This window comes from Labrys monachus (assembly GCF_030814655.1).
Taxonomy (GTDB): domain Bacteria; phylum Pseudomonadota; class Alphaproteobacteria; order Rhizobiales; family Labraceae; genus Labrys; species Labrys monacha.
This window is the reverse complement of the sequence record NZ_JAUSVK010000001.1, coordinates 454,450-512,120: the sequence shown is the minus strand read 5'-3', so window position 1 is coordinate 512,120 and position 57,671 is coordinate 454,450. Positions and strand designations below refer to the sequence as shown.

Annotated in this window: 42 protein-coding genes and 1 pseudogene (2 of these 43 only partly in view); 17 read left to right on the top strand and 26 right to left on the bottom strand. The window is 67.7% G+C overall.

Annotated features, from left to right (window positions below; genetic code table 11):
• The 4 genes from J3R73_RS02250 to J3R73_RS02235 form a co-directional block, all read right to left on the bottom strand.
• Positions 1–767 carry the 5' portion of a glycosyltransferase family 4 protein gene (locus J3R73_RS02250; protein ID WP_307421993.1) on the bottom strand. Its footprint begins 469 nt before the window's first position, so the window shows 767 of its 1,236 coding nt (coding positions 1–767); the start codon lies at positions 765–767; the stop codon falls past the left edge of the window.
• A gap of 184 nt (positions 768–951) precedes the next feature.
• A complete protein-coding gene (locus J3R73_RS02245; protein WP_307421988.1) occupies positions 952–1,197 on the bottom strand; it encodes a hypothetical protein in 246 nt (81 codons plus the stop codon).
• 266 nt (positions 1,198–1,463) lie between these two features.
• The gene (gene copM, locus J3R73_RS02240; RefSeq protein WP_307421985.1) at positions 1,464–1,832 is read right to left on the bottom strand and encodes a CopM family metallochaperone; all 369 of its coding nucleotides are present in this window, start codon (positions 1,830–1,832) and stop codon (positions 1,464–1,466) included.
• A 252-nt stretch (positions 1,833–2,084) separates the two neighbouring features.
• Positions 2,085–2,498 carry a DUF1236 domain-containing protein gene (locus tag J3R73_RS02235; protein ID WP_307421983.1) on the bottom strand — a complete coding sequence of 138 codons (414 nt, stop codon included), beginning with the start codon at positions 2,496–2,498 and terminating at the stop codon, positions 2,085–2,087.
• Between the two features lie 319 nt (positions 2,499–2,817).
• Here J3R73_RS02235 and J3R73_RS02230 point away from each other — a divergent pair, with 319 nt between their 5' ends.
• Entirely contained in the window at positions 2,818–3,657 is an 840-nt protein-coding gene (locus J3R73_RS02230; RefSeq protein WP_307421981.1) for a lytic transglycosylase domain-containing protein, read from the top strand.
• Between the two features lie 156 nt (positions 3,658–3,813).
• Here J3R73_RS02230 and J3R73_RS02225 read toward each other — a convergent pair whose 3' ends face one another.
• On the bottom strand, positions 3,814–3,942 hold the full coding sequence (locus tag J3R73_RS02225; RefSeq protein WP_307421979.1) for a hypothetical protein: 129 nt from the start codon (positions 3,940–3,942) through the stop codon (positions 3,814–3,816).
• A gap of 428 nt (positions 3,943–4,370) precedes the next feature.
• Between J3R73_RS02225 and J3R73_RS02220 the strand changes: the two genes are divergently transcribed.
• The 4 genes from J3R73_RS02220 (at position 4,371) to J3R73_RS02205 (ending at position 12,929) form a co-directional block, all read left to right on the top strand.
• Positions 4,371–5,099: a hypothetical protein gene (locus tag J3R73_RS02220; RefSeq protein WP_307421978.1), complete on the top strand. Its 729-nt coding sequence runs from the start codon at positions 4,371–4,373 to the stop codon at positions 5,097–5,099.
• Between the two features lie 964 nt (positions 5,100–6,063).
• Positions 6,064–10,365: an autotransporter domain-containing protein gene (locus tag J3R73_RS02215; RefSeq protein ID WP_307421976.1), complete on the top strand. Its 4,302-nt coding sequence runs from the start codon at positions 6,064–6,066 to the stop codon at positions 10,363–10,365.
• Between the two features lie 365 nt (positions 10,366–10,730).
• Entirely contained in the window at positions 10,731–11,777 is a 1,047-nt protein-coding gene (locus J3R73_RS02210; RefSeq protein ID WP_307421974.1) for a TIM barrel protein, read from the top strand.
• Positions 11,778–11,786: 9 nt separating this feature from the next.
• The gene (locus tag J3R73_RS02205) at positions 11,787–12,929 is read left to right on the top strand and encodes a Gfo/Idh/MocA family protein (RefSeq protein WP_307421971.1); all 1,143 of its coding nucleotides are present in this window, start codon (positions 11,787–11,789) and stop codon (positions 12,927–12,929) included.
• Between the two features lie 236 nt (positions 12,930–13,165).
• Here J3R73_RS02205 and J3R73_RS02200 read toward each other — a convergent pair whose 3' ends face one another.
• The 9 genes and pseudogenes from J3R73_RS02200 to J3R73_RS02160 form a co-directional block, all read right to left on the bottom strand.
• Entirely contained in the window at positions 13,166–14,533 is a 1,368-nt protein-coding gene (locus J3R73_RS02200) for an NAD(P)/FAD-dependent oxidoreductase (protein ID WP_307421970.1), read from the bottom strand.
• A 163-nt stretch (positions 14,534–14,696) separates the two neighbouring features.
• Positions 14,697–15,446, bottom strand: a complete 750-nt coding sequence (locus tag J3R73_RS02195) for an NAD-dependent epimerase/dehydratase family protein (RefSeq protein WP_307421967.1) — start codon at positions 15,444–15,446, stop codon at positions 14,697–14,699.
• A 26-nt stretch (positions 15,447–15,472) separates the two neighbouring features.
• Positions 15,473–15,826: pseudogene (locus tag J3R73_RS02190) on the bottom strand (RrF2 family transcriptional regulator); the annotation flags it as partial.
• A gap of 237 nt (positions 15,827–16,063) precedes the next feature.
• Entirely contained in the window at positions 16,064–17,113 is a 1,050-nt protein-coding gene (locus J3R73_RS02185) for an OmpA family protein (protein ID WP_307421963.1), read from the bottom strand.
• Positions 17,110–18,195 (bottom strand): hypothetical protein, encoded by a 1,086-nt coding sequence (locus J3R73_RS02180; RefSeq protein ID WP_307421960.1) that lies wholly within the window; start codon positions 18,193–18,195, stop codon positions 17,110–17,112. The genes J3R73_RS02185 and J3R73_RS02180 overlap by 4 nt, the downstream gene beginning before the upstream one ends.
• Position 18,196: 1 nt before the next feature.
• Positions 18,197–19,024, bottom strand: coding sequence for a hypothetical protein (locus J3R73_RS02175; RefSeq protein WP_307421958.1), 828 nt, complete (start codon positions 19,022–19,024; stop codon positions 18,197–18,199).
• Positions 19,005–20,456, bottom strand: coding sequence for a hypothetical protein (locus J3R73_RS02170; RefSeq protein ID WP_307421956.1), 1,452 nt, complete (start codon positions 20,454–20,456; stop codon positions 19,005–19,007). Before J3R73_RS02170 ends, J3R73_RS02175 begins: the two co-directional genes overlap by 20 nt.
• A gap of 361 nt (positions 20,457–20,817) precedes the next feature.
• A complete protein-coding gene (locus tag J3R73_RS02165; RefSeq protein ID WP_307437020.1) occupies positions 20,818–22,014 on the bottom strand; it encodes a hypothetical protein in 1,197 nt (398 codons plus the stop codon).
• Between the two features lie 102 nt (positions 22,015–22,116).
• The gene (locus J3R73_RS02160; RefSeq protein ID WP_307421955.1) at positions 22,117–23,133 is read right to left on the bottom strand and encodes a M14 family metallopeptidase; all 1,017 of its coding nucleotides are present in this window, start codon (positions 23,131–23,133) and stop codon (positions 22,117–22,119) included.
• Positions 23,134–23,314: 181 nt separating this feature from the next.
• Here J3R73_RS02160 and J3R73_RS02155 point away from each other — a divergent pair, with 181 nt between their 5' ends.
• Complete coding sequence (locus tag J3R73_RS02155; RefSeq protein WP_307421952.1) at positions 23,315–24,256, top strand: amidohydrolase family protein; 942 nt, start codon at positions 23,315–23,317, stop codon at positions 24,254–24,256.
• On the opposite strand, the gene J3R73_RS02150 is transcribed toward J3R73_RS02155, so the two are convergent.
• The 6 genes from J3R73_RS02150 to J3R73_RS02125 all read right to left on the bottom strand — a co-directional run bounded on the left by J3R73_RS02150 (position 24,230) and on the right by J3R73_RS02125 (position 30,316).
• Complete coding sequence (locus J3R73_RS02150) at positions 24,230–25,213, bottom strand: ABC transporter permease (RefSeq protein ID WP_370879833.1); 984 nt, start codon at positions 25,211–25,213, stop codon at positions 24,230–24,232. The two genes, J3R73_RS02155 and J3R73_RS02150, sit on opposite strands and share 27 nt — an antisense overlap.
• Entirely contained in the window at positions 25,210–26,175 is a 966-nt protein-coding gene (locus J3R73_RS02145; protein WP_307421950.1) for an ABC transporter permease, read from the bottom strand. The genes J3R73_RS02150 and J3R73_RS02145 overlap by 4 nt, the downstream gene beginning before the upstream one ends.
• The gene (locus J3R73_RS02140) at positions 26,172–27,713 is read right to left on the bottom strand and encodes a sugar ABC transporter ATP-binding protein (protein WP_307421948.1); all 1,542 of its coding nucleotides are present in this window, start codon (positions 27,711–27,713) and stop codon (positions 26,172–26,174) included. Before J3R73_RS02140 ends, J3R73_RS02145 begins: the two co-directional genes overlap by 4 nt.
• A gap of 19 nt (positions 27,714–27,732) precedes the next feature.
• Positions 27,733–28,791, bottom strand: coding sequence for a substrate-binding domain-containing protein (locus tag J3R73_RS02135; protein ID WP_307421947.1), 1,059 nt, complete (start codon positions 28,789–28,791; stop codon positions 27,733–27,735).
• 280 nt (positions 28,792–29,071) lie between these two features.
• Positions 29,072–29,704, bottom strand: a complete 633-nt coding sequence (locus J3R73_RS02130) for a pyridoxamine 5'-phosphate oxidase family protein (RefSeq protein WP_307421946.1) — start codon at positions 29,702–29,704, stop codon at positions 29,072–29,074.
• A 66-nt stretch (positions 29,705–29,770) separates the two neighbouring features.
• Positions 29,771–30,316, bottom strand: coding sequence for a carboxymuconolactone decarboxylase family protein (locus J3R73_RS02125; protein ID WP_307421944.1), 546 nt, complete (start codon positions 30,314–30,316; stop codon positions 29,771–29,773).
• A gap of 121 nt (positions 30,317–30,437) precedes the next feature.
• On the opposite strand from J3R73_RS02125, the gene J3R73_RS02120 reads away from it, so the two are divergent.
• Positions 30,438–31,343: a LysR family transcriptional regulator gene (locus J3R73_RS02120; protein ID WP_307437013.1), complete on the top strand. Its 906-nt coding sequence runs from the start codon at positions 30,438–30,440 to the stop codon at positions 31,341–31,343.
• A gap of 224 nt (positions 31,344–31,567) precedes the next feature.
• On the opposite strand, the gene J3R73_RS02115 is transcribed toward J3R73_RS02120, so the two are convergent.
• Complete coding sequence (locus tag J3R73_RS02115) at positions 31,568–32,638, bottom strand: alpha/beta hydrolase family protein (protein WP_307421942.1); 1,071 nt, start codon at positions 32,636–32,638, stop codon at positions 31,568–31,570.
• Positions 32,639–33,045: 407 nt separating this feature from the next.
• Between J3R73_RS02115 and J3R73_RS02110 the strand changes: the two genes are divergently transcribed.
• A complete protein-coding gene (locus J3R73_RS02110) occupies positions 33,046–33,207 on the top strand; it encodes a hypothetical protein (RefSeq protein ID WP_307421940.1) in 162 nt (53 codons plus the stop codon).
• Positions 33,208–33,391: 184 nt separating this feature from the next.
• Here the strand turns inward: J3R73_RS02110 and sthA are convergent, their stop codons facing one another.
• Positions 33,392–34,783 carry a Si-specific NAD(P)(+) transhydrogenase gene (gene sthA, locus J3R73_RS02105; RefSeq protein ID WP_307437009.1) on the bottom strand — a complete coding sequence of 464 codons (1,392 nt, stop codon included), beginning with the start codon at positions 34,781–34,783 and terminating at the stop codon, positions 33,392–33,394.
• A 285-nt stretch (positions 34,784–35,068) separates the two neighbouring features.
• Here sthA and J3R73_RS02100 point away from each other — a divergent pair, with 285 nt between their 5' ends.
• Positions 35,069–36,361: an MFS transporter gene (locus J3R73_RS02100; protein ID WP_307421938.1), complete on the top strand. Its 1,293-nt coding sequence runs from the start codon at positions 35,069–35,071 to the stop codon at positions 36,359–36,361.
• A gap of 125 nt (positions 36,362–36,486) precedes the next feature.
• On the top strand, positions 36,487–37,323 hold the full coding sequence (locus J3R73_RS02095) for a lytic murein transglycosylase (RefSeq protein WP_307421936.1): 837 nt from the start codon (positions 36,487–36,489) through the stop codon (positions 37,321–37,323).
• A gap of 58 nt (positions 37,324–37,381) precedes the next feature.
• Here the strand turns inward: J3R73_RS02095 and J3R73_RS02090 are convergent, their stop codons facing one another.
• Positions 37,382–38,503, bottom strand: a complete 1,122-nt coding sequence (locus J3R73_RS02090) for a saccharopine dehydrogenase family protein (RefSeq protein WP_307421934.1) — start codon at positions 38,501–38,503, stop codon at positions 37,382–37,384.
• A gap of 123 nt (positions 38,504–38,626) precedes the next feature.
• Between J3R73_RS02090 and J3R73_RS02085 the strand changes: the two genes are divergently transcribed.
• From J3R73_RS02085 to J3R73_RS02075, 3 genes are all read left to right on the top strand, one after another.
• Positions 38,627–39,055, top strand: coding sequence for an Lrp/AsnC family transcriptional regulator (locus J3R73_RS02085; RefSeq protein ID WP_307421932.1), 429 nt, complete (start codon positions 38,627–38,629; stop codon positions 39,053–39,055).
• A gap of 242 nt (positions 39,056–39,297) precedes the next feature.
• Positions 39,298–42,198, top strand: a complete 2,901-nt coding sequence (locus tag J3R73_RS02080; protein WP_307421929.1) for an autotransporter family protein — start codon at positions 39,298–39,300, stop codon at positions 42,196–42,198.
• Positions 42,199–42,531: 333 nt separating this feature from the next.
• Complete coding sequence (locus J3R73_RS02075; RefSeq protein WP_307421927.1) at positions 42,532–44,577, top strand: OmpA family protein; 2,046 nt, start codon at positions 42,532–42,534, stop codon at positions 44,575–44,577.
• A gap of 364 nt (positions 44,578–44,941) precedes the next feature.
• Here J3R73_RS02075 and J3R73_RS02070 read toward each other — a convergent pair.
• A protein-coding gene (locus J3R73_RS02070; RefSeq protein ID WP_307421350.1) for an IS630 family transposase occupies positions 44,942–45,897 on the bottom strand; the annotation gives its coding sequence in 2 pieces (ribosomal slippage) (positions 44,942–45,549 and positions 45,549–45,897; 957 coding nt in all).
• Between the two features lie 137 nt (positions 45,898–46,034).
• Positions 46,035–51,197, bottom strand: coding sequence for an autotransporter outer membrane beta-barrel domain-containing protein (locus J3R73_RS02065; RefSeq protein WP_307421925.1), 5,163 nt, complete (start codon positions 51,195–51,197; stop codon positions 46,035–46,037).
• A 437-nt stretch (positions 51,198–51,634) separates the two neighbouring features.
• On the opposite strand from J3R73_RS02065, the gene J3R73_RS02060 reads away from it, so the two are divergent.
• The 4 genes from J3R73_RS02060 to prmC all read left to right on the top strand — a co-directional run bounded on the left by J3R73_RS02060 (position 51,635) and on the right by prmC (position 57,528).
• A complete protein-coding gene (locus J3R73_RS02060) occupies positions 51,635–52,885 on the top strand; it encodes an aspartate kinase (RefSeq protein WP_442358285.1) in 1,251 nt (416 codons plus the stop codon).
• 187 nt (positions 52,886–53,072) lie between these two features.
• Positions 53,073–55,337: a phosphoenolpyruvate--protein phosphotransferase gene (gene ptsP / locus J3R73_RS02055; protein WP_307421924.1), complete on the top strand. Its 2,265-nt coding sequence runs from the start codon at positions 53,073–53,075 to the stop codon at positions 55,335–55,337.
• Between the two features lie 99 nt (positions 55,338–55,436).
• A complete protein-coding gene (prfA, locus tag J3R73_RS02050; protein ID WP_307421923.1) occupies positions 55,437–56,516 on the top strand; it encodes a peptide chain release factor 1 in 1,080 nt (359 codons plus the stop codon).
• Between the two features lie 157 nt (positions 56,517–56,673).
• Positions 56,674–57,528: a peptide chain release factor N(5)-glutamine methyltransferase gene (prmC, locus tag J3R73_RS02045; RefSeq protein WP_307421920.1), complete on the top strand. Its 855-nt coding sequence runs from the start codon at positions 56,674–56,676 to the stop codon at positions 57,526–57,528.
• 96 nt (positions 57,529–57,624) lie between these two features.
• Here the strand turns inward: prmC and J3R73_RS02040 are convergent, their stop codons facing one another.
• Positions 57,625–57,671 carry the end of a CarD family transcriptional regulator gene (locus J3R73_RS02040; RefSeq protein ID WP_307421917.1) on the bottom strand. The gene runs 541 nt beyond the window's last position, so only the last 47 of its 588 coding nucleotides appear in the window; its start codon lies off the right edge, out of view; its stop codon occupies positions 57,625–57,627.

Here is a 57,671-nt window from a genome sequence, read left to right as displayed (position 1 = left end):
AGGAAGCACAGATCGGTTCTTCCTTTCAGCCGGGTGGCGGCCTCCAGGAGGGTATTGGCTTCATGGGCACGGCCGAGATTGCCGGAATATCCGATGACGAAATGCCGATCGAGCCCCCATTCGCTGCGCAGCGGATTGGCGCCGGCCGCAACCGGCGTCACCCTCGTCTCGTCGATCCAGTTGGGAATGACGCAAATGCGCGCCGGCTCGACCCCCTGGGCGGCGACGTGGCGCTGCATCCTCTGCCCGACCGTGACGTTCATGCCGGCGACGCGCAGGGACCAGTTGCGCAGGCGCGCGAGCAGCCCGCCCGTCCGTCCCCTCGCAAAGGTCACGCCCAGCTCGGCCGCGACCTCGGGATAGACGTCCTGAAGCCAATGGATGATCTTCGTATCTCTCGACCGGAGGGCGAGCGCGGCGACGACGCTGAGCAAAGGCGGATCCGTCTTGACCACCGTGGTAGCCCCGTCGACGGCGAGAGCACGCATCTTGAAGAAGGCCGCACGATAGAAGGCGAGAAAGTCGAGCGCACGCCCGAGCAGGCCCGGCGCCCATGTCTTCGACGAGCCGATCCGATGGATCGTCACGCCTTGCACCGACTCGGAAGCCGGCAAAATTCTTTGTTCGGCTCCGTATAGTTTGCGCCCCGTGATGACGTGGACGTCGCTGCCGGCTTTCGCGCATGAAAATGTGAGATCGCTGAGTAGCTGACTTGTTGCAGAATGATCCGGAAAGAAAAATCGATTAATGAAGATAAGCCTGGACATTATATCAACGATCGTTCCGGTGGCCGAAAGCGGAATACCGCAATCATCGGTTTCACCTTCATTCCGAGCGCTCTACTAAGTCAAGCACGAAACCCGCCGACATCGCAGACGCGAGACTTGTCCGCCCCTGCCCCGTCGACGGCGAACCGGACCGCGACGCGCCCGGCCCCGCGATCCGCCGGCATCATTTCGAAAGCCGGCGCCTGTTCGAGCGAACCTTCCTGCGATAGCCGCGGACGACGCTCTCGGGGGAAGCTCCGAGCATGAGGCTCCCGGCGGCGCTGCCCGCCGCAGCCAGCTTTTCCGAGATCATCCGCTCCGCTTCGAGGCGTGCCTGCGGACCGCCGGCCACGAGTTTCATCATCCGCAGCCAGACGACCTGCTGGGACTCCGCCTGAAGCAGGGACATCTGCAGCCAGTATTGCAACATTGGATAACCTCTCTGCGGCCCTCGGAAGGAGCCGTCTTTGCTGCGATCCCGGCAAGCGCCGACCGCGGCACATCAAGCACCCAGGATAAACCGCGGCAGATACGGTATGTTCCTCCAGCGGACCTTGAGAGCACGCAGGCCATAGCCTGCGGCGACCATCACGAGGAGCAGCAGCGCGCACATCAGCGTGAACGTCCATAAGTCAGTGCCGGCGCCATCGCAACTTAAGCGATCATTTTCCTCCGCGCACACGCTTCGACTGCGGATCAACCCGGATGTTTAGCGAGCCAAGCCCTCATCTCGCCGATCTCCTTCTCCTGCGCCTTGACGATGTCGCGCGCCATCTTTCGCAATTGCCGGTCCTTGCCGTGGTCGAGCTCGACTTTGGCCATGTCCACGGCGGCCTGATGATGGGGGAGCATCATCAGGACGAAGTCACGATCGGCGTCGCCGGTCGGCTTGGCCGCCTGCATGCCCTCCTGCATCGTCTGCATGGCCTTCATATAGCCGGCGTCGGCCGCGCCGCCACCCATATCCATGCCCTTCATCATGTCCTCTGCCGAAGCGAAGGACGGAAGGGCTGCGATCGACAGAGCCAGAACAAGCTTTGCCACTCCGAGCTTGCGGCAATCCATGGCGAACCTCCTGAAATCGTTTGGCCGCCGCGGACCTTGATTGTCCGCGGATGCCGTTGCAGCAAAGGGATTTGCGGGATTCGGCCGCAAGTCCGGAGGAAGACAGACCGGAGCGGCTAAGGAAGGAGCCGGCTGGCCTGCCCCTTCCAGAGCGATAGCATTTCCCGATCCGCCGCGATCGCGAGGATTCGCGAAAGCGCCCTGAAACAAGAGCGAGAGAAAAGCGGCGTTTCCGTGGAAATGCGTTTCAGCCTAGTGGACGATCTCGACGACGCTGCGGGTGGAGGGGTCGACCAGGACGACCTGATCATTCACCACGGTATAGCGATAGCGGGTCACGCCATATTCGGGGGGCACCTCATAATATTCGACCCCATCCGGGGGAAGCACCGTGCCGACCTCGACATCCTCGTCATAGCGGAAGGAGGGGCGATGCTCGGTGACCACATATTGACGGAAGCGCGGCCGCTGGTCGATGCCGAGAAGACCGTTGACGCCGCCGGTCACCGCGCCCACGGCGCCGCCGACGACCGCCCCGACCGGACCGGCCTTCTTGTTGCCTTCCTCGATACCGTTGGAGCTTCCTTCGATGACACCCTGTGCATAAGCGCCTACGGGAGCAAGGAGAGCGACGAATAGAGCACCTTTGATGAGATAGCTATTCATGATCATACCTCCATTATTTCGTTTTCGAGAGCCCTTCGACAATGCTGAGCTGCCCCTGCAACGAAGCGGCACCCGACTTGTTCCTTCGATCATCGTCCGGTTGCACCGCGGTATCTTGCGCAGATGCGAGGAACAAGCATGGATATCGAGACGAGCCGCCGGCCGCGACCTATGCGAAATTTCTCCCCCGCAGCGCGGAGCGCCGCCCCATTGCGCTCATCTTTGTGATGCAGGCGAGGTCCATGCTAGGCGAACGCCATACAATGCGATGCGAGCGAAGCCTGTCCGATGGCCGGGCATCGCTGAAGGGACCGACGTCATGAACACCCGGCCTCCTGCCGTCGTGGCGGCGGTCCTCGCCATATTCCTCGCCACCTCGCCTTCGTCCGCGGCCGGCCGGAGCGAGACGCTGGAGGAAACCGTCTGCCGGCTGATCGAGACGGCCGCCGCCGCGAATGCCGTGCCGTCGGGCCTCTTCACGCGGCTGATCTGGCGGGAAAGCAGCTTCAGGCCGGGCGTCACCAGCAGCGCCGGAGCCCAGGGCATCGCCCAGTTCATGCCGGGCACCGCGGCGGAACAGGGCCTTGCCGATCCCTTCGATCCCGAAAAGGCGATCCCTGCCTCCGCCGCCTATCTTGCCGGGTTGAAGAGCCTCTTCGGCAATTGGGGGCTGGCCGTCGCCGCCTACAATGCCGGCCAGGGCCGCGTGTCGAACTGGTCCCGGCAAGGCGGCTTCCTGCCGGCCGAGACCGAGCTCTATGTCCGCTTCGTCACCGGCCGCAGCGTCTATGACTGGGCCTCGGAGGACGGTTTGAAATATCGGGACGAGCCTTCGAAGCCGGAGGCATGCGGCCAGGTGGTCGCGTCCATCCGCGCCGGTGCGCCGCAGCCGATCGAAGGTCCCTATGCCCCGTTCGGCGTGCAGCTCTCGGGCAATTTCTCCAAGGGCCGGGCCATCGCCTCCTATGAAAGGGTCGCCGCCCGGTTTCCGGCGATTCTCGCCGGCCGCGAAACGCTCGTCGTCGGGACGCGGATGGCGGGACGCGGCCGGCGGGCGTTCTATCGCGTTCGCCTCCCCGCCCGATCCATGCGAGAGGCCGACAATGTCTGCAGCGCGCTTCGTCGGGCCGGAGGAAGCTGCGCCGTGCTGCGCAACTGACGTGGCGGCGCCGATCGCGCGGCGCCGTGGTTCACGGGGAGGTGAGGTCGCGCACGGTCCGCAAGCGCCGGCGCCGCGGCCAAACGCCACGGTTCCGGCCATCGGCCGCCGAGCCCTGCCGGGCCGGCGAGATCCGCGTTCGATCCGTTCCGCCTCCTACAGGTGCCAGCCCGAATCGGGTGCCGTGATGTAGGTCGGACGATGATCCGGATAGTCGCCGGTGTGAACGCATGCAGCCAGGCTGGCCAGGGCGAGGACAGCGGCAATCGTCTTGATGAGTTTCATAAGGGTTCCATTGGGTGTCAAGCAGCGCAGGATAATAGAATAACCGTTAACGACAAATAACTTGCGACTATCGCCAGGGGCTCCTTTACTCCCGAAAGTCGAAGCCCGCCCTTCAGCGCAGCTTCGCGCCCGTCGAGAGAAAGCGAGGCCGCAAAGGCTACCAAGTTCAGCGATGGCGCACAATGTGGAAGGCTCTGTCGACGCAGCGGGACCGGCCAGCATCCATTCCGCAGCAAGGCGCTTTATTTTACCAGCGAAAGGCATTATCGCACCAGCGAGCGCCCTTCCACCGACAGAGGCAGGATGACGTGCCAACGGGACGACCATGCCGACAGGCGGACGAAGGGGAGCGCGCATCCGCGCCTGCATCGTCCGCAAAAATATAAACCGACCGCCGCACGCCATCCACGAGCAGGGAAACAGAAGCCATGAAGCTGTCCGGCAAGGCGGCGGCCGGGGTCGCGGCGCTGCTCGCCATCCTGGTTCTCGGCCTCTGCGCCTATCTCCTGACGACGCCCGCTTCCTGCCAGGCGGCGGGCAGCATCGAAGGCCATGTCACCGGCCGCGAGACGCTCCTCTACGGCGGCTACTGCGTCGAATTCTGGATCGATCGCTATCAGGGCCTGCTCGCGGGCCTGCTCGCCCTCGCCGCCGCCGCCGCCGCGCTCCTGTCCATCCACCGGCAGATGCGACAGGCGGAGGACCTCGCCAGCAAGGCCAACAAGGCCGCACGGGAACAGGCGAATCAGCGGGGCAACGACGCCTGGCTCGTCTTCTGCGCCCATCTCGGCCACTTCAACGGCATCATCGTCTTCTCCCTGATCGGCAAGCATCCCTCGATCTACGACCGTCTGAGCGTCAACGACAAGCTGACGATCATCGAGAGGATCAAGAAGGAACTCAACGCAAGCAACCATTACGGCTTGCGCGGCCTGATTCTCGACATCGAGCTCCTGATGAACGATCTGCGCGTCTTCGACCGCATCTCGGCGAAGCGCTTCATAGCGGACCTCAAATATATCCATTCCATCATGGAGATCATCGCGGTCTGCGGTATCGACGAGATGGAGATGGCGACCCTTCAGATCAACGCTCTCAGGCTCGCCATCCGCAACACCCAGGCGACGGCCGAGCGGCTGGGCAAAATCACCTACTGAACGAATTGAACCAGGTGTCTTTAGACATTTCCTGATCGGAAATTCCGCCGGCTCTTCCGCACAGCGCTCTGTCCGGTCTCCGCGGCGGCAGCCGCTCGGCCATACGAACAGGAAGTCATGGGACCGCCGCAGTTCCGCCCATCCGCCCGCGGAATGCTGCGTACATCCCATCCCTCCCCGCCGTCCGATCGGGTTGCGCACACCCCTTCCCTGCCGCCAGACGGCCGCGGCGGCGCATGCCTCGCGGCGCCGAGCAAAGCGTCCGCTTCCGAAGCAGAGAGCGCACGGACGTCCCCTAGACAAGGCAGCGAGCAAGCCGAAGCTCGCCGTGCCGCTCCCCCGACCACACCGGGAACCCGGCCTACGCTGCGCGCATGCGTGCCGTCGCCATCTCTGCGACGGTCACGGCTCGTTCACCGTGATGAAATTCCACTCTTCCCAAAAGTTCAGCCGGCTTGACTGCAACAGATTCGACGTATAACGAATCCAAGCATGGCAGTATCATACCTATTAGGAGATCTTTCATTCATGTCAACAAATATATTATGGAAAGAAACACACAATGTCCCCTTTTATGGAATTATAAGAAGTCGCAACGGATAGTTTCGAGTAATTTATATTCTTTTCATATTCACTCAAAAATATTCTGTCTTGTGACTTATTCGATTCGATCCAATTTCTTCGGTTACTTATTCAACAGCCAAGAGAATCACCGCCGTTTTCACAGGAATTTCTAGACTTCGAGGCCGCGGGGGTGGCTCGAAGTCGTGGTCGGGAGGACTAGACGATGATACGGGGGCAATTGGGTTGGGCGCCTGCGGTGGACGCCGCAGGACGGCGCGCACGGCGGAAAGCATCCCGACGGGCAAGGCATGGCGGATTCGCCCTGCTCTGCAGCGTATCCCTGCTTGTGCTGGCGCCGCGTCTCGCACATGCCGTCGATCATTCCTTCGGTGCCGGCAACGTGAACCAGACACTCGGCTCCACGCCGATCGTCAACAGCGGTAACGGTTGGGACCCGAGCTTCGACACGGTCACCAAGTCGGGCACGGGAACGCTGACCATCGATGGCGGCACCATCACCGGCGGCGAGACCTATATCACCGGCGGCGCCATGGCGCAGACCAGCGGCACGACGCATATCAGCTACCTCGCGGTCGGCACCGGCGCTGGCAATACCGGCACCCTGAACGTCAGCGGCGGCTCGCTCACCTTCGGCACGGGCCTGCAGGTCGGCGATTTCGGCGGAACCGGCACGGTCAACCAGACCGGGGGCACCGTGACCGTGGAGCAGGACTGCGGCGATCCCACGCATTGCGCCACGTTCAACATCGGCAACCAGGGCGGCAACGGCACCTACAACATCTCGGGCGCCGGTTCGGTTCTCAATCTCAGCGGCGGCATCTTCGTCATCGGCCGCAACGACGCCAACAAGGCGGCGAGCACGGGCCTTCTCAACCTGAACGGCGGCACCGTCAGCGTGTCCGCCGGCGAACTCATCATCGGCGACAACCTCGTCATGGGCGGCGGCACGAGCAACACGCCCGGCAGCGGTACCATCACCCAGACCGCAGGCACCCTGTCGATCGGCGCCGATGCCTCGCTCAACCTGTCCGGCAGCGGCAACGGCGTCTACAATCTCGACGGCGGCACGCTGGCGATCGGGGGCACGTCGCTTGTCGGCCATTACGGCAATATGGCCGGAACCTATGCCTTCAACCTGGGCGGCGGCACGGTCCGGGTTACGGGGTCGGCGCTGACGACCGACGTCGATGCCACGCTCGTCTCGGGCACGAACTCGACCATCGACACCAACGGCCTCGGCGCGGCATGGTCCGGCATCTTCTCCGGCAACGGCGCCCTGACCAAGGCCGGCGCCGGCACGCTGACCCTTTCCGGCGTCAACACCTATACGGGCGGAACGACGGTTTCGGCCGGGACGCTGGCGCTGTCCGGCGCCGGAACCGTCGGGACGGGCCGCCTGACGCTCGGTGCCGGCACGATTTTCGACATCTCCGCGACGACGTCGGGCGCGACTGTCGGCAGCCTTGCCGGCAGCGGCACGATCGAGAACGGCACCAAGTCGCTCGTCGTCGGCGGCGACAACACCGACAGCAGCTTCTCCGGCACCATCGACAACACCAATGACGGCTGGCAAGGCAGCTACGGCACCTTCACCAAGACCGGTTCGGGCACGCTGACGATCGACGGCGCGACGATCAACCACGGCGAAGCCTACATCAACGGCGGCGCCATGGCGCAGACCAGCGGCACGACGCAGATCAGCTACCTGGCGGTCGGCGAAGGCACGGGCCATACCGGCAATCTGAACATCAGCGGCGGCTCGCTCACCTTCACTACGGGCCTGCAGGTCGGCGATTTCGGCGGCACCGGCACGGTGACCCAGAGCGGCGGCACCGTATTGATCACCGATGGCTGCGGGACCAGCGCCCATTGCGCCCTGTTGAACATCGGCAACCAGGGCGGCACCGGCATCTACAACCTGCAAGGCGGCACGCTCACCCTCAACGACGGCATGTTCGATATCGGCCGCAATACCACCGGCCATAGTCAAAGCACCGGCACGCTGAACATCAGTGGCGGCGAGCTGGATCTGACGAATACGGGCCTGGTGACAACCGAACTCGTCATCGGCGACAGCAGCGCAGCCGACCCCGGCACGGCCGGTACCGGAAAGATCGTCCAGACCGGCGGCGTCCTCTCCGTCGCCAACACCACCACGCTCTATCTGTCGGGCTACGGCAACGGCGAATATGATCTCGACGGCGGCATTCTGAAGATCGGCGGTTCGTCGCTGGCCGAGCGCTATGGCGGGGGCGCTGCGACCGGCACCTACGTGTTCAACTGGAACGACGGCGGCATCCAGGTCACCGGTTCGGCCCTGGCGACGGACGTCGATGCCACGCTCGGGGGAAGCGGGCCGTCGATCATCGACACCAACGGCCTCGGCGCGACATGGACGGGCGTTCTGTCGGGCAGCGGGAAACTGGCCAAGATCGGCGACGGCACGCTGACGCTTTCCGGCGCCAACACCTATCAGGGCGGCACGGTACTGCAGAACGGCACGATCGCGGTCGGCAACGACACCGCGCTGGGCACCGGCGTCCTGGAGATGGCGGCCGGCACGACGCTCGACTTCACCGCCGGCACCTACACCGTCGCCAACGACATCGTCATCGACGGCGACCCGACGGTCAATGTCGGCACCGGCCTGACCGACACGCTCAGCGGCGTCATCGGCGACGGCACGCCGGCCGGCGACATCGTCAAGACCGGCGACGGCACGCTGATCCTGTCCGGCCTGAACACCTATACCGGCTCGACGACGGTCTCCGGCGGCACCCTGGCGCTGTCCGGCCTCGGCAGCATCGCCGCCTCCAGCGGCCTGGCTCTCGCCGACGGCACCACTTTCGACATCTCCGCCACCACGGCCGGCGCCTCGATCAAGAGTCTGTCGGGCACCGGCGCCGTCGATCTGGGCGCCGAGTTCCTGACGTTGACGGATGCGCACGACACCTATAGCGGCACCATCGGCGGCACCGGCGGGCTGACGCTTTCGGGCGGCAGCGAAGTCCTGAACGGCACCAACACCTATACCGGCGCCACCACGGTGACCGGCGCCGCCCTCGAACTCGACGGTTCCGTGACGTCGGCGGTGACGCTGGGAAGCGGCGGCATCCTATCGGGCACCGGCACCATCGGAACCGCCGCCGCCTCGCCGGCCGACGGCTCCCTCGATGCCCAGGCCGGTTCGATCGTCCGGCCCGGCGGCAATGGGGGCGCCGATATCGGCACCCTGACCGTCAATGGCGATTTCACGCAGGAAAGCGGCTCGACCTATGAAGCCCAGGTCGGCGCCGGCGGCATCCATGATCTGATCGCGGTGAGCGGCGTCGCCACCATCCAGAGCAATGCCACCTTATCGATCGCCACCTCGCCCAACGGTCTGGTCGACGTGCCGCTGAACACGCCCATCACCGTCTTGACCGCGGCGGGCGGCGTCGTCGGCCAGTACGACACTTTCGTCGGCACAGCCTTCTACGGGGTGACCGCCGGCTACGACGACGTGGGCAACCCGCACGCCATCACGGAAACCGTGACGCAGGACCGGGCCTTCGCCGCGGCCGGCGTGACGCGCAATGAAATCGCCACGGCGGCCGGCCTCGACAGCCTTCCCGGCGACAACAACCTCCACAACGTCATCGGGTCGCTCACCAGCGACGCCGATGCGCGCTCCGCCTTCAACCAGCTTTCGGGCGAGGCCTACGCCTCCACCAAGTCGGTGCTGATCGGTGAGAGCGACATCACCCGCGATGCCGTGACGGATCGGCTGCGGCAGGCCCTCTGCGATACCGGGGGCAGCAATACCGGCATCCGGTCCAACCATGTCGGTCCGCAGAACGACCCGTTCTGCGAGGGCGACGGCGTCACCGCCTGGGGCCGGGCCTATGGCTCCTGGGGCCATGTCGACGGCGACGGCAATGCCGCAACGGTCGATCATTCGATCGGCGGGGTCCTGCTCGGCATCGATACCCGTGTGTTCGACACCTGGCGGGTCGGCATCCTCGGCGGCTACGGCCAGTCGGACTTCAGCATCGACGGCCGCAATTCGTCCGGTTCGAGCGACGACTACAATGTCGGCCTCTATGCCGGCAACCAGTGGGGACCGCTCGGCCTTCGGACCGGCGGCAGCTACACTTGGCACACTGTGAGCACCGACCGCTATGTGGTGCTGCCCGACTTCGCCGACACCCTCCACGGCAAGTATGATGCCGCGACGGCGCAGGTCTTCGGCGATGTCGGCTACAAGATCGATGCGGGCACTGCCAGCTTCGAGCCTTTCGCGGGCCTGGCCTATGTCAACCTCCATACCGACGGCTTCACCGAAAAGGGCGGCGAGGCTGCGCTCACCGCGCGCAGCAGCAACACCGGCGTCACCTTCTCGACGCTCGGCATGCGCGGTTCGCTGGCCTTCGATCTCAGCGGCATCGGGATGACGGCAAACGGCACCCTCGGCTGGCGCCACGCCTTCGGCAACATCACCCCGACCAGCACCTTCACGGTCGACGGCTCCAGCCCGTTCTCCGTCGCCGGCGTGCCGATCGCCCAGGACGCGGCGGTCGTCGAGGCCGGCCTCGGCGCCGCGGTGACCCAGACCATGACGGTGGACATCGCCTATACCGGCCAGTTCGGCAAGGACACCCAGGACCAGGGTGTCCACGGCACGGTCGGCTGGAAGTTCTGACCCGACCGGACGGCTATGCCAAGCGCCCTCCTCCCGGCCCGGGAGGAGGGCGTTTCCGTTTGGACGCGAGGCTCGGATATTCGTGGGAGCGCGACCTCGCCACAGGCCAAGCGGAAAGGCTCGGGCCCATGCCACTCCTTCTATTATATTATTATTTCAGAACGGCACTTACCCCTTTGAAAAACAGGCCCGGTCGCGATAATGCGGTGAACCGGCCGGTTCCGGTGCGTGAGGCAAGAGGATGAACAGCCCGCCGGTCGGGACGAGCCGGACGCTCGCGGGCCGGATGGCGGCAACGCAGGCGTTGATGCAGCCCGCTACGAACGATTTCAAAAAAGCCGATAACGGATATCAAGGGAGAGACGATGTCGAACAATTATCCCAAACTGCATAATGCCATGTGGCCGGGCATCGTCGGCAAGGGCGCGCCCGATTCCGAGCCGATCATCGCGTTCGACACCCTGCTGGACCTGACCGCCGGCGCCGAGGTGAACGGGGTCCGCTTCGACGGCGTCGACCTCTTCGTCACCGCGCCCCATGTCGATATCGACAGCGACCGGGACGCCATCCGCAAGGTCGCCGACAAGATCGCCGGCCGCGGCCTGAAGGTCGGCTCACTGGTCGCGCCCATCTGGGGCGGGGCGGGCGGCGGCTCGGCCATGGGTTCGGCCGAGGAGCGCGAGCGCTTCCTCACGCAGGTGCGCAAGGCCTGCCTCATCGGCCAGGAACTGCGCGAGCTCGGCATTCGGCCGACCGGAGGCGTGCGCATCGACTCCTCCACCGGCGTCGAAGCCTGGGACGCCGACCCGGAAGGCGGCACCAGGCGGATCGCCGAGACCTTCAGGGAAGCCGGCAGGATCGCCCGGGACCATGACGAATTCCTCGTCGCGGAAGGCGAGATCTGCTGGGGCGGCATGCATTCCTGGCGCGAGATGGTGCGGCTGCTCGAAACGGTCGATATGCCCGGTGTCGTCGGCTACCAGGCCGACATGGCGCATTCGATGCTCTACACGCTCGGCTACAATCGCGGGCAGGACCGCATCCTGCCGCCCGATTACGACTGGAAGGACAGGTCGCTGCTGGACGCCGCCTACAAGCAGGTCGCGGATGCGCTCAGGCCGTGGACGCTCGATTTCCACGTCGCCCAGAACGACGGCACCGTCTTCGGCTCGGGCGACCACGAAAAGACCGGCCGGCACTGCCTGGTCACCGATCCCGAAGGCAAGCTCGATATCGTCAAGCACGCCGGCTACTGGCTGCGCGACGAGAAGGGCGATCTCACAGGGAAAGCGCAGCACATCTGCTGGGACGGCTGCATGTTCCCCAATGCGGTGATGGAGCGCCAATCGACCTGGAACGACATCCTCGGCGCGATGATCGAGGTCCGCAATGCCCATGGCTGGCAGGCATAGGGGGAAACCATGGCACGCAAGACACTGAACATCGGCATGGTGGGCTACGGCTTCATGGGCCGGGCCCATTCCAATGCCTATCGCACGGTCGGCAATTTCTTCGACCTCGCCTACCAGCCCGTCCTCAAGGCGGTGGCCGCCCGCAACGCCGAAAAAGCCGCCGCCTTCGCCGAGACATGGGGCTATGAATCGATCGAGGACGACTGGCGCAGGCTGGTGGAGCGCGAGGATATCGACGCCATCGACATCTGCACGCCCAACGACCTGCATGCCGAGATCGCCATCGCGGCCGCCGGGGCCGGCAAGATGGTGCTGTGCGAGAAGCCACTCGCCCGCACGGCCGCCGAAGCGCTGCCCATGGTCGAGGCGGTGGAGAAGGCCGGCGTCCCCAACCTCGTCTGGTACAATTACCGGCGCGTGCCCGCGGTTTCCTTCATCAAGCAGATCGTCGCATCCGGCAAGCTCGGCAAGATCTTCCACTACCGGTCGAAATTCCTGCAGGACTGGACCATCTCGCCCGACGTGCCCCAGGGCGGCGCCGGCACCTGGCGTCTCGATGTCGGCGCCGCGGGCTCGGGCGTCACCGGCGACCTGCTCGCCCACTGCATCGACGGGGCGATCTGGATCAACGGCTCGATCGACACCCTCACGGCGATGACCGAGACCTTCGTCAAGCAGCGCAGGAACGCCCTGAGCGGCGAGGTGCAGGCCGTCGGCATCGACGATGCCGCGGCGGTGCTGACGCGCTTTGCCAACGGCTCGCTCGGCACCTTCGAATCGACCCGCTACGCCCGGGGGCACAAGGCGCTCTACACGCTGGAGATCAACGGCGAGCACGGCTCGCTCGCCTGGGACCTGCACGACCTCAACCGCGTGCAATGGTTCGACCACCGCGTCGAGAGTGCGCTGCGCGGCTGGTCCTCCATCCTCGTCACCGACGGCGACCATCCCTATCTCGGCAGATGGTGGGTGCCGGGCCTATCGATCGGCTACGAACATTCCTTCGTGCACACGGTGGCGGACTTCATCGAGGGCCTGTCCTCGGGCAAGCCGGCGGCGCCGACCTTCCGCGACGCGCTGGAAACGACGCAAATATGCGACGCCATCATCGAATCCGGCCGCAGCGGCGCCTGGGTATCCGCCGGCGCGTGAAAAAAGCCCCGGGAGCGCGGGCGGGACGCCGATATGCGCTAACTTTGCCGACAATAGCGCGATTTTCCTTCTCCCATGCAGGACTTCGCATTTCCAAAGGAAATGCGGTGTCCCGAACCGGGAGAAGGCGGGTATTTCCGTTATGTTAGCGCATATGGGCGTCCCGCCCGCTCTCGCCTGCCGCTCGCACCGCGGTTCGGGAACGGGGCGGTGCATCTCCGGGCAGACGTGGCGGTTCAAAGAGCGGGCGGGGCGCCCGCGCTCCCCGATGAGCCGCTCGTCTCCGGCAGCCCTTCCGCCCCCCTCCCCTGCGTGATCAGGCGGGCGCTGCGCTGGTTGCGGATGTGGATCCAGAGCCAGTTGATCGCCACCGAGAGGCGGGCGCGCACGCCGATCAGGAAATAGATGTGGGCGATGCCCCAGATCCACCAGGCCAGCGCGCCGCGCAGCTTGATCCAGCCGAAATCGATGACGGCGAGCTTCTTGCCGATCTGCGCCAGGCTGCCTTGATGACGATAGCGGAACGCCGCGGACGGACCGGCAGCGCCGCCGAGGCGCGCCTTGATGGTGCCGGCGACATGGCGTCCCTCCTGCTTGGCGGCCGGCGCGATGCCGGGGACGGGCTTGCCGTCCGGCCCGGCGATCGTCACGGTATCGCCGATGGCGAAAATCTCGGGATGGCCGGGGACGGTGAGGTCGGGCAGGACCTGGATCCGGCCGGCGCGGTCGGCCGGCGCGCCGAGCCATTCGGCGGCGGGCGAGGCGCGCACGCCGGCCGCCCAGATGATCGTCCTCGCCTCCAGCCGCCGGTCGCCATAGACGACCCCCTCCGCCGTGCAGGCAGAAACCGCGCGCCCGAGCTCCACCTCGACGCCGAGGCGTTCGAGCGAGCGCTGGGCATAGGCCGAAAGATCCTCCGGATAGCCGGCGAGCACGCGCGGACCCGCCTCGATGAGGACGACGCGCGCGCGATGGGTATCGATGTTGCGGAAGTCGGGCGGCAGGGTATCGCGCGCCATGTCGGCGATGGTGCCGGCGAGTTCCACGCCGGTCGGCCCGGCGCCGACGACGATAAAGGTCAGCAGCGCATCCTGGCGGCGCCGGTCGGTCTCGCGTTCCGCCTGCTCGAAGGCGAGCAGGATGCGGCGGCGGATGCGGGTGGCATCTTCGAGCGTCTTCAGGCCGGGGGCGAACGGCTCCCATTCGGGATGGCCGAAATAGGCGTGGCGCACGCCGGTGGCCAGCACCAGCGTGTCGTAGGGCAGGCGCGCCTCGCCGTCGAGCAGGACCTGGCGGGCCGCCATGTCCACGCCGGTCACCGTGGCGAGCAGGGTCGTCACCTCCGGGCGGCCGCGCATCAGGCTGCGGATCGGCCAGGCGATCTCCGAGGTCGCCAGCGACGCGGTGGCGACCTGGTAGAGCAAGGGCTGGAAGATATGGTGGTTGCGCTGGTCGACGAGCGTGATGTCGACCGGCGCGCCGGCGAGGCGCTGGACCGTCTCGAGCCCGCCGAAGCCGGAACCGACGACGACGACACGGTGGCGGCGAACGGCACCGGCCGGCCCGCCCTCGGGGATCGCTTCGGCGTGGACGTCGTCTGGCATCGCTCCTCCTTTGCCGCCGCGCGGCCGAAGATGACCGGAGCGGGCACAGGCCCATTCCGGATCGGGAGATTCCCGGCATCATATAGGCGGGCCGCGCTCAATCCGGTATGACGAGTGGCCCGCAATCATCGTCGGTGACGAAAATCGCGGTTTGCCGCCATCGTCATGGCGCCGTCTCCCGGACCCCGCCGAGCGGCAGCCGGAAATCGGCATGCCAGCCGAGCAAGATCCGCGCCTTGTCCGTCGCGAGCCGGGCGCCGGGCTCGGCGATGTTGAAGATGCCGCTGGGGCCCTCGATGGCGAGGAGCGCCGCATGGGCCGCGGCATCGACATGCAGCGGCATCGAAGCCGGCGGCGCGTCGACACCGGTGCCCGGACCGTAGAGCCGGCCATAGCGCAGCACCACGCCTCCCAGCGGCGATTTCAGCACATGGCGCTCCAGCGCGATCACGCCCCCCACGCTGATCGCCCGGGCCCCCTCCGCGCCGATGTCGAGCGCATCTTCTTCCCGATGCGGCTCCGGGCCGTCGGCATAGGCCCAGGCGATGCTCTGCGCCACCAGCCGCCGGGCGCCCGCCGCCATCGCCGCGGCGACGAGGTTGCGCGTGCCCTCGTCGCGGATGCGGGCATTGCCCGTGATCGCCTCGGCCATGCGGGCCGGATCGACGCCCGGCGGCAGATCGGTCAGCTGGTGGATGACGATCTCCGGCCCGGCGGCGGCAACCGCGGCAGACAGGGCGCGCGCATCGAAGACGTCGACCATCACCGGCTCGACGCCGAGCGCCTTCAATTCGCCCGCCCTGGCGGCGGAACGCGTCGTTCCCGCGACGCTGTGGCCGGCGCCGAGCAGAAGCGGAATGAGCCGCCTGCCGACGGCGCCGGCGGCGCCGGCCAGGAAAATCCGGTAACCCATCTCATCTCTCCTTCCCGCATCCGTCATCAGCCGTCCGCGCCGTTCCGCCGGTCGGCCTCGCGGCTCCGGCGCGGCGCACCGGACCGGCCCGCCAGCCATTGCGCGATCTCCTGGCCGAAGCCCGGCGCCGCCTTGGCGGCGACCGCAGCGGCGATGCCGGCGAGGGTGTGCCCCGCCAGGACGTCGCGCATGCCCGCCTCGGCCTCCAGCATGACGGCATGGATCGGGCACACGCCGCGCGGCGTCCAGGACCGGCCTTCGTAGATCGCGCAGCGGCCGCGGATCTCGCGGCAGTCGAACAGCGGCTTGTCGCCGTCGATCGCCGCGATGACGTCGAGCACGCTGATCGCCTCGGCCGGCCGCGCCAGCCGGAAGCCGCCGCGCCCCCTTCGAGGCGCTCACCAGGCCGGCCTTCTGCAGCTTGGTGTGAGTCGGAGTTGCTCGCAAACGGCGAGCGGCGTCAAGACGCTGCGCCCGAAGAGCTGGCTTCCAGTCTGCTCTTCGTCTTCCGCAAGCGCGGCGCCTGCGTGCCGGTCAGGGGACCGGCGCACCGGTGGGCGGGTCTCCCGACCCGCCTTGCGGCATCCGTCTCCGCCGAGGGGGACAGCATGTCGGCGTCAGGGTGCGATCCGGCCTTCGGAGCGGCGCATGCGGATCTCGATGCGCCGGCGGGCCTGGACGTCGCCGCCCGACGTGCCGTCGGTGAGCGTATCGCCCGGCAGGATCATCTGCCCCCCCGACATCGGCAGCACCGTCACGCCCCTGAGGCGGGGATCGGCCTTGAGCACCCGCGCGACCGAGACGGCGCGCGCCATGCCGAGGCCGGCATTGTCGGCCGGAGACAGGCTGTCGATCGGCACCTTGCCGCTGAGCGCCGGCACCAGCCGGGCATCGAGGTTGGAACCGCCGGCGTTCATCGGCTGCTCGTCGGTATGGCCGATCACCTCGACCACGTCGACGTCGTAGCGGGCCACGATCGAAGCGACCTCGTCGACCACCTTCGACTTCAGCTTCTGCTCGAAATCCGGCGTCAGCTCGGCGCTGGCGACGGGGAAGTGATAGCCCTTCGCCTCGCTCAGGCTGACGATTGGCGGCCAGTCATGCGACCCGCGCCCCCCTCCCCGGTCGGCTTCCGCCTGCTTGCCGATCGCGGCCCAGCGGGCGATATCGGCCATCGAAGCCGTCCTGAGATCGGCGGCCTCGAGGCTCTGCCGCAGCTCGTGCGACTGGTCGAGTGCCTGGCGGATCTGCGAGGCGGTCGCGCCCTGCTCCAGCAGGGGCACCACCGTGGCGAGCTTCTGCGCCTGGTCGGTGACGCGCTGGACCGTGAGGCCGGCCTCCCCCAGGCGCGCGACCGCCTGCTGGGCCTCGACGAGCTTGCGCCAGTCGTCGCCCGCCGCCGGCGCGTCGGCGGTGCCGCGCCGCGCGGCCTCGGCGAGGCGGGCCATGCCGTTCCTGTCGGCGATCGCCCGGTCGAGATCCTCGCTCTTCTCCGCGAGCCGGGCGGCGAGGTCCTGATTGGCCTTGTGCTCGCGCTGGAACACGACGGAGGCTGCGATCAGCAGGCAGAAGATCAGCAGCAGCATGATCTCGGCCATGGTCAGGCCGAGGACGACGCCCTTGCGAAACGCCCGCCGGTCGGTGCCGATCGAGGTCTGCGTCGTCATTTGGCAGGCTCCGCCTTCCTGTCCCACAACGCGACCAGCTTCTGCCGCAAGGCCCTCCGCTTGACCGGCACGCCCGTCGTCGTCTCGATCTGGCGCGTCAGGGCGGCGATGGCCGCCGAAAGCTCGCCGAGCCGCTCGCTCTGTTCGACCTGCATCTTCTGCGCCTGCGCCAGGGCCGCCGACGCCGCTCCCTCGCGTTCGGCGCCGATGTCGGCGCGACGGGCGAGGTCGGCGACGGCCGCCGAGAGATCGCGCAGCACGGGCTCGAGCTTGAGCTCGATGAGCTGGGTCGGCGTCTGCACCGCGGCCAGCTGGCGTGACGTCGTCTCCAACGATTCGGAAATGTGCCGCGTGCCCTCGGCGAGGTGGTCGGTTTCCGCGGCCAGGCGCCGGGCCGAAGCCTGTACGCTTTCCTCGGCCGACTTCGCCAGCGCCGCCAGCGTGTCGCTGGAGACCCTGGAGGTCGCTTCGAGCGGCTCGGCGGCCTTGGCGGTGAGGCCGGCGAAATCCTCCATCATCCGGGTCGCCGTCGCCGCCATGCCGCCGCGCACATCCGTCAGCCCGTCGACGAGCATCTGCTGCGACGCGCGCCGGAAATTGGCGAGATCGATGACCGCGGCGTCGAGCTCCCGCCGGACGCGCCGGGCGGCCTCGGAGAGTTCGAGCCGCGCGGTCTGCTCGATGTCGTGGGGGTCCTGACGCATCTGGCTGAACAGCACCCGCAGGGCGATGCCGGCGATGGTCGAGGCGATGGCGACGCCGAAATTCTGCACGATCTCCTCGGCCGGCCCCTCCGCGCGGAACTGGTAGAGCGAGACGCCGAGGCTGGTCAGCGTGAACAGGAAGCCCATGTAATAGAGGTTGTCGGCGGCGTGATCGAGCCGGAGCCGGAAGGCGCGCAGGGAAAGCAGCATCGCAGCATAGACGAGCATCAGCGCCACCGGGGCGGACGTCACCAGCCAGGCCGGATAGTGCTGGATCTTCGAGGCGACGATGTAGAAGCAGCCCGCCAGCACGATCAGGCTGAAGAGCAGGGGCCCGAAGATGTCGGCTGCCGCGTTCCGTATCCTCGGCCGCGCCATGTCAGTTCACTCCCTGCAATTTCTCGGCCGCGCCCCAAATGCCGTCATTGTCGTGGACCCAGGCCTGCCAGAAGGCCATATGCGCCCGCCCGTCGATCGGCGGCTTCGTCCGCTGCACATATTCGATGTCGACCGTCGCGCCGCCGAGATCGGTGCGGTATTGGCGGTAGGCCGGCGAGGCGCGGAAGCGATCATAGCTGAGATCGCCGCGATATTGCGAATAGGCCCGCTCGTGCTCGATCATGTCGGACACGATCACCAGGCGCTTGGGGATCGTCTCGGCCGCCCGGCCGGTGAAGCGGTCGATGGCGATCGCCTGGATCGTCTCCATGATCGGCGAGACCTCCGCCTTCGCGGGCGAGAATTCGGCAAGCAGGGCGGCCTGCAGCGGCGCCTTGAAGCCGTCCGCCCAGCGCTTCTGCGCCATCTGCCGGTTGCCGGTGAGCGCATCGACGGTCGAGCCGTCGCCGGGATTGCACCTGTCGAACTTGACGAGGCCGCCGCGAACGTCCGGCGAGAGGACGCGCAGCTCCAGGCGCCCATATTGGGGCAGCGTGTCGGCGATGTCCGCAAGGCGGGTCAGCACCTCCTGCCGCCCGGCCTCGGGCAGGTCGTCGGAGGCGTCGACGAGCACGACGGTGATCGAGCGCGGCCCGTCCACCGGGCAGAGCGTGCCCGCTTCGAGCTTGGGGGGCGCCGGCGTCGTCAACTTGAGATAGGCGAAGCCGCCGCCGACCACGGCCGCGAGCACCAGGAGAAGGGAGCCGAGGACGATGCTCGCCGCGCCGCCCGAACGACGGCCGCGGACCCTACGCTGCCTTCGAGCCATCGGCTGCTCCGGGCTCCGGCACGACGTTCTCAAGCTGGGCGTATCGGTCGATCGCCGCCTCGAACACCTTGTGGATCTCCTGCACTTCCGTCGTCAGCATGTCCTGGATGGCGCCGACGCGGGCCCGTAGCTCGTCGGCCTTCCACTCCCCCGCCCCGCCAGCCTCGACGACGATGCGCTCCAACGTGAAGGGAAGCGCGAAGCGCGCCGGCGGCTCGCTGGTCCGCGCCTTGACGTTGGCATCGCGGTAGATGCCGAGCAGGACCGAGCCCGCCCGCTCCAGATGGTTCTGGTGCTGCATGAACAGGTTCACCATGCGGGCGCGGCCGGCGAGGATGGCGTCATACTCGCTGCGCCGGGCCGAGAGGTCGCGGCTGATCTCGTCCATCTTCTCCTGATATTCGTCCCGGACGTCGCGCAGGGCGTCGACGAGCTCGGCCCTGCGCTCCGAATAGTCCAGCCGCGCATCTTCGAGGCGCTTCTGGAGCTGGGCGTAGCCCGGATAGGGATCCGACAGCGACAGCCCGTCGATGAAGGCGATGATCGAGAACAGGATGCCGATGGCGAAGAACACCCATGAATTGAGATCGTTCAGATGCAACGGCTCGGTGGCGAGAATATGGAGCACGCGTTCGCCGCCGCCCTCGACGAAGGTCGCCGACACGTCGCGGTAATGCGCGAGCGTGATGTTCAGCGTGAAGGCGAAGACGAGGTAGAAGGCGAAGGCGGCGAGGCCGATGAATTTGCGGAAGATGTTGCGGTGGTTGAGCTGGCGCACCCCGTACATGGCGATGATCAGGGTTCCCACGATGTTGAGGCTGGCGAAGGAGATCGCCTCCGTCACGCCGCCGAGCAGGCCCTGCTCGCTGCCCTTGGCCAGGAAATTGCCGTTGACGATCGCCTCGACGATGAACAGCACGATCAGCAGCGCCACTTTCAGGAAGGTCGAGGCGCCCTGCTGCAGCCGCGCGGTCCGGTCGATCCGGTGCTTGCGGCGGAAATTCTGCTGCTCCTCGTCGAGATCGCGCACGCCGCGGCGCAGGCCGTAGAGCTCGTCGAGGCCCGAGGAGATCTCGGCCTTGAATTCACCGACGCAGGCCGGCGCCGTCTGGCGGATCTCGCTGAACCGGCCCTCGAAATCGAGGGCGGAGAGGCGCTCGACATAGGTGCGCAGCTCGTTCTCGACCGTGGTGTGCGCCGCCTTCTTCTCAGCCTCGATCCGCTCGACGATGCGCGCCTCCACCCGGTCCATCGAGGGCGAGGCGGTCGGCGGCTCCTCGTTGCGCCCGCGCTCGCGCCCCTGCTTTTCGAGGCCGAGGTCGCGGGCGATGCGGTCGACGTCGAGATCCGGGAAGGTCTCGATCGAAGGCCGTTTGTCCGGCGAAGGCTTCCTTACGCCTTGCAGCAGTCGAAGAAGGGCATTGCTTTTCAAGTTGGGCGTCCGAAACTGTGTCGACGGGGAACGGGAAACGTCGGACGGCATCCGGCGCGAAAGCCGCCGCCGTCGCCGCGTGCGGGGCAAGAAGATGCCGCGGGACCGTGGCCTTCCGCACGCCGGCCTTCTTTCCGGGAAGCCTCGACCGGAGCAGACAATCGCAGGATCCCGATGGGCCGGGCCGGTGCCGTCTTCTGCATGGGGCTTTACTGCCACCACGCCGCTTTTTTTGCAACGGCCGCGAGGGACCGGGGCGGGAGCGCGGACATCCTGTCCGCTTCTGCCATCCATCGAGATCGGCGCCGAAGAGGCGGGTCGGGGACCCGCCCACCGGTGTGCCGGTCAGTTTCGCCGCGCCTTACCCCAGATGAACCTCCTGCGCCGCCGAGATCGCCTGCCTCACCCAGTCGAGGCGGGCCTGCGGGATCAGCCCGTAATTGTAGAAGTTGAGACCGTCGGCGCCCGCCGCGGCGGCAGCGCGGACGCGCTCGACGAGATCGGCGGCTCCCTGCATCTCCGGATAGAACACACGGAAGCCCGCGCCGACGAATTTGTCCGGCCCGACGGCCTGGCGTCCGCCGCGCAGCAGCGCCGTCACCTGGGGCGGGCTCATGTCGTAGGCGCACAGGATGACGCCGTCGCACACGGCGCCCGCCGCCGCGAGGTCGCAGCCGCCGAGCCAGCCGTCCTTGAGGTCGATGAGGTAGAGCCTGGTGTCCGGATGGGTGCGCTCGCGCATCTCGGCGATCAGGCTGGTCACCGGTTCGAAGCGCCAGGTCAGGTAGTCGTGGAGGTCGGGATAGGGCTTGAACACGTCGAGCCCGGCGGCCGGAAAGTCGGGCCAGCGCGGCTGCGGCACTTCGCGCTCGCAGGTTTCCGCGATCCAGCGCTTCACGCGCTCGCGCGCTCTCCGCCCGTCGATGCCGGACCGGGCGGCACGGGCGAGGCAGGCGTCGCAAAAGCACAGGGACAGCAGGAAATCGTCCTCGGCCGTGAGGCCGACGCCGTCCTTCTCATGGTGATAGCCATGCGCGAAGCCCATGAAGGACGGGCTCTCAAGCTCGATGATGTCGGGCCTGTAGGCGTGGCTGAGATCCTCCACCAGCGCCGTCACATAAGCGCGCGCATCGGGATGGGACGGGCAGAGGCTGAAATAGCTGGGATCGCCGAAGGCGTTGCGGGTGGCGACCTCCGGATGGAGCATGCCGATCCGCGTATTGTGAAGGCAGACGGTCCAGCAGGAGACGGCGGGGCCGCCGGCGTCGCGCCGGCGCACCAATTCGCCCAGCACGTCGCCGCCGTCGCGGATCACGTCGGCGAGCTTGGGCTGGATGGCGAGCCCTTCCCACCGCGCCGGCGTCGGCTTGAAGTAGAGGGTGCCGTCCTCCGGGAAATAGGCCTTGCGCCGCGGGCTGCGCGGCTGGAGGAAGCGGCCGGCATGATAGGAGGTGGCGAGGCTGACGGTGTTGAGCCCCGCGTCCGCGAATTCCCCGGCCACCCTGTCATGCGACAGGTCCTGGACGTCCCACGGATAGGTCCACATCGACAGATGCATGGCGGCGGCTCCCTTCGGCGAAAAATGATCGGACATCGTGCGGACCTTTGTTTCTCGACGCGTCTTTGTGGTTCTGCCGATTTCGGCAAAACACAAAACGCTTTAGCCCTCGACCGGGCGGGCGACCTGGATGAGGCAGTCGCCCGATTCGCACATGGTATGCAGGCGGCGGGAAATGACGATGCCGCTTTGGGCGAAATGCAGCGCCTCCTCCGTCTCCCCGAGCCGTTCGAGATCGTGATACCAGCCCGCGACGTCGCCGGCCGCGACCTCGGCGCCGAGCTCGACCGCCGGCTCGAACCAGCCGTGGCGCCCGGCATAGATCGCCTGGGAATGGCTGGCGAGGGAGAGGATGCGCATCGGCGCCGGCTCCGGCTCGTTGCCGGCTGGCGCGAGCACCGGCGTCTCGACGATGCCGAGGGCGACGAGCAGGCGGTCGATGGCGCGCGCCGTCGCCGCCATGCTGCGCGGCGTGACGGTGCCGCCGCCGCCGAACTCGCCGCTGAGACCGATCGCGCCGGCACGGCCGGCGGCGCCCATCGAGGTCGGCGCCTGCGGGCCGTTGTCGGCGATGAAGCCGTGGCCGAGGCCGAGGGCGCGCATCAGCGCCAGCGAGCGTTCGAAACGCGCTTCGTCTGCCTGCCGCTCGATCAGGGCGCAGGGCAGATGCTCCATCGAGGTGCCGCCGGAATGAAGGTCGAGCACGACGTCGTGGCGGGGAAACAGGTCGTGCTCGAGCGCATAGGCGATGCGGCTGGTAGCGTTGCCGGCCGCATCGCCCGGAAAGGCGCGGTTGAGATTGCCGCCGTCGAGCGGCGAGCACCGGCGCGCCGCGAGCACGGCCGGCGCGTTGGTCAGCGGCAGGATGGTGACGCGCCCGCGCATGCGGGCCGGGTCGAGCTTGCGGATGAGGCGGGCGAGGCAGAGCTCGCCTTCATATTCGTCGCCGTGATTGCCGGCCATCAGCAGGACGGACGGCCCCTCGCCGTTGCGGACGACGCAGACCGGCACCTTCACATGGAAATAGGGCGAGCGGTCGATCGAGAAGGGCACGCCGAGATGGGACAGCGTCTTGCCGTCCCGGTCGAAGTCGAGCGCATGATAGAAGCCGGAATGCATGGTCGGACCGTCCTTGTGATGGAGCGAAGCGCGCGAAGCTCCGCAAGACTCTTGAAAGGACGCAGCGATTTTCCCGTCCATCCGTCGGATCGACCCGAAAATTCCGCTTCGGCGAGGCTGCGCCGGCGTGGCAGAAGGAGGCGCAGCCGGCCGCCCCGGGCCGGGTGGGGAACCGCCTCTCATGCCACGACCCTATGCCGGCCCGATCATCGACGCGCATCACCATCTGTGGGACCTGCGGCTCGGCCGCCATCCCTGGCTGGCGCCCGACAAGGCGGAACGAGGCGGGCTCGGCAGCCTCGACGCCATCCGCCGCGACTATCTTCCCGCCGACTACCGGCGCGACATCCGCGGCGAGCCGGTCGTCGCCAGCGTGCATGTCGAGGCGGGCTGGCAGGCCGGCGACTGCCTCGGCGAGACCGCCTGGCTCGACGGGCTCGACAAGGCCGGCGGGGTCGCCGCCCGCTACGTCGCGCATGTCCCGCTGGCAAGCCCCGAAGCCGAGACGCTGATCGACCGCCAGGCACAGCATCCCCGCGTCGTCGGCATCCGCGACATCGTGAGCTGGCATCCCGACCCCGCCCGCAGCTTCGCGGCGCGCGGCGACATGATGGACGACCCGGCCTGGCGCCGCGGCCTGGCGAGGCTCGGCCACCACGGGCTGTGCTTCGATCTCCTGGTCCAGCCGCACCAGCTCGGCGATGCCGCCCGGCTCGCCGCCGACTTCCCCGACCAGCTCTTCGTACTCGACCATTGCGGCAGCCCGATCGACCGGGATGAAGAGGGCATGGCCCTCTGGCGCCGGGGCCTCGCGGCGCTGGCCCGGCAGCCCAACACCGTGATCAAGATCTCGGACCTCGTCGCCTATGACCATGGCTGGACCCTGCAGAGCCTCGGCGCCGTCATCGACGCCTGCCTGGAAGGCTTCGGTGCAGCGCGGGCGATGTTCGCCAGCGATTTCCCCGTCGCCTGCCTGCATGCGCGGCCGGGCGACATCTTCACCTCGTTCAAGGTCCTCACCGCCGCGCTCTCGCCGGACGAGCAGGCCGCCCTGTTCCTGGAGACGGCCCGGCGCGTCTATCGCATCGGCGACGCCTCACCGGCGGCTCTCCCGCCCCGATAGCAGCAGCAGGCCGAGGATCAGCGAGCCGAACAGGATGCTGCGCCAGCCGGCCGAGGCGTTGACCACGGTGATCAGCCCGGTGATGGTGACCAGCATCACCGCGCCGGGAATGGTGCCCGCATAGGTGCCGGCGCCGCCGAGGATGGAGGTGCCGCCCAGCACCACCGCGGCGATCGAGGTCAGCAGATAGGGATCGCCGATGCCGACATAGCCCTGCCCGTTCATGCCGAGCACCAGCACGCCGGCGAGCCCGGCCGTGAGGCCGCTCATCGCATAGACCGTGACGATGGTGGCGGAGACGTCGACGCCCGAGAGCAGCGTGGCGAGCGGATTGGCGCCGAGGGCGAACAGCCGCGCCCCGAAGCGCGTCGCATGCAGGACCCAGAGGGTCGCCGCCGAAACCGCCAGCCAGAGCAGGATGCCGGCGGGCACGCCGAAGGGACGGGCATTGCCGAGCCAGACGACGGCGGGGCTCTGCACCGACACGGCGCTGCCGCCCGCCACCAGGATGAGCGCCCCCTGCAGCAGCGTCGCCATCGCCAGCGTCATGATCATCGGATGGACGCGCAGATAGGCCACCCCGATGCCGTTGACCGCGCCGATCGCGACGGAGATGACGAGGATGCCGGCAACGCCGGCCGTGCCGCCCGGGTCCCACGGCCAGGAGAGCAGCGGCACGCCGACGGCGCTGATGGTGATGACGGCGCCGACGGAGAGGTCGATGCCGCCGGCGATCATCACGAAGGTCTGGCCGGCGGCGACGATGCCGATCACCGCCGCCAGCTCGACGAGGTAGCGCAGATGGCCGTAGGAGCCGAAGCCCCGGCTCGTCAGGCTCGCGGCGATCCACACCAGGGCGACCATCGCCAGCGTCAGCACCGGCCGGCTGCGCAGGATCCCGGCCACCCTGCGGCCAGCCGGCGCGCTTGCGCCCCTGTCGCTTGCGGTCTCGCTCATGCCGACCTCCAGCGTCCGGCGAGATGGGGCAGCGCCACCGCCCCGACGATGATGAGGCCCTGCGCGATATATTGGGCGACCGGCGGCAGGCCGAGGAAGAACATCACGTTGATCATCACGGCGAGGAGCAGGCTGCCGGCCAGCGCGCCGCGCATGCTGCCCTGCCCGCCCAGGAAGCCGACGCCGCCGAGCACCGCGGCGGCGATCGAGTTCAGCGTGAAGGCCTGGCCGATCACCGGATCGCCGGAACCGGTCTGGGCCGCGATGAAGAGGCCCGCCAGCGTCGACAGCGCGCCGCTGATGGCGAAGGCGGAGATGCGCGCGGCGTCGAGCGGGGCGCCCGAGCGGAAGGCGCCGACCGGGTTTTCCCCGGCGGCATAGATCGTCAGCCCGAGCGGCGTGGCGAGATAGAGCTTCCAGGCGAGCACGATCAGCGCCAGCAGGCCGAGCGCGACCGGCGTGTCGCCGGCCAGAAGGGTCGAGAACCAGGGCGGAATGGCGCCGCCCGGCCGCGGCAGCACCAGCAGGGCCGCCCCGCCGATGATGAAGGAGCTGGCGAGCGTCACGATGATCGCCGGCAGGCGCAGGCGGACGACGACGAAGCCGGACAGGGCGCCGACGGCCAGGCCCGTCGCCAGAACCGCGGCGATGCCGCCGGCGACGCCGAAGGTCTGCGTCATCGTCACCGCCGCGATCACCGCCCCGAGGCTGACCGTCGCGCCGATGGCGAGGCTGATGCCGCCGGTCAGCATCAGCAGGGCCTGCGCCATGGCGGTGAGCGCCAGGGGAAACCAGGTCTGGGAGAATTTCGAAAAGCCTTCCACGGTCAGGAGGCCGGGGAAGAGATAGGCGTAGAGCAGGAGGAACAGCACGACCACCGCGAAGAGGCCCCGCGCCCCGTGGTTGCGGCCGAGTTGCACCCGCCAGTAGAGGGAACGGTCCCCCGCCGCCTCGATACTCATGGCCGGCCCCCTTCTTCTGCTGCTTGTTCGGTAGCCGCGATGTCGAGAGCCTCGACCGCGCCGCCCATCGCGGTGCCGACGATCGCCTCCTCGCTGATGCCGCCGCGCTCCAGCAGGGCCGCGATGGTGCCCTCCCGCATCACCGCCACCCGGTCGCACAGATGCACCAGTTCCGGCGTGTCGGAACTGGAGAGGACCACGGCACGGCCCTCGGCGGCGAAATTCCGCAGCATGGCGTAGATCTCCCGCTTGGTCTCGACGTCGACGCCGCGCGTGGGGTCGTTGAGGAGGAGGATGCGCGGATCGTTCGGCATCCATTTGGCGAGCGCGACCTTCTGCTGGTTGCCGCCGGACAGCGCCTGCACCGGACGGCCGACATCGCCCTTGATGGCCAGCCGAGCGGCGAGCCCGGCGACGAGCGCCCTCTCGGCGCCGGGCCGGCGCGGAAGGCCGCCCCAGCCGCGCGCGAGGGTCGGGAGCAGCATGTTGCGTTCGATCGTATGGATGAGATGGAGCCCCTCGCGCTTGCGGTCGGCCGGGACATAGGCCATGCCGGCCGCGTTGGCGGCGGTGACGGCGCCCGGCAGGCCGGGCCGGCCGTTGACCTGCGCCTCGACGGCGCGGGCGGGGATCGCCCCGTAGAGGCCGAGCAGCAGGTCTTCCTGCCCTTGCCCGACGAGCCCGCCGATGCCGAGAACCTCGCCGGCACGGATATCGAGGTCGATGTCGCGGGCGATGCCGGCGCGGAAGCCGCGCAGGCTGACGACCGGCCGCCGCTCCGCCGCCGGTTGCCAGGCGGGAAAGAGGTCGCCGGGCTCCCGCCCGACCATCAGGCGCACCAGCCCCTCGGAATCCAGGCCCGCCATGGCGCGGTCGGCGGTGCGCATGCCGTCCTTGAGCACGGTGACATAATCGCAGATCGACATCACCTCGCCGAGACGATGCGAGATATAGAGGATCGCGGTGCCCTCGCGGCTCAATTGCCGCACCAGCCCCATCAGCGTCCGCGTCTCATGCGCGGAGAGCGAGGAGGTCGGCTCGTCGAGGATCAGCACCCGCGGTTCGCGGTAGAGCGCCTTGGCGATCTCGACCATCTGCCGGCGGCCGAGCGGCAAGGCGGCGACCGGGGTCGACAGGCTTTCCTCCAGGCCGACGCGCCGGCACACCGCCCTCGCCCGCCGCGCCAGGGCGCCGTAGTCGATGAGGCCGAACCGCCGGGGATACGCGCCGAGCCCGATATTCTCGGCGATCGACAGATGCGAGGTCAGGCTCAGTTCCTGCTGGACGACGGCGATGCCGGCCGCGCCGGCGAGGCCGGGCGTCCAGCCCGTCACCGGCCGGCCGTCGATCTCGACGGAGCCGCCATCGGCCGGCAGGGCGCCGGACAGCAGGTTGATCAGAGTGGATTTGCCGGCGCCGTTCTCGCCCAGGAGCGCATGCACGCGCCCCGGCTCCAGGGCGATGGAGACGCCCTTCAGAACCGGGTTGCCGTGAAACGACTTCCTGAGGTCGCGGGCCGCGAGGATCGATGCGGACACGTCTGCGCCGATCCGGCCGTTATTTCTGCGCCAGCAGCTTTTCGAACAGCGCCTGGTCGTAGGTCGAGTAGATATAGCCGTCCGCCGGGAAGGTGGAGGCCCGGTCGAGATAGCCGCCGAGGGAGGCGTTGTCGATGACCGGCAGCGGCACCTTGACGAAGGCCGGCACGTCCTTGCCGCTCAGGGCCTGCACCGCCGCATAGGCCGCGAGGGCGCCGAGCCAGTTCGGCTGCATCGTGGCCCAGCCCTTGAGATCGTGCTGCTTCCACAATTCGAGGAACTGGCGGTAGTTCTCGCCGGTGATCGGCACGAAGTCGCGGCCCTGGCGGTCCATCGCCAGCAGGGCGCCGGCCGAGAGGGCGCCGCCGAAGGAAAGCACGCCGTCGATCTGCGGATTGTTGAACAGGAGGTTGGTGACGGCCTCCTGGGCCGGGGCGACATTGTATGCGGTGTTGGTCTCGGCCAGGATCTTGATGTCGGGATGGGCTTTGAGCACGGGCTCGGCGCCCTTGCGCCGGTCGTCGCTGACCGAGATGCCGGCGGGTCCGTTCAGGACGATGATGTTGCCCTTGCCGCCGAGGGTGGACACCATCCACTCGGCCGCCTGCTTGCCCCATTCCTGCTGGTCGGTATCGATCTTGGCGGTGAGGTCCTCGCCGTCGATGAGACTGTCGAAGTTGATGACGGCGATGCCCTTGGCGCAGGCGTCGGCGATGACGCGGTTGAGGGCCGTGGCCGAGCCGGCATCGACGAGGATGGCGTCGATGTTGGAATCGATCATCGACTGGATCTGCTGGATCTGGGTGTTGGCGTTGCCCTGCGCGTCCGTCACCACCAGCTTGGAGACGAGGCCCTGCTTCTTGAGTTCGTCGACTTCCTGCTCGATCGTGCCCTGGGTCTGCTTCATCCAGGTCGGCACGGAGTAGATATTGGCCCAGCCGAGGGTGAAGGGCGCCTTGCGGTCTCCCTTGATGCATTTGCTCGCGGCTTCGGCGCTCCCGGCGGACAGCGACAGCGCGAGGCCGAGGCAGACGGCGCTGACGGTGGCGAGAATTGAAAGCTTCGACGATTTCGGCATGGAAGGTTCCCCGTGGTGGCGATGAGCGGACGGTCGAGACTGGATGGAGCAGGAACCGCCCCGCTGCTGCGCAGAAAATGCGAGGGCGGCGGAAACGGCATTCGTGTTCTTGATGTTGTCCAGCATACGGGACACATGACCTTTATACAGGATACACGAATGCTAAACGTGGTTTTGCTGGCACGCAAGAGGAGATCGCAGCCGAAAAACATCCCGTGCAGCGGCGCCGACCGCGGACGAACAGGGAGCCTGCCGTCCGCCGCTCCGCGCCCGGCTCGCCTCATGCCTCGCCGTGATCGGGGGCGACCCGGGCCCGCAAGGCGACATTTTCGGCCTCCAGGGCCGTCAGGCGGTCGCGCAGCGGCCGGATCGCCTCGGCGACTTCGGCTTCCGTGAACCGCGGGGTGATATGCTGGGGACAGTTCCAGTCGAACGCCACCAGATGCAGCCGCAGGATCCGCTCGGGCCTGCCTTTGTAGCCGGGCTCGTCCACGAGCTGCACAAGAGTCGGGTCGGCATCGAGCGCCACGGCCTCGACATGCGCGTAGACCTTGAGGCGGGCCCGGCCCGCATGGTCCATCAGGATCAGCGCCGCCCGATCGTCGGCGGCGAGATTGCCGACGCTGATATATTGGCGATTGCCGCGATAGTCGGCGAACGCCAGGGTCTTCTCGTCCACCACCTTGAGGAACCCGCGGGGCCCGCCCCGGTGCTGGACATAGGGCCAGCCCGTTTCCGACACCGTCGCCATATAGAAGCTGTCGCGCTCGGCGATGAAGGCCGCTTCGTTGGCCGTGAAGGCGTCGAATGCGCGATCGCCCTTGAAATCCTGCCAGACCCCGTCGCTGCCCATCGCAACCTGCGCGGCGCGGACGCTCGGGGTGGCGGCGATGTCGAGAAATCCATAGGACATGACAATGCTCCTCGGCTTCGTGTGGCGCGGGCCGGCGGCACATCGGTCGCCGGCCTAGTTTTCGCATCAGGCCGCTTCGTCGGCGCGGACGAGGGGGAAATCGATCTCGGTCTGGGCGACCACGTTGAGCAGATTGGTGAAGACGTTCTCGGCAACGAGGGCGACGATCTCGACGATTTGGCTGTCGCTGAAGCCGGCCTGTCGCACCGCCTCGATATCGACATCGCCGACATGTCCCCGTTCGCGCGCGACCTTGGCCGCGAAACCCACCGCGGCCGCCGCCTTGGCGTCACCCGAGTCGCCCTTCCGGTTGAGCGCCACTTCCGCGGCACTGATCCCCGCGAGATTCAGGCCGAGATAGCTATGCGCCGACAGGCAGTAATCGCAGCCGTTCACCTGCGCGACGGCGAGCGCGATCCCCTCGCGCGTCTTGAGGTCGAGCGTCCTGGCGAGTGCGCCGCTGTTGGCGCTGAAGCCCTGCAGCGCCGCCGGGCTGGAGGCTGCGAGGCGGAACATGTTCGGGACCGCCCCCAATTGCTTATGCACGGCATCCAGGATCGGCTTCGAGGCCTCGGGAACATCGTCGCGGGCGGAAATGGCAAGACGGGACATGGCTTTCTCTTTCCTGAGCGGCAGCCGGCGATCGGCTCCCATGCCCCGGCATGTAGCCCTTCCACAAAGGGAAGATAATCGGTTACGAATGGGAAGGAACTTCTCGGAATATGGAATGATCATGGACCGCCTCGAAGCCATGCGGATCCTGCTCGGCGTGGTCGACAGGGGCAGTTTCTCCGCCGCCAGCCGCGATCTCGGCCTGCCGCTGGCGACCGTCAGCCGCAAGGTGAGCGAGCTCGAGACCCATCTCGGGACCAGGCTCCTGATCCGCACGACGCGCAAGGTGGCGACGACCGACGCCGGTGCCGTCTACGCGGCCTCCGCCAGGCGCATCCTCGAGACGATCGACGAGACCGAGCGGGTCGCCGCCGGCGAGTTTCACGCGCCCCGCGGCGAGCTGGTGCTGACGGCGCCCGTTCTGTTCGGCCGGCTGCATATTCTCCCCGTCGTCGCCGAATTCCTTGCCGCCTATCCGCAGATCAATGTCAGGCTGGTGCTGTCGGACCGGAACCTTCATCTGATCGACGATCACGTCGACATGGCCGCGCGGATCGGCCCGTTGCCGGACAGCGGCATGGTCGCGACCCGTATCGGCGCCATGCGGACGGTGGTCTGCGCCAGCCCGGAACTCCTCGCCGGCCACGGCGATCCTACGGCGCCCGCAGACCTGGCGGCGCTGCCTATCGTGAATTTCGACTTCCTGTCGCCGGCCACCGCCTGGCCGTTCCGGCGGAAGGACGACCGGGCGAGCCTCGAAGTGCCGATCCGCCCGCGCCTGTCGGTTTCCACGGCCGAGGCCGCGGTCTGGGCCGCGACGCGCGGCGTCGGCGTGACCCGGGTGCTCCACTACCAATGCGCCGACGCCCTGCGTGACGGCTCCCTGCGCATCATCCTGGCGGATTTCGAGACCGAGCCCCTTCCGGTTCACCTGCTTCATGCCGGGCGGGGCGCGCTTCCCTCGAAGATGCGGGTCTTCCTGGACTTCGCCGCAGCGCGCCTGCGCGAGAGGCTGGCGTCACTCTAAGCAGCACGACCGACAACAGGCCTCCCCGCCATAAGCGCCAAGCCTGTGGGATTTTTCCTCTCCCGGATGGGAGAAGGTGGCGCGAAGCGTCGGATGAGGGTCTGAACTTCGACGCTTGAAGCGCTGCTATCGAGCCACTGCGTCGAAGTCCCGAAAGGGAGAAGGCGCCTTATTCCCAGCGCACAGAAGGATGGGACGGACCGCCATCGCGTCGGCCGGAAGACCTACTCCTGAAGACGCGACTTGAAAAACGCGAGTGCCTTCGCGTCGATCTCCTTGTGGAACGCGATGCGATCGAAGCCCTCGGCATCGATGCAAAGGTCCGGTGCGTCGCGCGTCAGGTCCTTCGAGCAGGGCGCCAGAAAGGCGAAATGCGCCGCGCCGCCGACAAGATGGAAATCCGGCCGGCGGGGAAGACTGTCGGCGAGGGCGGGCATGGTTTGCGGAAGGACCCCGTCTCCTCCGAACTGGGAAGCCCAGAGCTGAATCGGCGCTTTGACACCCTTGAGGCTGTCCGCGGTCGGGAACTCGTCGAGCGGGTCGGCAAGGACATAGGCCTTTATCCTCCCATCATGGGTCAGCGGCTCCCTGGGGACCTCCTTGCGCCGGATCGCCACGCAGATCGGAAGCTCGGGATCCGGACAGGGGACATTGGCGTGGAGGAAGTCCGGATTGCCGCCGGCAAGGACGAGGCCGGTATAGCCCCCGCGCGAAAAGCCGAAGAACCCGATTTTACCTCCGTCGATGCTGGCGGCGTCCGGCGCCTCCTTCAGCATGTAGTCGATAAGGCGCTTGATGTCGGCCGGGCGCTCCACGAAGACGGAGACATCGGCGGCTCGACTCATGTCGGAGAAGGTGTCGCCGGGGTGGTTGATCGCCGCGACGACGAATCCCGCGTCGGCCAGGGTCTCGGCAAGGTCGTGGTGGTTGAGGAACGAACCGCCATGGCCGTGCGAGATGACGACCAGAGGCAAATTGTGGCCCACGGTCGGACAATCCCGCCGTCCGGTCAGAACATAGGGGCCGATGGGCAGATCCTGCACAGCGGCGGCGCAGGGGTTCCATATGATTGCCTTCAGCGCCGGGCCGTTTGCGTCGGCTGGAATCTGGACGAACTTTATTCCGGCTGCCCACGACAATGTCGCGACCAGGGAGAACAACGCGCTCAAAATGATCCTTCGCATGCGGCATCCGGAAATGTGAGGGAGGGCAGCTCCCTTTACAGCCTGGCCGCGTCGATGGCGATGGCCCCAGCGTCGGCGGCATGGTCCCGGCTGGGCGCAGGCGGGCGGCACGCACCCCTTCCAGGCCGCCGGCAGGCACGACCATGCCTCGCCGACGTCGCGACGGCGTCGTCTTTGGAGCTCAGTTGTACGACAGGCTCGACGGGCGTGACCTCAGCGTGATTTCGGCCGGGCTACGTCAAGCGACGTATTGACCGTTTGGTGGGACAATGGGCACGATCCGTCACGGGGTTGGGTCGAGCGTTGGGAACAGATGACGGATTGCCCGTCTCGCGTGCCGCAGGTTGATAGCAAGACCACGCAGGCGCGCGACCGGAGGGCATCTGCGCCGTCTGTTCCGGGGTGGGGGCGCCAAGACGTGGCTGCCCAATTCCGCGAAAAGCGAATGGAAGCGTCGCCACTTGAACGGGGAGCATGGACTTATGAGAACATCATGGATGCTGAAGCACGGGAAACGCATGAGCAGCCTCCTGCAGAACCGCGCCGTCGCCTGGGGCACCACCCGCGATAAGCCGGTGAGCAAGCGGATCGCGCGCCTGAATCTCGAATTGAGCGAGAAGAAGCGCGCCCGCAAGCGGGCCGGAAGCACATGGACCGGAATCGCCGCCGAGGGGGTGTGACACGGCAGAGAGGGGCTTTCCCCTCCGCGAGGATCGGGCGGAACCGCCTCGAAGGCGGCATTCCACTCGATTCGTTCGGCTCCCGGAAGAGCGGAGCCTTGTTGCGGGCACTGGTCCGGCGGGGGATGGACAGTCGAAACCCCGCCATTCGCGGGGGGCGATGCCTCAGGCTGACGAGGCCGGCCTATCGTCCCATGCGGTTCCAGGCATCGAGCCCGGCGATCTTGTAGGCTTCGGCCAGCGTCGGATAGTTGAACGTGTTCTCGATGAAATAGTCGATCGTGCCTTTGAGGTTGAGCACGGCCTGGCCGATATGGATCAATTCGGTCGCGCCCTCGCCCAGGATGTGCACGCCCAGCAGGCGGCGGGTCTTCAGCGAGAAGATCATCTTCATCATGCCGCTGTCGAGCCCCATGATGTGCCCCCGCGAGGTTTCGCGGAAGCGCGCCACGCCCACCTCGTAGGGAATGCCCTTCTGCCGCACCTCCTCTTCCGTCAGGCCGGTGGTGGAGATTTCCGGAACGGAATAGATGCCGTAAGGGAAGTATTCGGGCGGCGGCGGGGGCGCCAGCCCGAAGGCGTGGCAGGCGGCCACGCGGCCCTGCTCCATCGAGGTCGAGGCGAGGCTCGGAAAGCCGATGACGTCGCCGGCCGCATAGATATGCGGGATCACCGTCTGCAGCGTGGCGGGATTGACCGAGATGCGGCCGCGATGGTCCACCGTGATGCCCGCCGCATCGAGATTGAGCCTGTCGGTCGCGCCGACGCGGCCGGCGGCGAACAGCAGCATCTCCGCCGTGACGTGGCGTCCGTCGGCGAGCCGGACGACGACCGGTCCGCTTTCGCTGCGCTCGATCGAGGTGACGGCCGAGCCGAGGCGCAGGCCGACATTGCGATCGCGCAGCTCATGCATGAACTCGTCGATCAGTTCCTTGTCGATGAAGTCGAGAAAGCTCGACCGCGGCTCGATCAGCGTCACCGCCACGTCGAGCGCGCTGAAGATGGTGGCGTATTCGACGCCGATCACGCCGGCGCCGATCACGACCAGGCTGCGCGGCAGCTTGGGCACCTCGATGATCTCGTCGCTGTCGAACACGTTCGTCTGGTTGAAGGGCACGTAGTCGGGCCGGAACGGCCGCGTGCCGCAGGCGATCAGGACATGGGCTGCCGAAACCACGCGCTTTTCGCCGGCGTCAGCTGTGATCTCCACCTCGTGCGGGCTGATGAACCGCGCCTCGCCCCGGGCCGTGCGCACCGTGTTGCGGCTGAACTGGTGCTCCAGAACCTCCACTTCGTGGTCGAGCGTCTTCTGCAGGCGCGCCATCAGGTCGGCTGCGCCGATATCCTGCTTGACGCGGTAGGAACGGCCATAGAAGCCGCGTTCGCGCCAGCCCGACAGGTTCAGCACGGTCTCGCGCAGGGTCTTGGAAGGGATCGTGCCGGTATGGACGGAGACGCCGCCGACGCGCCTGCCCTTCTCCACCACCAGCGTCGATTTGCCCAGCTTGGCCGCCTGAACGGCAGCCCGGCGGCCCGAAGGGCCGGAGCCGATGACGACCATGTCGTAGTCATACATTGAAGCCTCGCGCGAGGTGGAACGTGGGGCGCGGCGCGCCGGACCGGCGCCATGCTGCACCACGGCATGAAGCATATCCGCCCTCCTCCTGCCAAGGGTCGCGGAGGGCGAAACAATGTCACGAACCCGTCAGGAAGATCGGTCGGGCGCAGGTTACGCCGGCCCGAAGTCGGGCGCTGCCGGCCGGACCGGCGAATTTTCACTTGTTCACGCTACGGCATTGTTCCTAGATAACGGCCGGTATCCCGGCAGGGCCCTCGCGAGAGCGGCAAGGAAGGCAGGAACATGGCAGCCGCCGCGGCGCAGCGATCGACAATGGGGACGGTGCTCCGCGTCACCGGCGGCAATTTTCTCGAGATGTTCGACTTCTTCCTGTTCGGCATCTATGCGACCCAGGTCTCCCACGCCTTCTTCCCCTCCGAGAACGAGACGACCTCCCTCCTCCAGACCTTCATGACCTTCGGCGCCGGTTTCCTGATGCGCCCGCTCGGCGCCCTGTTCCTCGGCGCCTATATCGACCGCCTCGGCCGCCGCCGGGGGCTGATCGTCACGCTCGCTATCATGGCCATGGGCACGGTCCTGGTCGCCTTCGTGCCGGGCTATGCGACGATCGGGCTGCTGGCCCCTCTCCTGGTGCTGCTCGGCCGGCTGCTCCAGGGCTTTTCCGCCGGCGTCGAACTCGGCGGCGTCTCCGTCTATCTCGCGGAAATGTCGACCCCGGGCCGCAAGGGCTTCTACGTGTCCTGGCAATCGGCGAGCCAGCAGGTGGCGGTGGTGGTCGCCGCCCTGCTCGGCTTCGGCATCGGCCGGCTGTTCCTCCCCGAAACCGTCACGGCATGGGCCTGGCGCATCCCCTTCTTCATCGGCTGCCTCATCGTGCCGCTGCTGTTCTTCCTGCGCAGGAGCCTGGAGGAGACGGCCGCCTTCGAAGCGCGCACCCACCGGCCGACGCTCGGCGAAGCCGTCCGGTCGCTGGCGGAGAACTGGCAGATCGTGATGCTCGGCGTCATGCTGGTGCTGATGACGACCGTCTCCTTCTACCTCATCACGGTGTACACGCCGACATTCGGCAAATCCGTGCTGAAATTGTCGGGCACGGACAGCCTCGTGGTGGCCGTGTGCGTCGGCGTCTCGAACTTCGTCTGGCTGCCGCTGATGGGCGCCCTGTCCGACCGCATCGGCCGCTTTCCGATCCTGGCGCTGTTCTCGCTGCTCATGCTGGTGACCGCCTATCCGGCGCTGTCCTGGCTGGCGGCGGCGCCGAGCTTGGCGAAGATGCTGGAGGTCGAGCTGTGGTTCTCCTTCCTCTATGGCAGCTATAACGGCGCCATGGTCGTCGCCCTCACCGAGATCGTGCCGGCCAGCGTGAGGACCTCCGGCTTTTCGCTGGCCTACAGCCTGGCGACGACCGTCGGCGGCTTTTCCCTCGCGATCTCGACCTGGCTGATCAGGGCGCTGGACGACAATGCCGCGCCGGGCATCTGGCTGTCGCTGGCGGCGGCATGCAGCCTGATCGCGACCTTCGTGATCTACCGCACGAGCATGGCGCGCCGGGTTTCGGCCATGGCCGCGCTCTAGCCCTTCGATCGGATCGAGCGTCCGGATACAACCATAGGATGTATACCGATCCGCAACAACTTATACGTTACCGACGACAGGCCCTGCCTCTCCCCGCCCTCCCTCGGTTCACGCAAGAGATCCCCATGCACCCGCGTTCCAAACTCCTTCATGTCCTGTTCGCCGTCATGGCCTTCGCCGCGTTCGGCCTGTCCGCCACCGTTGCGGCGCGTGCGGCCCAGTGCGGCAATGATGCGGCCGGCTTTCCCGCCTGGCTCGCCTCGTTCAGGCAGGAAGCGGTCAGCGAGGGCGTTTCGCCCGGCGTCGTCGCCGCGGCGCTCGACGGCGTGACCTACAACACGACGGTGATCCGGCTGGACCGCACCCAGCACAAGACCTTCGGGGGCACTTTCGAGCAATTCGCCGCCGGGCGCGTCACCGCCGGCCGCGTCAACAAGGGCCGTGCGCTGATGCGCTCCCATGCCGGCATGCTCGCCAGCATCGAGAGCCGCTTCGGCGTGCCGCCCGAGATCCTGGTCGCGATCTGGGGCATGGAGACCGACTACGGCGTCGTCTCCGGCCGCATGCCGGTGTTCCGCTCCCTCGCCACGCTCGCCTATGACTGCCGCCGGTCCGACTTCTTCCGCAACGAGCTGATGTCTGCGCTCCGCATCGTCCAGCGCGGGGACGAGTCGGCGGGCGCCATGATCGGCGCCTGGGCCGGCGAGATCGGGCAGACCCAGTTCCTGTGCTCCAACTACCTCAAATACGCCGTCGACATGGACGGCAACGGCCGGCGCGACCTGATCCGCTCCCCGGCCGACGTGCTGGCCTCGACCGCCAACCTGCTCAAGCAGCATGGCTGGTCCGCCGGGGGAAGCTATGAGCCCGGCAGCGGCAATTTCTCCGTGCTGAACGACTGGAACAGGTCGGCCAACTACCAGAGGGCGATCGTCCTCTTCGCGCAGAAGCTCAAATCGTGACGTTCCGGAGCGCCGGCCCCTGCCGCCGGCGCTCCCGAAACGCGGCACGCGCGGGCCGTCAGCTATGGGCCAGACGCCCCCGCTGACGCAGCGCCTCCTCCTCGCCCTGCGCATAGGCGGCGCCGAAGCGGTTGGCGAGGAAGGCCTCGAGCGGAATATCCTCCTGCCGGATGAAGCCGAGGGCCGGCAGTTGCCCCGCGGCGAGCATATCCAGCACCGCGCAAGCGGCCGAGGCCGTCGTCACCTGGATCGCGCTGTACAGGCGGGCGCCGACGCGCCGGCTGTAGATCTTGCTGGCGTAGCTGTCCTGTACCAGGCGGCCCTGCCGCCTGCCGCTGACGGTCACGAAGATCACGACGACGTCCTGCACCGTGGCCGGCAGCGCGTTCTCCAGGATGTCCTTGAGGACGTCCCGCCGGTGGCGCAGGCCGAGGTCGTTGAGCAATGCCTTCATGATCGCCGCATGGCCGGGATAGCGTATCGTGCGGTAGTTCAGGGTGCGGACCCGGCCAAGATAGGTCTCGCACAGGCTGCCGAGCCCCCCTGAGGTGTTGAACGCTTCGTAGGTCACCCCGTCGAGCGAGAATTCCTCGCGCTCCTCCATGGCCGGGACCTCGACGCGGTGGCCGTCGACGATCGCCTCGCAGGGCTCGCAATATTCGTTGATGACGCCGTCCGTGCTCCAGGTCAGATTGTAGTTGAGCGCATTGGAGGGATATTGCGGCAGCGCTCCCACGCGCATGCGGACGCTGTCCAGCGTGTCGAAGCGCGACGCGATGTCGTGGGCGACGATCGAGATGAAGCCCGGCGCGAGGCCGCATTGCGGGATGAAGGCGCTGTTCGCCGTCTCCGCGAGGTCGCGGACCCGGCGCGTGCTCGCCACGTCTTCCGTCAGGTCGAGATAGTGCACGCCGGCGCGGGCGGCGGCCTCCGCGATCCCTATAGTGAGATGGAACGGCGCCGCGCTCAGCACGGCATAGGCGCCGGCGAGGATAAGGTCGAGCGCAGCGCCGTCCCGGACATCGAGTTCGCGCCGCTCGACCGCGCCGGACACGCCCGCGGCGGCGAGCTGGCCGCCGGAGCGGTCGGCGAGCACGACGGCGTAGTCGCCGCTGGCTGCGAGCATGTCGGCGACAGCGCTGCCGATCTTTCCCGCTCCGGCGACAATGATTCTCTTCATGGGAGCCCCTCCTGAATGGATGATGTCCGTCGCAGCCTATGCCGTCGTCTCGTCGGAACGAAGCTGCCGGATCGACGAAATGCCGAGCTGTTCTTCGTCATATGAAGGTGCTAGTCTGGCATAATGCCGACCGATGCCGATAACGCCCTGATCGCTGTGCTCCGGGAGAATGCGCGTGCCTCGACGGCCGAGATCGCGCGGCGCCTCGGCGTGTCGCGCACCACCGTGCAGAGCCGGCTCGAAAGGCTGGAACACCGCGGCGTCATCACCGGCTACACGCTCCGCCTGTCCGACGAGCACACCCGCTCGCTGCTGCGCGCCCATGTCCAGCTCACCATCGTGCCGAGGCTGATCAAGCGGGTGGAGGCGGGCCTGCGCGGCATCGCGGCCGTCCGCACCCTGCATTCCGTCAGCGGGAACGTCGACATGATCGCCGTCATCGAGGCTGGCTCGGTCGGCGAGCTCGACGAGCTGGCGGACCGTATCGGCGCGCTGGAGGGCGTGGAACGGACCTCGACCGCCCTCATCCTGTCGACGCGTATCGATCGCTAGAACATTTTCCCAGGACAGCCGATCGGCTTCTCGATTAACAAAATCAATTAAAACAACAGGTTATGTAGATTCGCCTGGCGGCATGCTCCGGTCCGTCCGACGCAACCTCGTTTACCCTCCCCGGATTCAACATCCTGCTTTTGTGGATTCGGCACGTGGAGGGCTTGTTTTCGATCGATGAAGCGGTATCAAATTACGTGGGTTATGGGGTGCACCGCGTGGAACCGGTGCTGGGGGATTGCATGGTGAAGCGTTTTGTGGGGGGCCTCGGCCTGACCTTGTCCGTCGCGGCTGGCGCCGGACCTCTTCCGGCATTCGCCGGCTGCGTCACGACCGGGGCGGTCACGGTCACCCAGTGCGACGGCAGCGGTGTCGCGGCCTGGGTCGATTCCGGCACCGGGAGCCTTACCGTCACCGATATGGATGTCAGCACCGCTCTTGCCGACTATGGCGCGATCTCGCTGCGCGGAGCGTTGGTCGGCGCCGTCGATATTTCGCTCACCGTCGACGGCAGCACCAGCGTGACGACGACCGGCGCCAATGGCGTGCTGGCACGGACCGAGGACGGCAACATCACCATCACGACCGGCTCCGACCTGACGATCAATTCGGCGGGCAAGGGCCTGGTCGGCTGGGTCAATCAAAACGGCAGCATCGTCATCACCAATTATGCCACGATCAATGCCGGCCAGGACGATGCCTTCACCAACCATTCGTCGGAGGCCGGAACCGAGGGCATCGACGGCTCCGCCCATGGCGAGGGCAGCAGCGTCTCCATCACCAATTACGGCGCCATCACCAGCACCTACGGACGCGGCATCTATGCCGATGGCGGCTACGCATCGTCGACCGAGGTCGCCGTCACCATCGACAATGAGGGGAAGGTCGACGCCTTCCTCGCCGGCGCCCGGGCCATCGACTATTTCGGCACGGCCACGGTGATCAACGGCGCCGGCGCGACCATCGTCAGCCGCAACCACCAGGCGGTGGTGGCCTGGGCGGCCAATGGCGACGCCGTAGTCCGCAATCTCGGATCGATCACCGCCGACAACGGCCCCGCGATCGTCGCCTGGGGCTCCGCGGCCGTCACCGTCGACAATTACGGCACCGTGAGTTCCGCCTATATTCCGGATCAGCCGTCGACCAGCGCGTCCTATTACGGCATCGAAGGCTTTTCCCAGGTCGCGGGCAACGTGACCATCGACAACCACGCCGGCGCGACGGTCACCGCCGGCTATTCCGACGGGCTCTACGGGCACGGCGTCAGCGGATCCGTCGACATCATCAATGCCGGCAAGGTCACCGCGGCCGATGCCGGCATCCGCGCCGAGACGGCGGACGGGAGCATCACGGTCGACAACAGCGGCTGGGTTGGTTCGGACGGGGCGGGAGGGGTCGTCGTGCTTTCCGGCACCGGCCTGACGCAGGTCGACGTCGAGAATGCGCAGGGCGGAACCATCGTCGCCAGCACGACCCTGGCGACGGTGCCGACGGCAGGCAATCTGGCGGGGCTGTCGACGCCCGAGCAGGCGCTGTTCGCCACCGCCGTGACCGGTAGGGCCGTCTCGATCGCCGCCGATGCGGCCACACTGAGCATCGTCAATGCCGGCACCATCCTGGGCAACATCACCGTCGCGCCCGATGCGGTCGGGGATATGACGGGGACCGGCAGCATCGCCAATTCCGGCCTGTGGGCCTTCAGCGGCAGTTCCGGCTTCGCATCCGGCGTCGACGGCGCCACGATCGACAACACCGGAACCGTGTGGGCGCTCGGCACCAGCGCCCTTGCCGGCGACGTTCTCAACCAGGGCGTGCTCAGGGTCGGCAGCCTCGCAGCAACGCCGGGCCGGCTGCTGCTGAGCGGCAATTATGCAGCCGGAACCGGCTCGACGCTCGCTTTCGATCTCGCTTCGGTCGGAACCTCGGCCGGCACGCCGGTGCTGGAGATCGCCGGCAACGTGACCGGCACGACCAGGGCGGTGCTCGACGATCCCCAGAGCCTCGCCGGCATCCGCTGGGATGCGCTCCCGCGCGGGACGGTGATCAAGGTCGACGGCACCGCCGCCCTGGGTGAATCGAGCTTCACCATGCGCCAGTCCTACGGGCTGATCACCATGGGGCTGGCCTATTCGGAGGGAGACCGCAGCTGGTCGCTCGACTACAGCACGGCGCCCGCCGGCCGCAGCCTCGCGAGGCTGCCCCGTGCCGGGCGCGGACAGCTCGAAGCCCTCTTCGATGCCGGCGAGGACCGGCTCGCGCAGCTCAGGAACGGCCTGTGGAGCGAGCCCGAGCCCGAGACCAAACCCTATGCCTTTGCCGAAGAGCCGTCGAACCCGATCTCATCCGCCCTCGCCACGGCGAAGACCGACGCTCCGCGCTACGGCGTCTGGGCCCGGGCCCTCGGCGAGACCGGGAACGGCAACGGCTATGACCGCCACGCCGGTCAGTTCGCCAGCGGCATCGACGGCAGCTTCGCGCTCGACACGGGCGGGCGTCTCCTTCTCGGTCTCGCCGCCAGCTACGGCGTCAGCCGCCTGGATTTCAATGCGTCCGGCACCCGGGCGACGCTGTCCGGCCCCGGCATCACCGGTTATGCCGGGCTGGCGTTCGACAATGGCGGCTTCGTCGATCTCAATGCCGGCTGGCAGGGATTGAATACGGATCTCGATCTCGCCGGCGTCGCCGCGAGCACGCAGGGCAACAGCTTCGGAGGCAAGCTCACCGCCGGCCGCCGGCTCATCGGCTGGGGCCTCGAAATCACGCCGACCGTGGCGGTCTCCGCCAGCCGCACGGAATTCGGCAGTTTCTCCATGCAGGGCCTCGGTGTCGATTTCGCCGGCAGCGATGCCGTGACGGCAGAAGCCGGCCTGGCGGTCGCCCAGCCGATTGCGATGTCGTTCGGCGAGGTCAGGCTTTTCGGCGGCGTCACGGCCGGCGGCAGGGCCGTCTCGGGAGACGGCGTCACCATTTCCGACACCGGCACCTACCGGGAAGATGCCGATGGCCTGTTCGGGCGTGCCAGCCTGGGCGTCTCCCTCACCAATCAGGCCCACAACGCCATGATCAGCCTCACCGGCGGCCTCCGGCGGGATACCGGCGAGACCAGCGGCGATCTGCGGCTGACCGGCAGCCTCGCCTTCTAGCCTGCGCTCGCCCCAGCCTCCTGAGAGGCCCGGGAACGGCCGGCGTTTGCTGCCGATCGTCCAGGTTTGCCATTACGGGCTGGTCCCGGCGATCCGGCCGGGCCGCGCTTCCTCGTGCGAGGCTGGACCGAGCGTCCGGGATCGGGCCCGGCATGCAGATCGCATCGCGGCGGAATCCCATCGTTTTGTTGTTCCGGCCCTCGAAGGGAGGCGGACGTCGCCCTTGCCGAGCGAGGGCACGGCGCCGATGCGAAAGAGGCACGGTGTCAGGGGGGGTGTTCAGTTCCGGTTCAGCCTGCATCCGCATGATGACGACAGACCCAGGAGGCTCCATTGACCCTTCGTAAGCGTTTGTTCAGCGTGGCCGGCACATTGCTCCTCGCCGTGTCGCCCACGGCGCTCGTTCTCGCCCAGGATGCCCAGGCGCCGACCAGCGCCGTCGAAACGCCGGCCATTCCCCAGCCGCGGAAGAAGGCCGACACCGAGGGCCGGCAGAACCCGAAGGATAACGCGCCACCGGCATCGAAGCAGGAGTCCTCCCCCCCGGCGGCCCCCGCCGAGACGCCGAAAGCGCCGCAGCCGCCGCCTTCCGCCGATCATGAGGCGTCGACGCCCGGCGCCAGGCCGGCCGGCCCGAAAGCGCCCGACGCCGCACCGGCCCGGGAGCCGGACGCCGCCGCCCCGGCGAAGCCGCGCAAGCCGCAGCAACCGTCCGCCGCCGACCATGAGGCATCGACGCCCGGCGCCAAGCCGCCGGCTCCGACAGCCGGAGGCAAGGACGGCGGAAAGGCCGAATCGGCCCCGGCCGCCGCCGAGGAGGCCGCCAGGCCGGCCGCCCCGAAGGCACCTGAAGCCGCCCCCGCTCGGGAGCCGGACGTCGCCGCCCCGGCGAAGCCGCGCAAGCCGCAGCAGCCTTCCGCCGGACAGCCGCGCGAGGACCAGACGCCGTCCGTCGCGGGCCGGCCCCCGGAAGGAGGCCCGGCCGCCGAGCTGCTGCGCGACCAGCGCCCGGCCAGCCAGTTGAGCGATGACGACCTGCGGCAGCGTCTCCTCGACAGCCGCCGGCTGCTCGCCGATCCCGCGCTGTCGCCCTCGCAGCGCGACATGCTCCACCAGCGCATGCAATCGATCCGGCAGGAGTTCCAGCGGCGGCAGGCGGGAACCGCGGACACCGCCGCTCCCCCGCGCAACCGGCCAGCGGCCGAAGCGCCGCCGGCAAGCGCCGATGACGGCCGGCCGAAGACGCCCTCCAGCCGGGCGGCGGCCGATCCCGCCGCCGAGCAGCGCGCGCTCGGCCTCCTGGCCGACGGCACACCGTTCGACCATATGAGCGACCAGGCCCTGCGGCAGCGGCTCGGCGTCTATCGCGGCGCGCTCGCGGCGGGCAATCTGTCGCCCTCGACGGAACGCGGCCTGATCCAGCGCCTCAACGCGGCGAGGGAAGCCCTCAGAGGCCGTGTCGCCGAAGAGGAGGACGGCGGTCCCCTGCCCGGCGACGGACGCGCCAAGGCCGTGCCGATCCGGCCCGGCTGGGATCCGCAGTTCGGCCGGCCGCAATTCCATCTCGGCTCGCCGCGGCCCCAGGACATTCCCGCCATTCTGGCGGACCGGCGCCCCTCGGCCCTGCTCACCCTCGACCAGCTCAACCGACGCATCCTCGTCTTCCGCGATGCCGCCACGGACCAGCGCTACAGCCCGGAAGACCGCGACGCCTTCGGGCAATATCTGCAGTCGGACCGGAACGAGCTGCGCAGCCGCCTGCTCAACGACCGCGGCCAGCGCAGCAACCGCATCCAGCGGGCGACCAGTGGCGGACGCCTGCATCTCGACGTCGACATCGCCCCACGCGGCGGCCCGCGGGCCCAGAGCATCTGGGCGGCCGAAGTCGGCGACGACCAGATCGAGCAGCAATTCGCCGCCCGGCCGCTGCAGCCGCTGCAGCGGCGCTTTCCGCGCGCCGCCCTGCTTGCGGACCCGGAAATGGTGATGGAGCAGCCCTTCATCCGCCGGGCCATCCCGAGCGTCGAGCTCGACACCATCCATTTCGGCTTCAACGAGGCCTTCATCCGCGAGGAGGAAGTCTCCCATCTCGATCGCATCGGCCGCATCATCGAGCGCATCGTCGCCGCCCATCCCGACGAGGTCTTCGTCATCGAGGGCAATACCGACGCAGTCGGCGACGACGCCTACAACCTCGCTCTGTCGAAGAAGAGGGCCGAGGCGGTGAAGCAGGCGCTGACGCAATATTACGTGATCGCTCCCCGCAACCTCGTCACCGCCGGGCTCGGCGAACGCTATCTGAAGATCCCGACCGAGGATCCGGAACAGGAGAACCGCCGGGTCACCCTGCGGCGCATCACCCCGGTCCTGCAGGATTGACGCGCCGATCTTCGGGCGGCCCGTCTTCGAGACGGCGCCCGAAGACACCTTCCCCGGGCGATCCGGGCGGCTTGGCGGGCGGAGAAGGAAGAGCGGGCGGGAGGCCCCTATGCGCTAACTTTGCCGACAATAGCGCGATTTTCCTTCTCCCGAGTGGGACGTCGCATTTCCTGCGGAAATGCTGGGGTGGCGCGAAGCGCCGGATGAGGGCCTGGACTTCTGCAATTCCAGCGCGACTATTGAGCTATCTGCGTTGACGTTCAGACCCTCATCCCCCTGCCGGGACCCCAAGCATTTCCAAAGGAAATGCGGTGTCCCGGCTCGGGAGAAGGCGGGTCTTGCCCATATGTTAGAGCGAAATTGTTCAGACTGTAGAATATCCAGCATTAGAGAAGTAATTTCTGCATTCGGACGGGGAGAAGCGCGGGAGAGTTTTGGCGATTTCGTCCCAGAGATCGTGGATGGATCGGGTTGCAGCCGCGCGCAGGAGAGCTTTGAGCTTTGCGAAGAGGTTCTCGATCGGATTGAGATCGGGGGAGTAGGCGGGCAAGTAAAGCAGTTCCGCCCCTGCGGCCTCGATGGCTTGGCGCACACCCGGGACTTTGTGGCTGCTCAGATTGTCCATGATGACGATATCGCCGTAATTGAGGGTGGGAACGAGGATCTGCGCGACATAGGCCTTGAAGCAATCGCCGTTGACTGGGCCGTCGAGCACGCAGGGAGCTGTCAATCCCCCGCTGCGCAGAGCGCCAATGAAGGTCGTGGTTTTCCAATGGCCATGCGGCACGTAGTCGATCAGGCGCTGTCCGCGCTTGCACCTGCCGTAGTGGCGCGCCATCGCGGTCGAGGCCCAGGTCTCGTCAATGAAGACCAGACGCGAGGGCCTCAGCCAGATTTGGTTGCTGTGCCATTTGCGGCGAGCGGCCGCGACATCGGGGCGTTTTTGCTCGCTGGCGTGGATCGTCTTTTTTTATATGTCAGCCCAAGCCGCTTGAGCATATGCCACATCGGGGCATGGCTGATGCTGACCCCCAATTCTTCCTCCGCCCAGGCCCGCAGATCCGCGACACGCGCATCCGGATCCGCCGCGACCTTGGCCCGCAGAACCTCTTCATGCTTGGCAAGCTTGAGCGGAACATGATTGCGCTGGGGGCGGGCACTGACCTCCCCCGTCGCGCACCGCCGCGCTGCCGCCTTGTAGATGTAGGACACACTCACCCTGAAGATTGGTGCGATCGTGCTCGCCGACATCCCGCTATCCAGCGCCCCAAGCACACGATCTCGCAAATCCTGCGAATAGGCTTCACCACGCTTCGTCATGCTTCATCTCCGGAATAGCCCGGAAACCTATGAATCACACTAAGCCATCCAGTGGAATCCCTTCCGATTCCACTCAGACAAATTCCGCTCTAGCGCCTATGGGCGAGACGCCCGCGCTCCCGGAGGCGCCGTTCACCCTACCATTTGTAGCGCAGGCCGACGCTGCCCTTGACGGTGTAGTTGTCGCCCGCGGCCGAAGCCAGCGCCATCCCGTAGGACGCCTCGCCGTAGAGGCTCCAGTTCCTGTCCCAGGCATAGGTGCCGCCGAGGCCGACCTCGCCCCATAGATCCTTCTGCCCTTCCTGGAGCGACAGGCCAGCCACGTCGACCTTGGTGCCGTTCAGGAATTCGTAGGAGACATTGGCGATGCCGTAGACCTGCAGGCGGTTCGGCTGGCCGTCGGCACCCTGCCAGCTGGCGAGGTTCTCGAGCCGCAGCCCGGCCCGCCCCTTCAGGCTGTCGCCGTTACCCAGCTTCACCGAGGCGTTGTCGATGTCGGTGAAGTCGTCGAAGTCGACATGGGTCCAGGCCAGCTGCGTCTGCGGCACGACGGCCCAGCCATTGCCGAGATCGAAGCGCTTGCCGACTTCCAGGCTCAGCGCCGTCGAATAGCCCTGGTTGTTGCCGCCCGCCTTGTTCGACAGGTCGCTGTCGTACCAGGTGAACTGCCCGAGGCCGTCGGCATAGAGCCCGTCGTCGCCGAGCCAGGTCAGGTTGGCGCCCACGCCATAGCCCGTCATGGTGATCTTGCCCTTGCGCGCCGCTCCGGTGACCGGGTCGGGCGTCAGGTCGATATCGGCACGGGAGGTCCCCACCGTAGCGAAGGCGCCCATCGTGGTCGTGCCGAGGCCGCTTTCGAACAGCGTGCCTTCATAGCCGGCCTGCAGGAAGCCGATGCCCTGGGTGTAGGAGGTGCCGTGCTTGGGATCGTAGGAGGAATATTGCCCGCCGATCCGCCCCCAAGCCCCGGCGCCGGCGATCGTCGGCCCCTGCGGCGCATAGGTCATCGCCTCGGCCGGCGGCAGGTCGGCCGCGACCCTGGCGGCGCCGTTCGGCCAGATCCGGTTGCCGTTGCGCTCTTCGAGCGAGCCGAGCGTCGCCTCGGCGAAATTGCCGAGCATCGCCGCATAGGGCCGCGCCGTCTGGGCCGAAGGCGACAGGCCGATCGTGCGCAGATCCCACTCGGGATCGGGCGCCCCCGCCGTGCCGTCATAGAAGAGGTTGTATTCGTAGGCGCCGGCCTCGACCGCCTGGGCGAGCTTGAAGGCGCTCGCATCGGCCGCGCCGTCGACCTGAACGACCTTGATGCCCTGGCCGGTCGTCGCGGTGCCGCCGGCATCCTGGTTGAGGATGGTGAGGGACGTCGTGCCCGTCGCATCGCCCTCGATGTGGAGGAGATCCGCGGCGCCGCCGCCCTGCAGATAGGCTCGCATCGCCACATTGCCGCCATTGCCGGCATAGTTGCCGGTCACCGTCAGCGTCGTTCCCGCCTTGGTGCCGGCGAAGGAGACCAGGCCGGCATTGCTGAGCCCCTTCACCGTCTGGTCGAAGCCCTGGAGGTCGAGCATGGCGCCGCTCTCGACGGTGAAGTCGGAATTGGCGCTGAAGCTGCCGGCGGCTCCGGCCTGCAGCACGCCCGCCTTGACGTCGGTGGCGCCGGAATAGGTGTTGGCGCCGCCGAGCGTGGCGATGCCCTTGCCGTCCTTGACCAGCGAGCCGGCACCGCCGGTGCCGTCGGCGATCACGCCGTTGAAGGTGAAGCTCGCATCGGGGTTGACGACGGTGCCGCTCTGGCCGAGCGTCAGCGTATGGCCGTTGAGCGCCACCTCGGTGAGGTTGTCGGCCTCGTCGGTGAGGCTCTGCAGGGTCTCGTCATTCCCCAGAGCGAGCGTGACGACATGCGTCGGCGTGTCGGTGACCGCACCGGCGTCGATTTCGCCGCCGACGCGGCCGAGAACGACGCCGGCCGAGGTGGCGACGGCATCCTTGGCGCCGAGCGTCAGGGTGCCCGCCTCGACATAGGTGAAGCCGGTATAGGCCTGGACCTGCGCGAGGGTGAGGTTGCCGCTGTTGGCGCCGCTGCTGTCGTCCTTGAGCAGCGAGCCGGAGAGCGTGGCGCCGCCGCCTTCCATCTGCGTGCCGTCGGAAATCACCCCGTTATAGGTGCCGTCGGTCGCCTGGTCGAAGTCGACGAGGCCGCCGGCATTGACGATGTCGGCATTGCCGGAGGAGACGTTGGCGGTAGTGAGGTCCAGCGTCGATCCCTGCTCGACGATGGTGCCGCCGGCATAGCTGTTGCCCGTTCCCGTGAGCTGCAGCGTGCCGCCGATCAGGTGCAGCGCGCCGCCGCCGGTGATATTGCCGGCAAACACCCCGCCGCCGTTCTGGGCGAACTGGATCTCGGTGCCCGAGGCCGTGGCGATGTTGTTGGTATTCTTGAACGCACTGGCGCCGACGCGCAGGTCGCCCTTCTCGATATCGATGCTGCTGCTGGCATTGAGCACGATGGACTTGCTCGACATGCCCGAGAAGTCGACGAGGCCGGCCGTGTCGATGACGATCTCGGTCCCGACGCCGCCGTCCTTCTGGGTGATGGTGCCGGAATAGGTCGAGTCCAGATTGCCGGCGTCGCCGATGGTCAGGGCGGCGTTGTTGAGGGTCACCGCCGCATTGTTGCCGGCGCTGTCCAGCGCGGCCACGCGGTTGCCGGCGGTGAGCGCCAGCGTCGCCGCGGCCGGGTGGGACTTGGTATCGGCGAGCACCACCGCGGTGCCCGAGGACAGCATGTTCGCCGTCCCGAGGGTGACCGTGCCCGAATCGATGGTGAGCACGCTGCTGTCGGCGAGCGAGATGTTGCCCGTCAGGGTGACGGAGCCGCTGCCTGCGAAGGTCAGGCCGTTCGAGCCGCTGATCGTCGTGGAAATCGCGTTCTTGGTTCCCGAGAGCCAGATCACGCCCTCGCTCGCGCCGAAGTCGAGCGCGCCGTCGCTGATGGCGTTGGTGCTCGCGCCGTTCATGATCAGGCCCGCCGCGTCGGTGCCGTCGCCGAGCGTCAGCGCGTGGCCGCCGAGGTCGAGGTTCTGCCCGTTCGTGTTCAGGGCGAAGGCCGCGCCGTCGCCCGAAAGCGTCGTCGCCGAGCCAAGCTTCACCACCGCCGTGTCGTCATTGCCCAGCGACGAGGAATAGGTGGCGACGACATAGCCCTTGGCCGAGTCGTAGCCGACGAAATCATAGGGCCCGACGGCATTCTTGCCGCCATTATTGGTGACGATCCAGGTCGGCGCGATGCCGTTCACCAGGCCGGGATCGCCCGAGAACACCGCGTCCGGCGAGGTGCCGCCGAGCGTGGTGCCCGCCTGCGGCTGCAGGACGAGCGTACCGGCCCCCTCGCGGGTGATGCCGTTGGTGAAGGTGACGTCCACCCCGGCGGTGCCGCCGGCGAGCTGCAGGGTGGCGGTGCCGCCGGCGACCATCGAATCGAAGGTCAGCGAGCCCTTGTTGGCGGTATCGGTGTTGTCGATCACCAGCGTGCGCTGGATGTCGGTGAGCGTGCCCCAGGTCGAGCTGTGGCCGTCCGTGTCGATGCTGCTGCCGCTGTCGAGGAAGATGTTGCGTTCGGGCGCGTCGATGTCGGCGCCGGTCTGCAGGATGCCGCCATTGAGGTCGATCGCCCCGATCAGGGCCGCCGGCCCGGTCGTGGCGCCGAGCGCCGCGTCGTCCATCACGCGCAGGGTCGGCGTGCCGTTGTTGCCGATGATCCAATTGCCGTAGAAGTCGGGATTGTCGCCCTGCAGGACCAGCACGCCGTTGCTGCCGGCGCTGTTGTCGTCGACGGTGATGTCGGAGGTGCCGGACTGGTTGCCGACGCCTGTTCCGAGCGCGCCGAGCGAGACGATCGGTCCGCCCAGCGTGACGACATAGCCGTTGACGTCGATGGTGGCGGCCTCCCCGCCGACGCCGATCGGCCGGTCGGTGGTGAAGGCCTGGGTGCCGCCGCCCGCCGTCGTGCCGATCTGCAGGGTGCCGTTGCCTTCCTCCAGGCTGTTGAAGATGATGCCGTTGGCGCTCTGGAGGGCGGACAGGATCTTGCCGGGATCGGTGGGATAGGCGAACGTTCCCGGTGCGGCTCCGAGCGAGGCGTCGCTGGCGGCGACCAGCGTGCCGGCCAGGATCGTGGTGCCGCCGGTATAGGTGTTGGCCCCGCTCAGCGTCACCTTATGCCCGTTGTCGGCGCCGAGCTGCATCACGAAGCCGACCTTGGGCGTGCCGATCGTCACCGAACCATTGGTGAGGCTGGTGATGCCGGTAAAGGTGCCGTTGCCGTCCAGCGCGCCGCCCGCCATCGTCGCGTCGGAGACGGGATCGGAAATGGTGATGTCGTTGCCGAGGATGAAGCCGGGCAGCTGTGCCGCCGTCACCGTGCCGGCAATGCCGGGCAGGCTGGTCTGGCTGGTCGGCGTCAGATTCCATTTGGCGGCATAGGCGATGTCGCCCGGCGACAGATAGGCCAGGCCCCGCCCCTCATTGGCGCCGCGATAGGCGTCGGCCTCGATGAAATCGGCGTAGTAGCCCGCCATCTTGTCGAGGCCGGGCGTGCCGACGCCGGCGGCGCCGGTGATGTTGGCGCTCGTCTTGAAGAGGGTCGAGCTCTTGTTCTTGAGGATCGAATATTCCAGCCCGCGATAGGGATCGTTGGTGAGGCCGGTCAGCGATGCCGGCAGGGGCGATCCGTTCGACGTGTCGAACGCCTGGGCCACGCCGTTGTCGATCGGGAAGACCAGATTGGCGGCCTGCATCTGCGCCCAGAACTGGGCCTGCGTCAGGTTCGAATAATTGGCGATGACATTGACGTAGACGGTCGGGTTGGACGCCCCGTAGACCGATTCCTGCAGCGCGGTGAAGGTGTGGTGCCCGTCCGTGACATAGAGCTGGCCGCCCGGCCCGATCACCACCGGCTCGATGTCGGTGAGGAGATCCGCCTGGAGCTGCGACGGGCTTTCCAGGTCGAAGCCGGCGATCTTCTTGCCGACTTCGGTGAGCCCTTCGTTCATCTGGGTGGGATGGATCGCGTCCAGCGAAACGGAATAGAGCGCGCCGGGGCCGGCGACGATCGAGCCGGCATCCGCGGCGTCATAGGCCTGGAACGCCGCAGCCGTGAGCTGCCCTGCCAGCGCCTGCCCCGCGCCGGCGATGCAGGCGACCAGCGCCGTCGTCGCCAGAAGGCGGCTTCGACGGCCGATGCCGATGCCACTGCGCATCCGGGCCGGAAAATGCCCGGCCGATCTTCTCTGCCCACCCATGATCCCCAAATCCCTTTTTTGACAATAAATGTTGTCGCCGGGCAGTTCCTGAGTCTGCCTGCCGCAGGGGAGTAGCGTCGCGAGCACGACAGGTTGTTGACGGGAATGTCTCGCTTCGATGACGGCCGGCCGGGGCGGGTCCCGGGACGGCGGTCGCCCGGGGCCGGCGATGCCGCCGCCGGCCGGCCGCGCCGCTGGGGGGAGCGGCGACATCGGCAGGGCGCCCGGACCGTGTTTTCCTTGCCATGACGCGCCCTTTCGCTTAAACCGCGCGGCGCGGTCGCCCGGAGGCGGCCGAATTCTCGCCTCATGCAGGATTGCCGCGGTCAGGGAGAACATCCACTGGCCTGCGGTCCTGCGGCATCACCTCTCGAAGGCATTTCCGCCGGCGCATGCCGCGCCGGCTCTTGCCCGGGAATTATCGGAGCCTAGTGGGTATGTCCGGCAGCCCGCGCCCCCGCCTCGTCATGAAGTTCGGCGGCACATCCGTCGCCACTGTCGAGCGCATCAAGAACGTGGCCCAGCACGTCCGACGTGAAGTCGAGGCGGGCTACGACGTCGCCGTCGTCGTCTCCGCCATGTCCGGCAAGACCAACGAGTTGGTCGGCTGGTGCAACGAGGCGACACCGCTCTACGACCAGCGGGAATACGACACCATCGTGGCGTCCGGCGAGCAGGTGACGTCCGGCCTGCTGGCGATGACCCTGACCAGCATCGGCATCAAGGCGCGCTCCTGGCAGGGCTGGCAGGTGCCGATCGAGACCTCGGCGGCGCATGGCTCGGCCCGCATCTCCGCCATTCCCTCCAAGAATCTCGACGACGGCTTCGCGGCCGGCGAAGTCGCCGTCATCTCCGGCTTCCAGGGCATCGAGCCCGTCACCCGGCGCATCACGACGCTGGGCCGCGGCGGCTCGGACACGTCCGCCGTGGCGATCGCCGGCGCCATCGGTGCCGAGCGCTGCGACATCTACACCGACGTCGACGGCGTCTACACCACCGATCCCCGCATCGTGCCGAAGGCCCGGCGCATGGATCGCATTTCCTTCGAGGAAATGCTTGAAATGGCGTCGCTCGGTGCCAAGGTGCTGCAGGTACGCTCCGTCGAGCTCGCCATGGTCCACAAGGTCAGGACCTATGTGCGGTCGTCCTTCGACGACCCCGCAAATCCCAATCCCGGAACCCTCATCTGTGACGAGGAAGACATCGTGGAACAGCAGGTTGTCACCGGCATCGCCTATTCGAAGGACGAGGCGCAGATCACGCTGCGCGACGTCGCCGATCGTCCGGGTGTCGCCGCCGCCATTTTCGTGCCGTTGGCGGACGCCAACATCAATGTCGACATGATCGTGCAGAACATCTCTGCCGACGGCGCTTCGACCGACATGACCTTCACGGTGCCGCAGGCCGAGTTCCAGCGCGCCCGCGACGTCATCGACAAGGCGCGCCAGATCGTCGCCTGCGACAATGTCGAAGCCAACATGGACGTCGCCAAGGTTTCGGTGATCGGCATCGGCATGCGCAGCCACGCGGGTGTCGCCGCAAGCTGCTTCCAGGCCCTGGCGGGACGCGGTATCAACATCCGCGCCATCACCACCTCCGAGATCAAGATCTCGGTGCTGATCGACGCCGCCTATACCGAGCTTGCCGTGCGCACGCTGCACACGCTATACGGCCTCGACAAGGCCTGATTTATCCGCTTTGGTCCTCGGCGACTCGGCAGCGGACGGGCCGGATTCCCCGGCCGGACAAGAACGAGGGAAGCGCCAGCCGTTTTCCCGAAATTCTTGCGACAGGACAGAAAGTTAGCGCGCGTTTCGTTTCACCTTGAACGAAACCCGTTCTCGATTCATCGTGTGCCGAAAGAGGAGGCATCGTATGCGTGGCGCGATGGGCGGCCCGCGCCTGCTTCTGAAACGGCTCCGCGAAGTCATGGCGGAACCCGTCTCGGCGCAGGAGAGGCTGGACAAGACCGTCGTCCTGATCGCCGCGAACATGGTCGCGGAGGTGTGCTCGGTCTATGTGCTGCGCAGCGACGGCACGCTCGAACTCTACGCCACCGAAGGCCTCAACCCCAACGCCGTCCATCTCACCACGATGCGCAAGGGCGAGGGTCTCGTCGGCCTCGTGGCCAAGGAGGCCGAGGCCGTCACCACGTCCGACGCGCAGCATCACCCCTCCTTCTCCTACAAGCCGGAGACCGGCGAGGAGATCTACAACGCCTTTCTCGGCGTGCCGATCCTGCGCGCCGGCGAGACGCTCGGCGTCCTCGTCGTCCAGAACCGGGCCCAGCGCACCTATTCGGAAGAGGAGATCGAGGCGCTCCTCACCGTCGCGATGGTGCTGGCGGAAATGATCGCCTCCGGCGAACTCCAGGCGCTCGCCCGCCCGGGCGCCGACCTCGCCAGCCGTCGGCCCCTGCACCTGACCGGCGCGCCGCTCGCCGAGGGCGTCGGCCTCGGCCATGTCGTGCTGCACGAACCCCGCGTCGTGGTGAAGACCCTCATCGCCGACGATGTCGGCCGCGAGACCAACCGCCTCGACAACGCCATCGTCGGCCTGCGCGATTCGATCGACGCCATGCTCGACCGCGGCGACCTCGCCCGCGCCACCGAGACCCTCGACGTGCTCGAAGCCTATCGCATGTTCGCGCAGGATCGCGGCTGGATCACCAAGATGCGCGAGGTCATCGCCACCGGCGTCACCGCCGAGGCGGCGGTGCAACGCGTCCAGTCGGACACGCGCGCGCGCATGCAGCGCGTCGCCGATCCGATCCTGCGGGAGCGGCTCTACGACCTCGACGACCTCGCCAACCGCCTCCTGCGCCAGCTGACCGGCGACGGCCACCACGTCTCGGCCGATTCCATGCCGAAGGACGCGATCCTGGTCGCCCGCTCCATGGGCCCGGCCGCCCTGCTCGACTACAGCCGCGACAGCCTGCGCGGGCTGATCCTGGAGGAAGGCGGGCCGACCAGCCATGTCGCCATCGTGGCGCGGGCGCTCGGCATCGCCACCGTCGGCGAGGTGCCGGGCATCACCAACCTCGTCGAGTCCGGCGATGCGATCATCGTCGACGGCACCTCCGGCGACGTCCAGGTCCGGCCGGCCGCCGACGTCGAGAAGGCCTATGCGGAGAAGGTGCGCTTCCGCGCGCGGCGCCAGGAGCAGTACCAGGCGCTCCGCCATCTGCCGAGCCGCACGCGCGACGGACGCGACATTCGGCTGTTCCTCAATGCCGGCCTGCTGGTCGACCTGCCGCATGTGAAGGAGAGCGGCGCCGACGGCATCGGCCTGTTCCGCACCGAGCTGCAGTTCATGATCGCCTCGCAATTCCCGCGCACCGGCGAGCAGCACGCCCTCTACAAGGCCGTGCTGGAGGCGGCCGGCGACCGGCCGGTGACCTTCCGCACCCTCGATATCGGCGGCGACAAGGTGCTGCCCTACATGCACCAGATCGAAGAGGAGAATCCGGCGCTGGGCTGGCGCGCCATCCGCCTCGGCCTCGACCGGCCGGGCCTGATGCGCTCGCAGCTGCGTGCCTTGCTGCAGGCGGCGGCGGGCCGGGAATTGCGGGTGATGTTCCCGATGGTCGCCGCCGTCGAGGAGTTCGATGCCGCCCGCGACGTGGTGGAGCGGGAGATCACCTTCCTGCGCCGCCACGGCAAGCCGCTGCCGGACCTCGTCAAGCTCGGCGCCATGGTCGAGGTCCCCGCTTTGCTGTTCCAGCTCGACGAGATCCTCGAGCGCGTCGACTTCCTGTCGGTCGGCTCGAACGACCTGTTCCAGTTCCTCTACGCGGTCGACCGCGGCAATGCCCGCGTGGCCGGCCGCTTCGATACGCTGTCGACCTCGGTCATGCGGGCCCTGAAGTCGATCGTCGACAAGGCGGGCGAAGCCGGGGTGCCGGTGACGCTGTGCGGCGAACTCGCCTCCAAGCCGCTGGAGGCGCTCGCGCTCATCGGCCTCGGCTTTCGCCAGCTGTCGATGACGCCGTCCGCGATCGGGCCGGTCAAGGCCATGGTGCTGGAGACCGATGCGGGCGAGGTGGGCGATCTCGTCCGCCGCCACGTCGCCGCCGATGCCGAGCGGCCGCTGCGCGAGGCCCTGCGGGACTTCGCCGAGCAGCGCGGCATTCCGCTTTAGCGGGCGACGCGCGGATATTCCTCCGCCTCGTCCCTGCCGCGATGCCGCGGCGCCAGGATGCGGACCGCACTCCGCTCTTTCATACGGATCCAGTTCGCCATGCTCCCTCTCGAACGCCTCGATGCCCTGCTCCGCCGCCGCGATTTCGTCGAGGCGCAACTCGCGTCCGGCCCGGACGCCGAGGTCTATGTGGCGCTGGCGCGCGAACTCGCCGAGCTCGATCCGGTCGCCGCCGTGATCCGGGAGTGGCAGGCGGCCCAGGAGGAGCTCAAGGGTGTCGAGGCGATGATCGCCGAGCCGGCGATGGCCGGCGAGATGGCGGAGATGGCGGAGCAGGAGCGAAAGACCCTCGTCCAGCGCGTCGCCGATCTCGAGACCTCGATCCGCCTCGCTCTGCTCCCGCGCGACGCGGCGGACGAGAAGTCGGCCATCCTCGAAGTGCGCGCCGGCACCGGCGGCGACGAGGCGGCCCTGTTCGCCGGCGATCTCCTGCGCATGTATATGCGCTATGCCGACCTGCAGGGATGGAAGACCGAGATCCTTTCGGAATCCGAGGGCACCATGGGCGGCTACAAGGAAGCCGCCATGGCGATCCGCGGCAAGGGCGTGTTCGCCAAGCTGAAATTCGAGTCGGGCGTGCATCGCGTGCAGCGCGTGCCGGTCACCGAGGCGGGCGGGCGCATCCATACGTCGGCGGCGACCGTCGCCGTGCTGCCGGAGGCGGAGGAAGTCGACATCGCCATCGACGAGAAGGACCTGAAGGTCGATGTCTTCCGCGCATCGGGCGCCGGCGGGCAGCACGTCAACACCACCGACAGCGCCGTGCGCATCACCCATCTGCCGACCGGCATCGCCGTCGCGGTCCAGCAGGAGCGCTCGCAGCACAAGAACCGCGCCCAGGCCATGGCCATGCTGCGCGCCCGGCTCTACGAGGCGGAACGGGAGCGCGTCGACAGCGCCAGGGCCGCGGACCGTCGCGACCAGATCGGCTCCGGCGACCGCTCCGAGCGCATCCGCACCTATAATTTCCCGCAGGGCCGGCTGACGGACCATCGCATCGGCCTGACGCTCTACAAGCTCGACCAGATCATCGCCGGCGATGCCCTCGGCGAGGTGATCGATGCGCTCGTCACCGAGAACCAGGCGCGCCTGCTGGCGGCGAACGAGGCGAGGGCGTGATCGCCCTGGGACCGCAGGCGTCTCCGCCTGCCCCTGGAAACACGGCCCCCGCCGAACCAGCCACGCGGGCCACCCCGCCGCACGCCCTTGGGGCGGCCGTCTCGTCCACGGAGAGGAAGAGCCGACGGGACATCCGCGCTCCCGGGAGCATGGCACGATGACGACCCTCGGCGCGCTCTATCGCCGGACGCTCGCCGCCTTGCGCGAGGCCGGCCTGCCCACGCCCGAGCTCGATGCGCGCTGGCTGGTGGCCGAAGCCGCCGGCGTCGAGGCGAGCCGCATCGTCCTCGATGGCGGCCGGGCGCTGGCGCCGGAAGCCGTGGCGAAGGCAGAGGGTTTCGTCGCCCGCCGGCTCGCCGGCGAGCCCGTCGATCGCATCCTCGGCACGCGCGATTTCTGGGGCCTCGCCTTCCGCCTCGCGCCGGCGACGCTGTCGCCGCGTCCCGACACCGAGACGCTGGTGGGCGCCTGCCTGGAGGCGCTGCCGGACAGGCAGGCCCCCTACCGCCTGCTCGATCTCGGCACCGGAACCGGCGCGATCCTCATTGCCCTCCTCGTCGAGAGGCCAGCGGCGACCGGCATCGGCATCGACAAGGCGGCGGAGGCCGTGGTGGCGGCGCGGGAGAATGCGAGGGCCAACGGCGTCGCGGACCGCGCCTGTTTCGCCGAGGGCGACTGGACGAACGGCCTCGACGGCCCGTTCGACCTCATCGTCTCCAATCCTCCCTATATTCCCGCCGCCGACATCGAAGGGCTCGACCGCGAAGTGCGCGAGCACGACCCCCGCCTTGCCCTCGACGGCGGCGAGGACGGCCTCGACGCCTATCGCGCCATCACGCGCGCCGCGCCCGCCCTGCTGGCGCCCGGCGGCATCCTCGCCCTCGAACTCGGCATCGGCCAGGAAGAGGCCGTCGCCGCCCTGATGCGGGCGGCGGGCCTGGCGATCCTCGCGCCGGCCCGCAAGGACCTGAGCGGTGTCGCCCGGGCCCTGCTGGGGCGCCGCCCCGGATGACGGCAGCCCGCATCGGGGCCGTCGCCGAAAATGCCCAAAATAAAAGCCCGGCCGGAAGGGATCCGGCCGGGCTTTCGAAACGATGAATGAAGGCGCTTACGCCGCTTCTTCTTCCGCAGCTTCCTCGAACTCGCCTTCCGCCT

Excerpts from the sequence above, each read along its gene's own strand:
- J3R73_RS02245 (WP_307421988.1), bottom strand. The coding sequence starts at position 1,197 with ATGTTGCAATACTGGCTGCAGATGTCCCTGCTTCAGGCGGAGTCCCAG.
- copM (WP_307421985.1), bottom strand. The coding sequence starts at position 1,832 with ATGGATTGCCGCAAGCTCGGAGTGGCAAAGCTTGTTCTGGCTCTGTCG.
- J3R73_RS02235 (WP_307421983.1), bottom strand. The coding sequence starts at position 2,498 with ATGAATAGCTATCTCATCAAAGGTGCTCTATTCGTCGCTCTCCTTGCT.
- J3R73_RS02230 (WP_307421981.1), top strand. The coding sequence starts at position 2,818 with ATGAACACCCGGCCTCCTGCCGTCGTGGCGGCGGTCCTCGCCATATTC.
- J3R73_RS02225 (WP_307421979.1), bottom strand. The coding sequence starts at position 3,942 with ATGAAACTCATCAAGACGATTGCCGCTGTCCTCGCCCTGGCCAGCCTG.
- J3R73_RS02220 (WP_307421978.1), top strand. The coding sequence starts at position 4,371 with ATGAAGCTGTCCGGCAAGGCGGCGGCCGGGGTCGCGGCGCTGCTCGCC.
- J3R73_RS02210 (WP_307421974.1), top strand. The coding sequence starts at position 10,731 with ATGTCGAACAATTATCCCAAACTGCATAATGCCATGTGGCCGGGCATC.
- J3R73_RS02205 (WP_307421971.1), top strand. The coding sequence starts at position 11,787 with ATGGCACGCAAGACACTGAACATCGGCATGGTGGGCTACGGCTTCATG.
- J3R73_RS02200 (WP_307421970.1), bottom strand. The coding sequence starts at position 14,533 with ATGCCAGACGACGTCCACGCCGAAGCGATCCCCGAGGGCGGGCCGGCC.
- J3R73_RS02195 (WP_307421967.1), bottom strand. The coding sequence starts at position 15,446 with ATGGGTTACCGGATTTTCCTGGCCGGCGCCGCCGGCGCCGTCGGCAGG.
- J3R73_RS02185 (WP_307421963.1), bottom strand. The coding sequence starts at position 17,113 with ATGACGACGCAGACCTCGATCGGCACCGACCGGCGGGCGTTTCGCAAG.
- J3R73_RS02180 (WP_307421960.1), bottom strand. The coding sequence starts at position 18,195 with ATGGCGCGGCCGAGGATACGGAACGCGGCAGCCGACATCTTCGGGCCC.
- J3R73_RS02175 (WP_307421958.1), bottom strand. The coding sequence starts at position 19,024 with ATGGCTCGAAGGCAGCGTAGGGTCCGCGGCCGTCGTTCGGGCGGCGCG.
- J3R73_RS02165 (WP_307437020.1), bottom strand. The coding sequence starts at position 22,014 with ATGCATCTGTCGATGTGGACCTATCCGTGGGACGTCCAGGACCTGTCG.
- J3R73_RS02160 (WP_307421955.1), bottom strand. The coding sequence starts at position 23,133 with ATGCATTCCGGCTTCTATCATGCGCTCGACTTCGACCGGGACGGCAAG.
- J3R73_RS02155 (WP_307421952.1), top strand. The coding sequence starts at position 23,315 with ATGCCACGACCCTATGCCGGCCCGATCATCGACGCGCATCACCATCTG.
- J3R73_RS02150 (WP_370879833.1), bottom strand. The coding sequence starts at position 25,213 with ATGAGCGAGACCGCAAGCGACAGGGGCGCAAGCGCGCCGGCTGGCCGC.
- J3R73_RS02145 (WP_307421950.1), bottom strand. The coding sequence starts at position 26,175 with ATGAGTATCGAGGCGGCGGGGGACCGTTCCCTCTACTGGCGGGTGCAA.
- J3R73_RS02135 (WP_307421947.1), bottom strand. The coding sequence starts at position 28,791 with ATGCCGAAATCGTCGAAGCTTTCAATTCTCGCCACCGTCAGCGCCGTC.
- J3R73_RS02130 (WP_307421946.1), bottom strand. The coding sequence starts at position 29,704 with ATGTCCTATGGATTTCTCGACATCGCCGCCACCCCGAGCGTCCGCGCC.
- J3R73_RS02125 (WP_307421944.1), bottom strand. The coding sequence starts at position 30,316 with ATGTCCCGTCTTGCCATTTCCGCCCGCGACGATGTTCCCGAGGCCTCG.
- J3R73_RS02120 (WP_307437013.1), top strand. The coding sequence starts at position 30,438 with ATGGACCGCCTCGAAGCCATGCGGATCCTGCTCGGCGTGGTCGACAGG.
- J3R73_RS02110 (WP_307421940.1), top strand. The coding sequence starts at position 33,046 with ATGAGCAGCCTCCTGCAGAACCGCGCCGTCGCCTGGGGCACCACCCGC.
- sthA (WP_307437009.1), bottom strand. The coding sequence starts at position 34,783 with ATGTATGACTACGACATGGTCGTCATCGGCTCCGGCCCTTCGGGCCGC.
- J3R73_RS02100 (WP_307421938.1), top strand. The coding sequence starts at position 35,069 with ATGGCAGCCGCCGCGGCGCAGCGATCGACAATGGGGACGGTGCTCCGC.
- J3R73_RS02095 (WP_307421936.1), top strand. The coding sequence starts at position 36,487 with ATGCACCCGCGTTCCAAACTCCTTCATGTCCTGTTCGCCGTCATGGCC.
- J3R73_RS02090 (WP_307421934.1), bottom strand. The coding sequence starts at position 38,503 with ATGAAGAGAATCATTGTCGCCGGAGCGGGAAAGATCGGCAGCGCTGTC.
- J3R73_RS02085 (WP_307421932.1), top strand. The coding sequence starts at position 38,627 with ATGCCGACCGATGCCGATAACGCCCTGATCGCTGTGCTCCGGGAGAAT.
- J3R73_RS02080 (WP_307421929.1), top strand. The coding sequence starts at position 39,298 with ATGGTGAAGCGTTTTGTGGGGGGCCTCGGCCTGACCTTGTCCGTCGCG.
- J3R73_RS02065 (WP_307421925.1), bottom strand. The coding sequence starts at position 51,197 with ATGGGTGGGCAGAGAAGATCGGCCGGGCATTTTCCGGCCCGGATGCGC.
- J3R73_RS02060 (WP_442358285.1), top strand. The coding sequence starts at position 51,635 with ATGTCCGGCAGCCCGCGCCCCCGCCTCGTCATGAAGTTCGGCGGCACA.
- ptsP (WP_307421924.1), top strand. The coding sequence starts at position 53,073 with ATGCGTGGCGCGATGGGCGGCCCGCGCCTGCTTCTGAAACGGCTCCGC.
- prfA (WP_307421923.1), top strand. The coding sequence starts at position 55,437 with ATGCTCCCTCTCGAACGCCTCGATGCCCTGCTCCGCCGCCGCGATTTC.
- prmC (WP_307421920.1), top strand. The coding sequence starts at position 56,674 with ATGACGACCCTCGGCGCGCTCTATCGCCGGACGCTCGCCGCCTTGCGC.